Genomic DNA, 56,804 nt, shown 5'->3' on the forward strand with positions numbered 1-56,804 from the left:
ACGCCGCCTGCTCCAGGAGCTCCCGCGGATGCCCCGCCGTCAGCGCCCCCGTCACCCCGTCCAGGAGCTGCCGCATCTCCCGGTCGACGACGACCGCGTACAGCCCCTCCTTGCCGCCGAAGTGCTCGTACACCACCGGCTTGGACACCCCGGCCTTCGCCGCGATCTCCTCCACCGACGTGCCCTCGAAGCCCTTCTCCGCGAAGAGCGTGCGACCGATGTCGAGCAGCTGCTCCCGGCGCTCCGCGCCCGTCATCCGCACCCGGCGCCCCCGCCGGGGCTTCTGCTCTCCGCCGCTGCTGCCGGTACCGCCGGTCCTGCCCTCGATCGCCACGTCTTCCATCATGCCGCGTCTGCGGACGCGGTCCGGCGCCGGGCTTCGATGCGGGACTTCGCCGGCCAGCGCACATCGCTCGCCCAGCCCAGCTGCTCGAACCAGCGGATCAGCCGCGCACTGGAGTCGACCTGCCCGCGCAGCACCCCGTGCCGCGCCGACGTCGGGTCCGCGTGGTGCAGGTTGTGCCAGGACTCGCCGCAGGACAGCACCGCCAGCCACCACACGTTCCCCGAACGATCACGCGACTTGAACGGACGCTTGCCCACCGCGTGACAGATCGAGTTGATCGACCACGTGACGTGGTGCAGCAGCGCCACCCGCACCAGCGAGCCCCAGAAGAACGCCGTGAACGCGCCCCACCACGACATCGTCACCAGACCGCCCACCACCGGCGGGATCGCGAGCGACACGACCGTCCACAGCACGAACTGGCGCGAGATCGCCCGGATCGCCGGATCCTTGATCAGATCGGGCGCGTACTTGTGCTGCGGCGTCTGCTCCTCGTCGAACATCCAGCCGATGTGCGCCCACCACAGGCCCTTCATCAGCGCCGGAACCGTCTCGCCGAACCGCCACGGCGAGTGCGGGTCACCCTCCGCGTCCGAGAACTTGTGGTGCTTGCGGTGATCGGCCACCCACCGCACCAGCGGACCCTCCACCGCGAGCGACCCCATGATCGCCAGCGCGATCCGCAGCGGCCGCTTCGCCTTGAAGGAACCGTGCGTGAAGTACCGGTGGAAACCGATCGTGATCCCGTGGCAGCCGATGTAGTACATGACGACCATCAGCCCCAGATCCAGCCAGCTCACCCCCCAGCCCCACGCCAGCGGCACCGCCGCGAGCAGCGCCAGGAACGGCACCGTGATGAACAGCAGCAGGGTGATCTGCTCGATCGAACGCTTGCTGTCCCCGCCCAGCGTGGCGGAGGGCAGCGGCGCCTCGGCGGCGTCCGGCGCCTCGGACGCCGACGTCATCTCGGGGCTCATGGTCATGGGTGTCCCTGGGGGGTGAGGGGAAGGGGAAACGCGTCGAAGGACGGATCCGTGGCTACGCATCCGTAACCTACGGCGTCGTAAGTATGGCAGCGCCGTGGCGCGCGGCAAGAGGGCGCAAAGAAGGGGCCTGCCCGCCGCCCACCATGTGGACACCTATCCTGGGGGCGTCGGACAGCGCGGTCCGCAAGCCTCCAGAACCCCTCCAGACGTGCTCAAACACTGCAAGGAGCCGCACCTGTGAGCAGTGCCGACCAGACCCCCACCGCCAGCACCGAGCTGCGCGCCGACATCCGCCGACTGGGCGACCTCCTCGGCGAGACCCTCGTGCGCCAGGAGGGCCACGAACTCCTCGACCTCGTCGAGAAGGTCCGCCGCCTCACCCGCGAGGACGGCGAAGCCGCCGCCGAGCTCCTCCGGGGCGTCGAACTCGAGACGGCCGCCAAGCTCGTACGCGCCTTCTCCACCTACTTCCACCTCGCGAACGTCACCGAGCAGGTCCACCGCGGCCGCGAGATGCGCGAGAAGCGCGCCGCCGAGGGCGGCCTCCTCGCCCGCACCGTCGACATGCTCAAGGACGGCGACCCCGAGCACGTACGCGAGACGGTCAAGAACCTCAACGTGCGCCCCGTCTTCACCGCGCACCCCACCGAGGCCGCCCGCCGCTCCGTCCTCAACAAGCTCCGGCGCATCGCCGCGCTCCTGGAGGCCCCGGTCAGCCAGGTCGAGCGCCGCCGCACCGACCTGCGGCTCGCCGAGAACATCGACCTCATCTGGCAGACCGACGAACTCCGGGTCGTCCGCCCCGAGCCCGCCGACGAGGCCCGCAACGCCATCTACTACCTCGACGAGCTGCACGCCGAAGCCGTCGGCGACGTCCTGGAGGACCTCGCCGCCGAACTCGAGCGCGTCGGCGTCGAACTGCCCGCCGGCACCCGCCCGCTCACCTTCGGCACCTGGATCGGCGGCGACCGCGACGGCAACCCCAACGTCACCCCCCAGGTGACCTGGGACGTCCTCATCCTCCAGCACGAGCACGGCATCACCGACGCGCTCGAACTCATCGACTTCCTGCGCGGACTGCTCTCCAACTCCATCCGCTACACCGGAGCCACCCAGGAACTCCTGGACTCCCTCCAGCGCGACCTGGACCTCCTCCCGGAGATCAGCCCCCGCTACAAGCGCCTCAACGCCGAGGAGCCGTACCGCCTCAAGGCCACCTGCGTCCGGCAGAAGCTCGTCAACACCCGCGAGCGCCTCGCGAACGGCACCCCGCACCAGGACGGCCGCGACTACCTCGGCACCGCCGACCTCATCCACGACCTCACCCTGATCCAGACCTCCCTGCGCGAGCACCGCGGCGCCCTCTTCGCCGACGGCCGCATGGACCGGGTCATCCGCACCCTCTCCGCCTTCGGCCTCCAGCTCGCCACCATGGACGTCCGCGAGCACGCCGAGGCCCACCACCACGCCCTCGGCCAGCTCTTCGACCGCCTCGGCGAGGAGTCCTGGCGGTACGCGGACATGCCCCGCGACTACCGGCAGAAGCTGCTCGCCAAGGAGCTCCGCTCCCGCCGCCCGCTCGCCCCGACCCCGGCCCCGCTGGACGCCGCCGGCGAGAAGACCCTCGGCGTCTTCCACACCATCAAGGAGGCCTTCGAGCGCTTCGGCCCGGAGGTCATCGAGTCGTACATCATCTCGATGTGCCAGGGCGCCGACGACGTCTTCGCCGCCGCCGTCCTCGCCCGCGAGGCCGGCCTCGTCGACCTGCACGGCGGCTGGGCCAAGATCGGCATCGTGCCGCTCCTGGAGACCACCGACGAGCTCAAGGCCGCCGACGTCATCCTCGACGACATGCTCGCCGACCCCTCCTACCGGCGCCTCGTCTCGCTGCGCGGCGACGTCCAGGAGGTCATGCTCGGCTACTCCGACTCCTCCAAGTTCGGCGGCATCACCACCAGCCAGTGGGAGATCCACCGCGCCCAGCGCAGGCTGAGGGACGTCGCCCACCGCTACGGGGTCCGGCTGAGGCTGTTCCACGGCCGCGGCGGCACCGTCGGCCGCGGCGGCGGCCCCTCGCACGACGCGATCCTCGCCCAGCCCTGGGGCACCCTGGAGGGCGAGATCAAGGTGACCGAGCAGGGCGAAGTCATCTCCGACAAGTACCTCATCCCGTCCCTGGCCAGGGAGAACCTGGAACTGACGGTCGCCGCCACGCTCCAGGCCTCCGCCCTGCACACGGCGCCGCGCCAGTCCGACGACGCGCTCGCCCGCTGGGACGCGGCCATGGACACCGTCTCGGACGCCGCCCACACCGCGTACCGCAGGCTCGTCGAGGACCCCGACCTCCCCGCGTACTTCTTCGCCGCCACCCCCGTCGACCAGCTCGCCGACCTGCACCTCGGCTCCCGGCCCTCCCGCCGCCCCGACTCCGGCGCGGGACTCGACGGACTCCGCGCCATCCCGTGGGTGTTCGGCTGGACCCAGTCCCGCCAGATCGTCCCCGGCTGGTACGGCGTCGGCTCCGGCCTCAAGGCCCTGCGCGAGGCCGGCCTCGACGCCGTCCTCGGCGAGATGCACGAGCGCTGGGGCTTCTTCCGCAACTTCCTCTCCAACGTCGAGATGACGCTGGCCAAGACGGACCTGCGGATCGCCCGCCACTACGTCGACACCCTCGTCCCCGACGACCTCAAGCACGTCTTCGACACCATCGAGGCCGAGCACGCGCTGACCGTCGCCGAGGTCCTCAAGGTCACCGGCGGCGAGAAGCTCCTCGACTCCAACCCGGTCCTCCAGCAGACCTTCGCCATCCGCGACGCCTACCTGGACCCGATCTCCTACCTCCAGGTCGCGCTCCTCGCCCGCCAGCGCGCGGACGCCGAGCGCGGCCAGGACCCGGACCCGCTGCTCGCCCGGGCCCTGCTCCTCACGGTGAACGGCGTGGCGGCGGGCCTCCGCAACACCGGCTGACGTCCTGCCCGTCCCCATGACGATGCCCCCGTGGAAACCTCCACGGGGGCATCGTCATGACGGCGTACGTCGGTGACGCGGGGCCTTAGTTCTGCTGGGCCTTGCGACGGCGGGTCACCAGGACCGCACCGGCGGCCGCGAGGGCCAGGGCGACGGCGGCGATGATGCCGACGGGGGCGCTGGAGCCGGTCTCGGCCAGGTTGCCGTTCTCGTCCTTGACCTCGCCGCCGGTGGCGGAGCCGCCCGTGGCGGAGGTCTCGCCCGTGGCGGAACCACCGGTCGTGGAACCGCCGGTGGCGGAGGTCTCGCCGGAGGCGGAGCCGCCCGTGGCGGTCGTCTCACCGGTGGTGGAGCCACCCGTGGTGGTCTCGCCGGTGGTCGAACCGCCGGTGGTGGTCTCACCCGTGGTGGTCTCACCCGTGGTGGTCTCGCCGGTCGTCGTCTCACCGGTGGTGGAGCCGCCCGTGGTCTGCTCGCCCGTGGTGGAGCCGCCCGTGGTCTGCTCACCGGTGGTGGAGCCGCCCGTGGTCTGCTCGCCGGTCGTGCCGCCGGTGGTGGAGGTGGCCACGCAGGTGTGGGACAGGTTGAACCAGCCCTGCTTGATGACACCGTCGACGTCGGCCTCGGCCGACACCAGCTTCGCGCCCGGCTCGGAGGCCACGTACGCGTGCTTGTCGGACGGCGGACCGAAGGAGGTGATGACCTGCTCGCCACCCGGCTCGAACGTCACCGTCAGCTTGACGAAGTTGACGCCGTTCGTGGGGATGACGAAGTGCCACCCGTCCTTGTCGGCCGGGATCGTCGGGCAGTCACCGTCGTGGGACGCCTCGGACGCCAGGATCGGCGTCGGCTGGTGGAGCGCGTAGTGGTGGGAGCCGTCCGACGCGAAGGCGGCGGGGGCCAGGGCCAGGGAAGAGCCCGCCATGGCCGCGACAAGAGCGGCTGCGGGTATGAAGGAGCGTCGCATGTGCAGTCGTCCATCTGTGGGATGAGGATGCCGTGGGAGGTGGCTGGGGCAGCCTATCCATCGCCTTAAGTCGCCTTTAAGGCAGCAGTCCATAACGATTGACCCGGGAACCGGGTGCAACCGGGGCATCAGAGGGCGAAGAACGCCGCCACCAGCACCGCACCGCCGACCCCCGCCAGCGACCACGCCGTCCGCCGCAGCCGCAACCCACCGCCCACCAGAGGCGCCGCCAGAAGCAGCGCCCCGCCCAGCGGAAGCCACGCGTGCAACCCGCCGCCCCAGCCCGTCCGCACGCCCTCGTCCGTGCCCGGCTTCACCACCACCGGGATCGTCACGCCCTTCTCCGCCGCCACCGAACGCGCGATCGTCAGCGTCCGGCGCGTCGACGACGGATCCTCCGGGGTGTAACGCCCACTGCACGTCTCGTCGTTGCAGTCGGTCACCGCCAGCGTCCCGTGCTCACGGCCCTTCGCGAGCAGGACGTGCTGGGCGGAGTTCCACGAGGACCACGCACCCGCGACGAGGAGGAGCAGGGCGACCAGGGCCACGGCGGCGTTACGGACGTGCGTCATGACCCGCGATCGTACAGTCGTACGTTCCCGGCGCCAGGCCCTACGAGTTGTACGCCGACTGGGCCCGCTCCAGGCCCTCCGCCACCAGGCACTCCACCGAGTCCGCCGCCCGGTCCACGAACCAGTCCAGGTCCTTGCGCTCCGTCGACGAGAAGTCCTTCAGGACGAAGTCCGCGACCTGCATCCGGCCCGGCGGACGCCCGATCCCGCACCGCACCCGGTGGTAGTCCGCGCCCATCGCCTTCGTCATCGACTTCAGACCGTTGTGCCCGTTGTCGCCGCCGCCCAGCTTCAGCCGCAGCACCCCGTAGTCGATGTCCAGCTCGTCGTGGACCGCCACGACGTGCGCCGTCGGCACCTTGTAGAAGTCGCGCAGCGCCGTCACCGGACCGCCCGAGAGGTTCATGTACGACATCGGCTTCGCGAGGATCACCCGCCGGTTCTCAGGACCCGGAGGCCCCATCCGGCCCTCGACGACCTGCGCCTGCGCCTTCTGCGCCCGCTTGAACGAGCCGCGGATCCGGTCCGCGAGCAGGTCCACGACCATGAAACCGATGTTGTGCCGGTTGGCCGCGTACTCGGGCCCGGGGTTGCCGAGGCCGACGATCAGCCAGGGCGCGTTCGCGTCGTCCGTCATGTGCGTCAGGTCTCCTCGTATCCGTGCACAGCGCGTCCGTACAAGAGAAACGGGGTGACGGGCCCGTACGGCCCGTCACCCCGTCACGTCAGGCAGAGCCTACGGCTCAGGCCTCGGCGCCCTCGGCGGCCTCGGCCTCGGCGGCCGGCTCCTCGGCCTGGGCGGCCAGGACCTGCAGGACGACGGCGTCGGCGTCGGTCACCAGGGTCGCGCCCTTCGGGAGGGTGATGTCCTTGGCGAGGACGGAGGCACCGGCCTCCAGGCCCTCCACGGAGACCGTGACGGCCTCGGGGAGGTGGGTGGCCTCGGCCTCGACGGAGAGGGTGCCGAGCACGTGCTCCAGCAGGTTGCCGCCGGCGGCGAGCTCACCCTCGGCCTGGACCGGGATCTCGACCGTGACCTTCTCGCCGCGCTTGACGAGGAGCAGGTCGACGTGGATCAGGAAGCCCTTGATGGCGTCACGCTGGACGGCCTTCGGGATCGCCAGCTCGTTCTTGCCGTCGATGTCCAGGGAGAGCAGGACGTTCGGCGTACGGAGCGCGAGACCGAGCTCGTGGGCCGGAAGGGTGATGTGGGCCGGCTCCGAGCCGTGGCCGTAGACGACCGCGGGGACCTGCGAGTCACGGCGGATCGCACGGGCGGCGCCCTTGCCGAACTCGGTGCGGACGGAAGCGGCGAGCTTGACCTCGGACATGGTGCACTCCTCGTAGAAGGTGACGAAAAAGGTGGTCACCCGGCCACGACTGGCGATGGCCTGCTACGAAGAGCGCGTCGATAACGGACCGCCGTGACCCTTACGGGCACGGCCTCCCTCGCCGAGCAACTACGGCAGTCTACCCGCCGCTCCGGACCACCCCAAATGGATCAACCCACCGACCCCGACCCACCCGGCCCGCCCGGCCCCACCCCCGGCCGGACCGGCAGGGCAGTGCCTCCGCCCCGCCGCCCCGGCCGCCAGGCCGGCCCGTCAGCCCGCCAGCTCGTTCAGCAGGTCCCGCAGCACCGGGCCCGCCGAGCCCGAGCCGCTCTCCGCCCCCTCCACCACGCACGCCACCGCGATCTCCCCGTCGTACGCCACCAGCCAGCCGTTGTTGTTCCCGTCCTCCGTCACCTCGGCCGTCCCCGTCTTCGCCCCCACCTCACCCGGCACCCCCGCCAGCACCTTCGCCGAACCGTCCGTCACCGTGTCCCGCATCAGCGACCGCAGCCCCGCCACCACCCCCGCGGGCAGCGGCTTCGTCGCCACCTCCGGCTGCTCCGTCCCCTTCACCAGCAGCGGCTGGTGGAACGTCCCCGACACCGCCGTCGCCGTCACCGACGCCATCGCCAGCGGATTCGTCCGCAGCCGCCCCTGCCCGAACAGCGACGCCGCCTTCTCCGGCTCGTCCGCCGGCACCGGCACCTCCGCGTCCACCGAACTCACACCCGTCTTCCACTCCGGACCGAGACCGAAGTACTCCTTCGCGAACACCGTCATCTCGTCGTTCGCGAGACGCCCCCGCAGCGCCACGAACGCCGTGTTGCACGACTGGATGAAGTCCTGCCGGAACGTGGCGTCCGGGATCTCCGACGTCTCCACGTTGTGGAACTGCTTCCCCACCGTCAGGTACTTCGGACAGTCCACCCGCGACCGAGGCGTCACCGCCCCCTTCGCCAGCAGCGCCGCACTCGTCACCACCTTCCACGTCGACCCCGGCGCGTACGTCCCCTGGAACGCCCGGTTGAAGCCGCCCGACGGACCGTTCACCACCGCGACCACCTCACCGGTGTCGATCCGCAGCGCCACCAGACCCGCACTCCGCCCCCGGGCGTGCCGCGCGAGCGCCTCCTCCGCCGCCCGCTGCGTCCGCGCGTCGATCGTCGTCCGCAGCGGACCCCCGCCCTTCCCCGGATCCGGCCCGAACCGCACCGCCGTCCCCTTCGCCTCCCCGGTGACCCGGTCCACCACCTGCACCTCGCCCCGCGGCGTCCCCCCGCCGAGACCCAGCACCGACACCAGCGACGGATGCTCCGCCGCCGAGATCGGCTTCCCGTCCCGGTCGACCGCCGCCAGCTCCTCCGACTCCTCCTGCACCAGCTTGAACCGCTGCTTGTCGTTCAACTGCGGATGGATCAGCGGCAGCTCCCACCGCACCCGCCACCCCGCATCCGTACGCGCCAACGCCAGCTCCGAGCCGTACGACCACGTGCCGAGCCCCGCCACCGGCATCCTCGCCGCGAACGCGAGCCGCGCCCCCGCCTCACCCTCCGCCCGGGCCGCACCCGCCGTCAGCACCGGCTTCGCGATCTCCAGACCCGCCGTGAAGTTCCGCAGCGTCTGCTCCGCCTTCTCCGGCGCATCCGTCAACCGCCCCGCCGCCGCCAGATCACCCGCGGCCCACCTGCCCAGAAACGCCTTCGCTGTCCGCACGGCCTCCGGATCCGCCACCACCGGCCCCTCCGCACCCGGCTTCAGCGGCCCGTACGCCACCGCCCACCCGGCGGCCCCCGCCACCAGCACCCCCGCCACCGCCACCGCCGGCCACCTGCGCCGACGGCCCCGGCCCCGTACCTGTCCCCGATGAGTCGTCATGCCAGGCAGCGAAACAGACACCCGTACGACCAGTCCAAGACGCATATCAGGAACGAAGCCATAGGCGAACACCTATCCTTGCTGCTCATGGACCTGCTCCTGCACCTGCGGTACTTCCGGACCGTCGCCGAGGAACAGCACTTCGGCCGCGCCGCCGCCCGCCTGCGCATGGCCCAGCCCTCCCTCTCCCAACGCATCCAGCGCCTCGAACGCGAACTCGGCGTCCGCCTCCTCGACCGCGGACCCCGCGGCGCCACCCTCACCCCCGCAGGACGCCTCGTCCTCGCCGACACCGAACACCTCCTCACCGCCGCCGACCGCCTCACCGCCACCGTCGCCCGCGTCCACAGCGGCGCCCTCGGCACCCTCCGCGCCGCCGTACCCCCCGGCCTCGGCGCCCCCGCCGTCGGCGCCCTCCTCACCGCCTTCCGCACCCGCTCACCCGGCGCCGACCTCGAACTCCGCGAACTCCCCACCACCGAACAGACCGCCGAACTCACCGCCGGCACCCTCGACGTCGGCATCGTCCGCCACCCCTGCCCCGCCCCCGGCCTCGCCTTCGGCCCCACCCTCCACCAGCCCCTCGGCGCCCTCCTCGCCGCCGACGACCCCCTCGCCGCACCCCCCGAACTCCCCACCGCCGCCCTCACCGGCCGCGACCTCGTCCTCTTCCCCCGCGCCGAAGCCCCCGCCCTCCACGACGAGACCCTCACCGCCTGCGCCCGCCACGGCTGCACCCCCGCCACCGTCCACGAAGCCGCAGGACCCGACTTCACCCGCGGCCTCGTCCTCTCCGGCCACGCCATCGCCCTCGTCCCCCGCACCCCCGACGGCGCCGGCACCGTCTGGCGCCCCCTCCGCGGCAACCCCGTCACCTGGCGCACCTCCACCGCCTGGCCCGACGGCAAGGACGGACCCGCCGTCCGCCTCTTCGCCGACACCGCCCACGAGATCCTCCGCGAGCACGCCGACATGCGCCCCGCACCGTCCGCCAGGATGGTCTTCCCCCGCCCCGCATCGGAGTTCCCCCTGTGACCCCCCACCCCGCCGCCCGCCGCATCACCGCGGCCTTCACCGACGCGGGCGTCACCGGCCGGCTCCACGCCACCGACATCGACACCGGCGCCGCCCTCGGCGTCGGCTCCGACACCCCCGTACCGACCGCCAGCGTCCACAAGCTCTGCCTCGTCGCCACCCTCTACCGCCGGGCCCACCTCGGCCTCGTCGACCCCACCCGCCCCGTCGACATCCCCGCCGAAGGCCGCGCCCCCGGCTCCACCGGCCTCTCCGTCATGCGCGACGCCGCCCGCCTCTCCCTCCGCGACCTCGCGAGCCTCGCCGTCGCCGTCAGCGACAACACCGCCGCCGACCTCCTCTGGGACGCCCTCGGCCTCGACACCGTCAACACGACCATGGCCGAACTCGGACTCACCCACACCCGAGCCGTCCACACCATGCGCGAGCTGTACGAGACGATGCGCGAGGACGCCGCCGGCGACCCCGCCGCCTACACCGACCCCGCCGCCGTCACCCGCCTCCGCGCCCTCGACCCCACCCGCACCAACCGCTCCACCCCCCGCGAGATCACCGCCCTCCTCGCCGCCGTCTGGCGCGACGAGGTCTGCCCCGGCGAGTACGGCGAAGAACTGCGGGCCCTCCTCGGCCTCCAGGCCTGGACCCACCGCCTCGCCGCCGGCTTCCCCTTCGACGACGTCCGCGTCAGCGGCAAGACCGGCTCCCTGCCCACCCTCCGCCACGAGGCCGGCGTCGTCGAATACCCCGACGGAGGCCGGTACGCCGTCGCCGTCTTCACCCGGGCGGCCTCCACCGACGTCACCCTGCCGGCGGCGGACGCGGCGATCGGGAGGGCGGCGAGGATCGCGGTCGACGCACTGAGAACGCCCAGCGCATGAAGAAGGGCCGCTTCCCCCAACCGGGGGAAACGGCCCTTCTCAGCTACTCGGCGAGGCTCAGTGCTCCTCGAAGAGGCTCGTCACCGAACCGTCCTCGAAGACCTCGCGCACCGCGCGGGCGATCGTCGGCGCGATCGACAGCACCGTGATCTTGTCCAGCTCGAGCGCGCCCGGAACCGGCAGCGTGTCCGTGAAGACGAACTCGCTGACCTTGGAGTTCTTCAGGCGGTCCGCGGCCGGACCCGACAGGATGCCGTGCGTGGCCGTCACGATGACGTCCTCGGCACCGTGCGCGAACAGCGCGTCGGCGGCGGCGCAGATCGTGCCACCCGTGTCGACCATGTCGTCGACGAGGACACAGACGCGGCCCTTCACGTCACCGACGACCTCGTGCACGGTGACCTGGTTGGCGACGTCCTTGTCACGACGCTTGTGCACGATCGCCAGCGGGGCGTCCAGACGGTCGCACCAGCGGTCGGCGACGCGCACGCGGCCGGCGTCCGGGGAGACGATCGTCAGCTTGTCGCGGTCGACCTTCGCACCCACGTAGTCCGCGAGGACCGGGAGGGCCGACAGGTGGTCCACCGGACCGTCGAAGAAGCCCTGGATCTGGTCCGTGTGCAGGTCCACGGTCAGGATGCGGTCGGCACCCGAGGTCTTCAGCAGGTCCGCCACCAGACGCGCCGAGATCGGCTCGCGGCCGCGGTGCTTCTTGTCCTGACGGGCGTAGCCGTACGACGGGATGATCACGGTGATGCTCCGGGCGGAGGCCCGCTTCAGAGCATCGATCATGATCAGCTGCTCCATGATCCACTTGTTGATCGGAGCCGTGTGGCTCTGGATCAGGAAGCAGTCCGCGCCGCGGGCCGACTCCTGGAAGCGGACGTAGATCTCACCGTTGGCGAAGTCGAACGCCTTGGTCGGAACGAGACCGACGCCCAGCTGGTGCGCGACCTCCTCGGCCAGCTCGGGGTGGGCGCGGCCGGAGAAGAGCATCAGCTTCTTCTCGCCGGTCGTCTTGATCCCGGTCACAGCACTGTCTCCTCAGACGTGTTCTCTGGCCGCGACCCCGCGTCTTCCGAGCGCATGTGCGTGCCAGCCGAATTTGTGTGCACGTATCACGGTACGCCGTGTTCGGCGTACCCGTTTCCGGTCAGCTTTCGCCGGCGGACTCCTCGGCGGCTGCCTGAGCGGCCTGCGCGGCAGCGCTGCCGGGCCGCTTCCGGGCCACCCAACCCTCGATATTCCGCTGCTGGCCCCGGGCCACGGCGAGCGAACCGGCCGGCACGTCCTTCGTGATCACGGACCCCGCGGCGGTGTAGGCCCCGTCCCCGATGGTGATGGGAGCCACAAACATGTTGTCCGAACCCGTACGGCAGTGAGAGCCGATCGTGGTGTGGTGCTTCGCCTCGCCGTCGTAGTTCACGAAGACGCTCGCGGCACCGATGTTCGAGTACTCGCCGATGGTCGCGTCGCCCACGTACGACAGGTGCGGGACCTTCGTGCCCTCGCCGATCGTCGCGTTCTTCATCTCGACGTACGTGCCGGCCTTGGACTTCTTGCCGAGGTTCGTCCCCGGACGGAGGTACGCGAACGGGCCCACGGAGGCGCCCTCGCCGACGACGGCGGAGAAGGCGACGGTGTTGTCCACGCGGGCGCCCTTGCCGACGGTGACGTCCGTCAGGCGCGTGTTCGGCCCGACCACGGCGTCCTCGGCGACGTGGGTGGCGCCGAGCAGCTGCGTGCCCGGCAGGATCACGGCGTCGGCCTCGAACGTCACGGTGACGTCCACGAAGACGGAGGCGGGGTCCTGGACGGTGACGCCGGCCATCATGGCCGCCTCGAGCAGCCGCTGGTTCAGCAGGGCGCGGGCCTCGGCGAGCTGGACGCGGTTGTTGATCCCGAGGATCTCGCGGTGGTCGCCGGCGAGCGACGCGCCGACCCGGTGACCGGCCTCGCGGAGGATGGACAGCACGTCGGTGAGGTACTCCTCGCCCTGGCTGTTGTCCGTCCGGACCTGGCCGAGGGCCTCGGCGAGCAGCTTCCCGTCGAACGCGAACACGCCGGAGTTGATCTCCCGGATCGCGAGCTGGTCCGCGGAGGCGTCCTTGTGCTCGACGATCTCGGTCACGGCCCCGTCGGCGTCCCGCACGATCCGCCCGTAGCCGGTGGAGTCCGGAACCTCGGCGGTCAGCACGGTCACGGCGTTGCCGTCGGCGGCGTGCGTGCCGGCGAGGGCCTTGAGCGTCTCCCCGGACAGCAGCGGGGTGTCGCCGCACACGACGACGACGGTCCCGTCGGGGGTGGCGCCGAGCTCCTCCAGGGCCATCCGCACGGCGTGCCCGGTCCCGTTCTGCTCCTCCTGGACGGCGGTCCGGGTCCCGGCGTAGTGCTCGTCCAGATGCGCCTTGACCTGCTCGCGGGCGTGCCCGACGACCACGACGAGGTGCTCGGGCTCCAGCTCCCGGGCGGCGGACACGACATGCCCGACGAGCGAACGCCCGGCGATCTCGTGCAGGACCTTGGGGGTCTTCGACTTCATGCGGGTGCCCTCACCCGCTGCGAGGACGACGACGGCTGCCGGGCGGTTGGCGCTCACGGGAATGCCCTTCGGCTTTGGGTGGTGGACCCACGAAGGATACCGGGGGGCAAGAAGGCGGACATGAGTGCGGGTCCTGACCCGTGAGGGTAGGACCCGAACCTGCGAGCTCCCGGGGGAGGACTCGAACCCCCATATGGAGAACCAAAATCTCCCGTCTTGCCCTTAGACGACCCGGGATTACCGCTATGTCCGATTCTCGTGATCGAGTGCGGTAGCCGCCCCTACTATGCCGTACCAGGCGCCCTCGATGCGACGGTACAGATCAGCGCTGCCGAGGATCTGGATCGCGAGACAGCCGTGATACTCGGCGTTCACGTTCTTGCGGTTGGTTCGCGGGTTGTGGCGCTTCACCGTCGTCTTGCCGAACTCGGAGGGGGCGACGCCGACGAGGTCGCCCCAGTACCGCTCGGCGCTGCCTGTGTCCGCGGTCTCGTGGATCATCACGTAGTACCTGCGTCGCTCGGGTTCGACGCCGAGGAGGTCGAGCCACGCGGTGAAGACGCGGATCATCCCGGGGTCGCTGTTCACGAAGGTCACGCGCTCGCGGCGGGCGTGCGGCTTGTCCTTCGTCCCTTCCGCCCAGTACAGGCCCACGCCCAGCAGGAAGAGTTCGCGCTCCGACATCGCTCCGATCTCCTCGGCCGCCGCGCGTTTGACCGACCGGCGGTTCTCCTCGCGGCGGCGCATCGTCGGCTCCCACCCCCGCCGCGCGATCTCCGACGCCTCCTCGTGGGTCCGCTTCCGTTCCGGCTTCGGGAGGTCTCTTACCCACAGGGAGATCGAGCTCTTCGAGCAGCCCAGCTCGACCTGGATCCGGTCGTAGGTCCAGCCCTGGAGGCGCAGCTCGCGGGCGCGGTCGCGGAGGTCGTCCTTCGCGTTCGGGCGCTTCGTCCACTCCGGCGGCGGTTCGCCTTCGAGCAGGCGGTTGAGGATGTCGTTGTTGTCGACGTGGAGGCGGTCGCGGATCTGGCGTCGGCTGAGGCCCTCGCGGCGGAGGGCGACGGCCTGCTCGCGCAGGTTTTCGAAGTCCGCGTACTTGCTGGTGGCGGCTGTCATACGAACACCGTCGTCCGGAATCCGGACGTCCGGATCGAAAATCTGGGCGATTCAACAGTTCGAGGGACTGGTGTGTTCGGGGTTGACGTGGGGTCCCACCCGTAGGGTGGTGGGTATGACCACAACGGGGGCGGACCGGGACGCCGAGCGCGTCAGGACTTGGTGGTGGTGGGGGAGACGGCGCAGCGCCGTGCTCGACGTGGGGCTCGCGCTGGTGTCCGCGCTGGAGTGCGCCGTCGAGGGCGTCGGGTTCGCCGACAAGGCCTCGCTGCCGGTGCCCGTGGGCGTGGTCTTCGGGCTGCTCGTCGGTTCCGTGCTGCTCTTCCGGCGCCGCTGGCCCATCGCCGTCGTGCTCGTGTCGATCGCCGTCGCGCCCGCCGAGATGGCCTTCCTCATGGGGATCGTCGGGCTGTACTCGCTCGCCGCCTCCGACGTGCCCCGGCGGATCACCGCCGTCCTCGCCGGGATGTCGACCCTCGCGCTCTTCGTCGTGACCGTCGTGCGGATGAAGCAGGACCTCGCCCAGGCCGACGTCGGCCCGCCGGACATCGATCCCAGCGGCTGGTACGTGCCGAGCGTCTCCCTCTTCATGACGCTCGGGCTCAACGCCCCGCCCGTTCTCTTCGGCCTCTACATAGGGGCGCGGCGCCGGCTCATGGAGAGCCTGCGGGAGAGGGCGGACTCGCTGGAGCAGGAGCTGTCGCTGCTGGCCGACCGGGCCGAGCAGCGGGCGCAGTGGGCCCGGCAGGAGGAGCGGACGCGGATCGCGCGGGAGATGCACGACGTGGTCGCGCACCGGGTGTCGTTGATGGTGGTGCACGCGGCCGCGCTCCAGGCGGTGGCGCTGAAGGATCCGCAGAAGGCCGTGAAGAACGCGGCGCTGGTCGGGGACATGGGCCGGCAGGCCCTGACGGAGCTGCGGGAGATGCTGGGCGTGCTCCGGGAGGAGGCGGTTCCGGCCGGGCCCGCCGCGGTGCCGCTGGCGGCCGTGGGCCGGGCGGCGGCCGCCGCCGCCGAGGCCGCCGCGGACGACGGGCCGTGTCTGGACGCCCTGGAGGCCTTGTGCGAGCAGTCGCGGCTCGCGGGGGCGGCGGTGGAGTTCCTGGTGATCGGGGAGGTGCGTCCGTACGCCCCCGAGGTGGAGCGGACGGCGTACCGGGTGGTGCAGGAGGCGCTGACGAACGTCCACAAGCACGCGGCGGGCGCGAAGGTCGTGGTGCGTCTGGCGCACCGGGACGCGGAGGTCGCGATGCAGGTGGAGAACGGGCCTTCGGACGCGGCGGTGGCCGATGTGGGGCTGCCGAGCGGCGGGAACGGTCTGGTCGGCATGCGCGAGCGGGTGCTGCGGCTCGGCGGCGTGTTCGTGTCGGGCCCGACGGACGCGGGCGGCTTCAAGGTCTCGGCGGTCCTGCCGACGGGGGCGTAGCGGAGTCGCCGGGGCCTCGCCAGGGCTTCGCCGGGGCCGGTCCGTGGCCCCGGCCCCGCCCGCCTAGCCCGCCGTCAGGCGGACCGGCTGGGCTCCTGTGATCAGGGTCGACAGGGCCGCGTCGATGTCCTTGCCCAGGTACCAGTCGCCCGCGTGGTCGAGGCTGTAGACCCGGCCCTCGGCGTCCATCGCCAGGACGGCCTGGTGGTCGCCCTCCTCGCCGAGGGGGGCGAGTTCGGTGTCGAGGGCGCGGCCGAGGTCCGCGAGGGTGCGGGAGAGGTGGAGGCCCGCGAGCGGGTCGAAGCGGACGGCGGCGGGCGCTATCTGCCGGCCGTGGCCGGGCGCGGTGATCCGCAGGCCGCCGAACTCGGCCCAGGCCTCGACCGCGGCGGGGAAGACGCTGTGCCGGTGTCCGGCGGGCGAGATGTGGGCCCGGAGCGTGTCGGCCCACTCTTCGGCGAGCTTGATGTCCCAGCGGCCGGGCTGCCAGCCGGCCTCGCGGAGGGCGGCGTCGACGTTGACCGGGAACCGGGTGGTGCTGAGGTGGTCGGGCATGGGGTGCGGTCAGCCGTTCTCGACAGGCGTGGTGGGGTCGACGGCGCGGACTCCGAAGTGGGCGAGCATCGCCGTACAGGAGCGGCAGGGTGCCGCGTAACTGCCGTGGAGCGGGTCGCCGTCCTCGCGGATGCGCCGGGCGGTGAGTTTGGCCTGCTTGAGGGAGCGCCGGGCCTCGCTGTGGGTGAGCGGCTTGCGCTGGGCGCGCTTGGAGCGGCCGTTCTCGGTGGCGGCGAGGTGCCGGGAGAGCAGGATCGCCTCGGGGCAGCGGCCGGTGAAGCGTTCCCGCTGGCTGCTGGTGAGGGTGTCCAGGAAGTCCTGGACGAGGGCGTGCAGGACGGGCGGCCGGTCGCCGCGGCCCGCGGTGCACGTGAGGGTCTCGCCGCGGACGGAAAGGGCGGCTCCCACGGTGGGGAGGATTCCGTCGCGGCGGTGCCGCAGTGAGGGCGCGCGGGTGGCCTCGGCGCTGCTGCTCCAGTTGAGGCGTGGGTCACCCTGCGTGGGTGTCGTCGCTACGTGCATGGTGCTGGTCTTCCCCTCCTGCAATCCCCCGAGTTGCGTTGGACAGCCTGCCAAATAGGGAGCCATATGGGGAAGCTGGGGCGGCGAAACGCGCCTTCGGTGTGTCGGAATCATGGTGCACCTGTCATGGCGTCGTGACAGTTGGTCACTCTCGGTCGCGGACGGATCGGGTCCGGTTCGGCCTCTTGTGGCAGCGCATAGGCTGTGCGGCATCAGTCGGCCGCAGCCGTCGGCTGTCGGTAGCAAGCAGTCAGCGACGCCATGCAGGGGGCAACCGCCATGACGACAGGTCGGCTCGGGCAGGACACCGCGCCACCGAACGCGGCCTACGCCGGGCAGGTCGTGCATTTCCCGGATCCGGTACGTGCGTCCCGGCATCCCAGAGGGGTGCGGATGGACGAGCACGGCCACCCGGACTTCTCGCCGTACGCGCGCGCGGCGGCGGAGATCGCCGATCCGCCGGAGGGTTTCGGTGTCGACGAGCTGCGTCTGACGGACTACGTGTCGGCGAACGCGGCGCTCGCGGCGACGGGTCACGAGCTGTGGGACACGATCCCGTCGGTGGCGACCCCTCACGGCTGGACGTGGCACCACGTGGCGCGTTCGCGGCGGATGGAGCTGGTCCCGGTCGAGGTGAAGGCGCTGCTCCGTCACCACGGCGGGGTGGCGACGGCCGCCGTCGACCAGTCGAAGCGGGGTACGCGTCCGCTGCAGGAGACCCGGCCGGTGCACTTCGGGCTGCCGAAGGGCCTGGTGTCGGTGTCGGAGCAGCAGCTCCAGGGCGTCGAGGAGGATCTCGGCTACCGGCTGCCGGGGGCGTACCGCTCCTTCCTGAAGGCGGCGGGCGGCTGCGCTCCGGTGGGCGCGGCGCTCGACGCGGAGCTGGGACTCCTGGTCGACCAGCCGTTCTTCACGGTGCGCGAGGAGGCGGGGGTCAACGACCTCGTCTACGTCAACAAGTGTCTGCGTGACCATCTGACGAAGGACTATCTGGGCGTCGCGTTCGTCCAGGGCGGTCTGATCGCGCTGAAGGTGCGGGGTGCGGCGGTCGGTTCGGTGTGGTTCTGCGCGTACGACGACGCGCGGGACTCCGGTGCGGCGGCGGCCGGCTGGACGGTGAACGAGCGGGTGGAGCGGCTGCTGCTGCCCTGCGGCGCGGACTTCGACGCGTTCCTCGGGCGTCTGGCGGGCAATCCGCCGGAGCTGGAGACGGTGGCGAACCTGATGGTGGACGGCGGCTTCGCGCGCGCCGTGCCCGTGGTCCCGGTGGGGGAGTGAGCTGGCTGTGGTGACGTTCGCGCAGGCGCAGGAGCGCGCCGAGGAATGGATCAACGGCGACCTGCCGGGGTACCAGCACCGCGAGGTGCGGGTGCGGGAGTTCGAGCTGGGCTTCGTGGTGTGGGCGGAGGACCGCGAGGGCGGTCCGACGTCGGACGGCGGGCGTCAGCGGCTCGTGATCGCGCGGGACAGCGGCGAGGCGACGCTGTGGCCGGGGCTGCCGGTGGGTGAGGTGATCCGGCGGTACGAGGAGGAGTACGGGGCGACGGAGGAGGTTCCCGCGCAGGCGGCGGTGCCGGCGGCGCGGATCGACCTCAACCAGACGTCGTTCCTGCTGAGTCCGCCGGAGTGGCTCCAGGACGCGGCGGACAAGATCGGTCTGCCGCGGGAGGAGTCGCACGCCTCGCAGGAGAGCGCGAGTGCGTCGCCGCCGGTGGACGACGCGTCGGACGGGGTGGGCGCGGGGGTGTCGGGGCCTTCGGCTTCGGTGGCTTCGTCGGCCTCGGACGCCGTCTTTGAGGGGGCTTCTTCTTCGGCTTCTTCGGTTTCTTCGGCTTCTTCGGGTGCGGCTTCGTCCTCGGCTTCTTCTTCGCCTTCTTCTGCCGCTTCGGTGGCGTCCCCGGCGTCCTCCGCCTCCGAGGCCCCGACCGCTCCCGTCCCTGCCGCCGAGCCCGTCGCGGCTGCGGCTGCGGAGGCCGACGCGTACGAGCCGACGGCGATGGACGGCGTTCCGGCGACCCCGGCTCCGCCCGTACCCACGCCTGCTCCCGTACCTACTCCTGCTCCCGTACCCCCGCCGTCCAGCCCGTGGGTGGACGCGAACGCGAGTTCCGGGGGTGCCGACGGGGCGGTGCCGCTGCCCGCGACCGTCTTCGCGCCGCCGCTGTCGGGCACGGACGACGAGGACGCGCCGCCGCTGTCGGTGGGCGCGGACGCGCCGACCGCGCTGATGAAGGGCGGCAGCGCGCTGCCGCCGACCGCGATCGCCCCCCGTCTCGACCCGGCCGCCCCGGCCCCGGGCGCGGTCCCGCCGGCTCCGCCGACGCCGCCCGCCCCGCAGTCTTCGCCGCAGCCCGTGCCGGCTCCCGTGCCGCAGGCCGGTGCGGGTGCGCCGCCGCCTCCGCCGCCCGCGCCCTCGGCGCCGGGTGCCGGGGACATCGCGGATGCCGCGACCAGCAAGGCCTCCCTGCCGCCGAAGGCCGGGCGCGGTCCGACGCCGCCCCCGCCGCCGGGAGTTCCGGGTGTGCCGGGTGCCTCGTCGGGCGGCAACGCGTACATCCCCACGCAGTTGGTGTCGCAGCTCGGGCCGGAGGGGCTCCAGCCGCCGGCGCAGCCGGGTCCGCCCGGGCCGCCGCCCGCGCCGGGTGCCGTGACGCCGCCGCAGCCGGTGCACCACGCGGCGACGATGCTGGCGCATCCGAACCAGGGCGGTCCGGGCGCGCCTCCGCCGCCCCCGCCGCCGCCGGGTGTGCCCGGTGGCGGTACGCCCGCGGGCGGGATCGCGCACGCCGCGACGATGCTGGCGCAGCCCGGTCCTGGTGGTCTGGGTGGTCCGGGGGCCCCGCCGCCTCCGCCCGCTCCGGCGCCGCCGGTCGGCGGTCACACGCCGCCGCCCGCGCCCGGCCCCGTGCCTCCTGGTCCCATGGCTCCGGGGCCCGTGCCTCCCGGTCCCGTGCCCGGGGCGCCCGTGCCTCCGGCGTACGGCTATCCGCAGCCGACGGGTCAGCCGACGGTCGGTCCCGGCTACCAGGCGGTGCTGCGCTACCGGGCGCCCGACGGTTCCGAGGCGCAGATCATCCGGCGTTCGGCGCCGGGCACCCCGCACCCGGAGTGGCAGATCCTGCACGAGCTGCGCGCGATGAACGTGCCGCCGCAGCAGGTGCTCGAACTCCACACGGAGCTGGAGTCCTGCGAGCTGCCGGGCGGCTACTGCGCGCGGATGATCCGGGAGACGTGGCCGCAGGCGCGGATCACCAGCATCGCCCCGTACGGCCGTGATCACGCGGGCCGTCAGCAGGGCATGCGGCAGCTCCTGACCCATCAGGGCGAGCTGCACCAGGTCGCGGACGGTCCGGCGCGGCCGGCTCCGGTGCGGGCGCCGCTGCCGCAGGTGCAGCCGGCGCCGCCGATCCCCCCGGAGGGGATCGCGCAGGAGCTGGCGGGGGCGTTCGGTCCGGGGATCCTCCGGTTCGACCAGCGGGCGGTGTCCCGTCAGGGCGTGCCGGAGCTGGTCGCGCGCACGCTGGTGTGGGCGGGGCTCCCGGCGGACTTCGGTCCGTTCTTCTGGGCGCAGCCGGCGGTTCCGGTGGTGCCGACGCTGGCGGAGCTGGCGGCGCAGCGGCAGGTTCCGGTGGCGCCGGACGCGAGCTCGTACCTGGTGCTCGGTTCGGACTTCGGTCGGGCGATCTGTGTCCAGTACGGGACCGCGCACATCGTGGCGGTGCCGGTGGAGGCCGGTCCGGGCGGGCAGTCGGTGCCGCCGCAGTTCGTGAACACGGGGCTGCCGGAGTTCGCGCGGTCGATGGCGCTGCTCGGCCGGATGTGGCGGCTGCGGTTCGGTCTGAACCCGGAGCAGGCGGGTCGCTGGACGGTCGACTTCCAGGCGCAGCTGGCGATGCTGGACCCGGCGGCGCTGTCGTCGCCGGAGAACTGGTGGTCGGTGCTGCTCGAGCAGATGTGGGACGGCCTTCTGTAGGCACTTCTGCAGGCGATGTGACGAAGGGCGCTCGACGTGTAGCCACGTTGGGCGCCTTTTGTCCGTTCTGATGCCTCATTCTTTACGGGTCGGGCTTTATGGGTCGGGGTCACGGAGAGGCGTCACGGATGGATTTCACAGTCGGGCGGGGGCGCGGTTACCGCCCCGAGCAGGTCGACCGCTACGTCGCCGGGCTCTCCGGGGAGCGCGACGCCGCCTGGGAGCGGGCGGCGCGGCTCACGGTCCTCGCGAAGGAGATGGAGACCGAGGCCGCCGGGCTCCGCCTCGCCGTCAAGCAGCTCGTTCCGCACCGGTACGAGGTGCTGGGCGAGAGTGCGCAGAAGATCCTGGAGCTGGCGGAGCGGGAGGACGAGAAGCTCGTCCGGGCCGCGGAGGCGGAGGCGCAGGCCCTCGCGGAGGCGGCCGAGGCGGCGGCCCGGGAGGCGGCGGAGGCCGCCGCGGCGTACGCGGAGGGCGTCCGCGCGGCGGCGGACGCGGCGGCGCGGGCGACCCTGGAGGAGGCCCGCGCGCGGGCCGAGGAGATGGGCACGATCGCCCGCCGTGACGCCGAGGGGGCCAGGGAGGCCGCGCGGGAGACCTTCGAGGAGACCGGGCGCCGGACGCAGGCGCTGCTCGCGGCGCAGCGGGAGGAGCACCGGACCGTACGGGACGAGACGGAGCGCTCGGCCGAGGCGGAGGCGGCGGCTCTGGACGCCCGCCACGAGGAGCTGGTCGCGGCGGCGGAGGCGTCCCTCGCGGAGACGCAGCGGGCCCTCGCCGAGACGGAGGAGCAGGCCCGGCACGGCCAGGAGGACGCCGAGGCCCACGCGGAGGAACTGCTCGCCGAGGCGAGGATGAAGGCGGAGCGGGTCGAGCGCGAGACGGAGCGGGTGCTGCGGGAGCACGAGGAGGCGCGGGAGGAGATCCACTCCACCATGGAGCACATCCGCAACTCGCTCGCGGCCCTGACGGGCGGCCGCCCGAAGGCGCCGGAACCGAAGTCGGAACCGAAGTCGGAACCGAAGTCGGAACCGAAGTCGGAACCCGAGGGGAAGCAGGGGGACTTGGAGAGCGGGGAAGGCTCCGGGGAAGCCGACTAGGCTCCCGCCCCATGCTCATGAAACTGACGGCGGTCACGCTCGACTGCGCCGACCCCATGGCCCTCGCCGCCTTCTACCAGCGGGCCACCGGGCTCCCGCTAGCCGACCGGTCCGACGACGAGTTCGCGGGACTGCGCGGGGCGGACGGCCTGTTCCTCGGCTTCCAGCGCGTCGAGGGCTACCGTCCCCCGTCCTGGCCGGGCCAGGAGGTCCCGCAGCAGCTGCACCTCGACTTCGACGTCGACGACCTCGACGAGGCCGCGGCCCGCCTGGTGGAGTGGGGTGCGACCGTCCCGGACGTCCAGCCCCGTCCGGACCGGTGGCGGGTGGTCCTCGACCCGGCGGGACACCCGTTCTGCCTGACGGTCCCGCGCGCGTCGGCCTAGGGTTTGTTCGGCGGATCAGGGTCGGACAGGCCCTGGGCGGCCGTCCGTCCCAGCAGCGCCCGGCCGAGTTCGCTCGCCCGGTAGTACACCTCGCGCCGGTACCGGTGCGAGGTCACCAGGCCCGCGTCCCGCAGCACCGCGAGGTGCTGCGAGACCGCGCCCACGCTGAGCCCGGTCTGCAGGGCGAGCCCGGTCGTGGTGGTCGGGGTGCTTGTACGCCCCAGGAGTCCCGCCCGGCTGCGCCCGAGGAGCCGCGCGAGTCCGTCCTCCGGCTCGGCGCGCCGCTCCCACAGGGTGCCGACGGCCCGCGCGGGATAGACGAGGCAGGGCGGGGGGCCGGAGGGGCGCCCCGGCAGCAGGACGCAGCGGGTCGTGAAGGCGCTCGGGGCGAGGGTGATCCCGCCGCCGTCCAGGGCGGGGCCCCGGGCCGGGAGGCCGGGCCCGGTGAGCCGGTCCTCCGCCCAGCGCAGGCTGGGGTGGAGGTGCGCGAAGACCTCCTGGATGCCGTCCTCGGTGAGCTGCCGCGTGCGGTACGCGAGGTCGGCCTCCAGGACGGCCCTGATCCGGGGCCAGTACGGCCGCACCCCGGCCGCCCACCAGCCGAGCAGGGCCTCCGCGAGGTCCGGCGGGCCCGCGAACAGGGCGAGCTCCTCCTCGATCTCGGCGAGCGGGCAGCGCGGCGGAGGAGCGAGCACTTCAAGGTCGGGCAGGTGCGGGAGCAGGCCGGTGCGCTCCCGGCCGACGGTCAACGCCGTTTTGATCCAGGGGAGATGGAGGGCGTGGCGCCCCGGGTCGGCGGAGGCCCGCAGCGCGGCGACGGACTCCCACAGGGGTGACACGGCGAACCGGAGCTGCGCCAGGTCGTCGACCCCGAACCGCATCTCTCCCACCGGCACCCCCGCCCACGAGCTTTTCGCCCAGACTAAAACAATGGTCGGCCCCGGCCGGGGGTGATGGTGTTCGCCGACATGACCACCACCTCTCCCGTCCGTCCCTCCTCCCGTCCTCCCCGGCTCCACCGGCTGCCGGACTTCCGCCGGCTGTGGATCGGCGACACCGTCAGCCAGGCCGGCACCGCCGTCACCGTCCTCGCGCTCCCCCTCGTGGCGATCGGCCCGCTGCACGCGTCCCCGTTCCAGGCGGGACTCCTGGTGACGTGCGAGTTCCTCGGTTTCCTCCTGCTCGGGCTGCCCGCCGGGGCGTGGGTGGACCGGATGCGCCGCCGCCGCGTGATGATCGTGGGCGATCTGGGCCGGGCCGTGCTGCTCGCGAGCCTCCCGGTCGCGGCGTGGCTCGGCGTGCTGACGCTGCCTCAGCTGTACGGGGTGGCCTTCGGGTTGTCGGTCTGCACGGCCTTCTTCGACATCGCATACCAGAGCCACCTGCCCGAACTCGTCGACGAGGACCGGCTGGTGGAGGCGAACGTGGCCCTGGAGGCGTCCCGTACGGTCACGGCCGCCGGCGGTCCCGGCGCGGGCGGCGCGCTCGTCGCGGCGGTGACGGCCCCGGTGGCGCTCGCCGTCGACGCCGTCAGCTACCTCGTCTCCGCGCTGCTCCTCTCCCGGATCCGCCGCCCCGACCCGCGCCCGGCGCGGGCGGCGGGGGCCGGGCTGCGGGAGGAGATCGCCGAGGGGCTGAGGTTCGTGGCGCGCGACCGGCTGCTGCGGGCGCTGACGCTCGCCGCCACGATCTCCAACGCGTGCGGCACGGTCGGCGCCTCCATGCTCCTGGTGCTGCTCGCGGGGGACCTGGGCATGTCGCCGTTCCTGTGCGGGCTCGTGTTCACGGCGGAGGCGCTCGGCGGCTTCCTCGGCAGCCTCCTCGTCACCCGGGTCGCGGTCCGGCTCGGCGAAGGCCGCGCGATGATCGCCTCCGTGGCGGTCAGCGGGGTGCTGTGGCTGTTCGCGGTGCCGTTCTTCCACGCGGACGCGCGGTACGCGGTGGCGTGCCTGCTCCAGGGGCTTGGCTGGACCGCCTTCATGACCTTCAAGATCAGTGCGGTGTCCCTCCGTCAGCGCCTCACCCCCGCCCCGCTCCTCGGCCGCGTGAACGCAACCTTCCGCTTCCTGGCGTGGGGCTCCATGCCGCTCGGCGCCCTGGCGGGCGGGCTCGTGGGGCAGTACGCGAGCGTGCGGGCGGCCCTGTGGACGGGCGCGGTCGGCGAACTGCTCGCGGTGGTGCCGCTGGTGGTGGCGGTCCGGAGGCGGAGGGAGACGTGACGGGAGGGGGGGCCGCTATTCTCCTCCTCTCCAGGGGAGGGAACGACTTGAAGCACGTACGCATGCCCGGCCGCCGTCGCCTCGCGGCGGCGGCCGCCATCACCGCCCTCGCGACGACGGGCGGCACGATGGCCACGATCCCGGCGACGGCCGCACCCGTCCTGGTCCCGGCGACGGCCGCCGACGAGCCGCCGCAGACCACCACGGTCCGTTTCCCGCTGAACGCGGAGGTCGTGAGCGCGGGCGCGACGGGGTTCCTGTCCCGGACCAACGGTCCCGGCCCCGAACTGCGCTGGACCCGCTACGCCGACGGCACCTCCACCGTGCTGCCGCTGAGCCCTCTGCGCGGAGGAGCTTCCGACGTCGTGGTGACGGGGGACCATGACACCGACATCACGAAGTTCCGTGTCGTGAAGATCCACGACATGGCCACGGGCGCGGCTCCCGTCGAGGTCGACCTGAACGGACTGGGCGAGAACTACGTCTACCGCGGAGCCGTCGGAGCCACTCTGGTGGTCGGGGTGAAGCAGGCGGACGGCACGATGGAGGTGCGGCTGCTCACCAAGACGGGGGGTGTCCTCGACGAGCGCACGGTGACCGGCCTGCCCGTCGGCACGATGGGCTTCTCGGTGACGGCGGTTTCCGCGGACTCGTTCGCCCTCGCCGCGGCGGCCGGCCCGGCCGAGGCGCGCACCTACCACCGCGCGGCCGTGGACGTCCGCACCGCGGCGGTCACCGACCTGTACGGGACGACGGGGACCCAGAGGGTCGAGGGGGCCCTCTCGCCCACCCGCATGACCTGGCGCGAGGAGGAGGGGCCGACGCTCGTCGTCGGCAAGCGGGGGACCGCCGAGACGCAGAGGCTTCCGCTCGACGGCTTCGCCCGGTACGGCCTGGTCGGGGACTGGCTGCTGGCCGCACGCCCGTACGTCCTGGGACAGGACACCCGTACGGACCCGCGGCGGGCGCTCATCGCGGTGAAGCCGGACGGTTCCGACGGGCGCGTCCTCCTTGAGCACATGTCCTCGTTCGTTCCGGGGCCCGACGGCTCCGTGCTGGTCAGGGGAGGAACGGCCGAGCACGGCGAGGGGCTGTACCGCGTCACGCTCGGCGAGGACGGTACGCCCGCCGCGGAGCTGGTCGCCTCCACGGGGGAGCCGACCTCCGTCACGCTCCTCGGCAGTGACGTACCGGCGGTGATCGACCTGGATCGTGCGAAGGACGGCATCGACTTCACCTGGCGTCTCTCGCGCAAGAACGTGAAGGTGTCCCTCACCCTCACCCGGAAGGGCGGGCCCGACTGGTCGGCCAGGACGATCTGGATGCCGGGAGGCGACTACCCGGACCTGGGGCCGGGGAAGGTCGGCTGGTCCTGGCACGGTGAGAACGTCGAGGTCCCGGAGCGGACCGCGCCCGGCGGCGAGTACGTCTGGACGATCTCCGTGCTGCCCCTCGACGGCATCGGCCCGGCCGTCCGCGCCTCCGGCAGTGTCATCGTCCACCGCACCCCGGGGGCACATGACTACGACGGGAACGTCGACCCCGAGCTCTTCGCGCGGGACGCGTCCGGAAAGCTGTGGGTGGCACCCGCGTTCTACGACGAGTCGAGAGGCTCGCTCGTCGGGTTCGCGTCCCCCGTCGGCAGCGGATGGAGCATCTACGACCGGCTCGAATCGTCCGGCGACATCGCCGGTACGGCCGTGGCCGACACCCTCGCCCGCGACAAGAGCGGGGTGCTGTGGCTCTACCAGGGTTCCGGTGACGCGGCGAAGCCCTTCCTCGGCCGGGTGAAGGTCGGCAGTGGCTGGCAGACGTACGACAAGCTCGCGGGCGGCAGCGACCTGACCGGCGACGGCCGCGCCGACCTCGTCGCCGCCGACAAGGCGGGCGACCTCTACCTCTACAAGGGCACGGGGAACGCCACCGCGCCCTTCGCGCCCCGCAGGAAGATCGGCTTCGGCTGGGGCGTCTACAACGACCTGACCGCCGTCGGGAACCTCGCCGGTGGCCCCGCCGGTGACCTCGTCGCCCGGGACAAGGCCGGCGTCCTCTGGCTCTACCTCGGCAAGGGCGACGGCACCTTCGCGAGCAGGGTCCGGATCGGTGGCGGCTGGACGCCGTACACGCAGCTCATCGGTGTCGGCGATGCCAACCGGGACGGCAGGCCGGACCTCATGGCGCGTATCGGGTGGCAGTCGTACTTCTATGCCGGTACGGGGGACTGGCGGGCCCCCTTCAAGCAGGCTCGCGACGGACAGGTACTCGGCGAGCTGCCCGGTTACGACGAAGCGTTCTGACCCGCCCCGCCCCGCCTCTCACTCCGCGCCGCTTCCCCTCCTCCAGGACAGGGGAGCGGCGCGGAGCCGCGTGACCCCTCGACATTTAGTCTGCGCAGAGATAATCTATGGGCACATCATCTGGTCGATCATCCAGTCGAGGAGGCCCGCCATGTGGGAGTACGAACACGGCATCGAGACCACCGCCACCCCCGAGGCGATCTGGCGGCTCTGGGCCGACGTCGAGAACTGGGGCACCTGGAACGCCGAGATCGAGAAGACCGAGATCAGCGGACCGTTCGGGACGGGCGCGCGGATCACCATGACGCCGCCCGGAGACGACCCGGTGGAACTGTGCGTCGCCGAAGCCGTCGAGGGTGAACTCTTCGTCGACGAGGCCCGCTTCGACGACCTTCTGCTGCGCACCGTCCACCGGATCGACCGCGTCGACCCGGACCGGGTGCGGGTGGTCTACCGCATGGAGATCACCGGCCCCGGCGCGGACGAGGCAGGCCCGCAGATCGGCCCGGCGATCACCGCCGACTGGCCCGACACCATGGTCTCCCTCGTCGCACTGGCCCAGCGCTGATGGCCCTCGACCCCGGCGCGAGCCCCGGATTCCTGCTCTGGCACGCCACGCTGCGCTGGCAGCGCGACATCGCCGCCGCACTGGCCCCCCTCGGGCTCACCCACGTGCAGTTCGTCCTGCTCGCCTGCGCCTGGTGGCTCAACACCCAGGGCGAACACCCCAACCAACTGGCCCTCGCCCGCCAGGCCGGTACCGACGTCAAGATGACCTCCCAGGTCCTGCGCACCCTGGAGACCAAGGGCCTCGTCGCACGCGAGGTCGACCCGACCGACACCCGCGCGAAACGCCTGCGCGTCACGGACGCCGGCGCGGCGCTGGCTCCCCGCGCGATCGCCGCCGTCGAGGAGGTCGACGCGCGCTTCTTCCAGCCGGTGCCGGTCGACGACGCGATCGCCCTCCTCGGCCGCCTGGCCCGCCCGGAAGGCAGGGGCGGCCGCGAGGCGTGATCCGGGGGACGGCTAGCCTCCTCATCTCTAGGGGAGGGAAACACACTTGACCCGTGCACACACGCGCGGCCGCCGACTCGCGGCCGCCGCCGTCACCATCGTCCTCGCCGCCACGGGCGGCACGCTCACCACACTCCCGGCCATGGCGGCCGTACCGGGGGCCGTCCAGGAGGACCAGCAGGCCACCACCGTGCCGTTCCCGCGCAACGCGGACGTCGTCGGCGCGGGCCCGAGCGGCTTCCTGTCGAAGACGCGCGGCACCACGCCGGAGTTCCGCTGGACCTGGTACGCGGACGGCTCGTCGGTCGTGCTGCCCGGCGCCTCGGCTGCCGCCGGCGGCTCGGACCTCGTCGTCACCGGCGACAGGTCCTCCCTTCCGGACAGCCGCGTCCTGAAGCTCCGCGACATGTCGACGCCCGCGTCGGCGGCGGCCGACGCCGTCGTGGTGAACCTCGACGAGCTCGGCACCGGATACAGCCTCGCCGGGGTCTTCGGTTCCACCCTCGCCGTCCTCGTGCAGACCGGAGAGGACACCTACCAGACGCGCCTCTTCGCCTTTCAGGACGGCAAACTGACCGAGCGCCCGATCACCGGACTGCCCGAGGACTGCCTCCCGAGCTTCGAAGGCGGCTACACCGCCGGTGCCGTGGTCTTCGACTGCTGGGAGCGTGCCGGCCGGCCGTGGACCAAGGTGGTCGTCGACCTCACCACGGCGACTGCGGTGTTCTCGCAGGCCCTCGACGCGGGGCACGAGCCCCAGTGGCAGAACGCGATCTCCGACACGTACGCGGTGTGGCGGGAGCGCGACACGACCACGGAGTGGTTCGGTGTGCACCGGCGCGGCACCTCCGAGCGGAAGCTGATCAAAGCGAGCGGTGACTCGTACGACCCGCTCCACCTCGTCGGCGGCTGGATCGTGCAGGGCCAGCGGGTCCACATCGACGGCAGTTTCAACCCCAACGGCGGGTCCGGGCTTCAGGCGCGGCCCCTCACCGCCGAGTCCGTCGAGACGGGCGAGAAGATCCAGCTCCTCACCGCGCACTCGTCCGCCGTCGCCGGCCCCGGCGGCAGCCTCCTCGTGCGCGGTGGCACCCCCGAGCAGGGCGAGGGCCTCTACCGGATCTCGCCGCGCGCCGACGGCGACCGGCCGGACGTCGAACTCGTCGCGTCCACCGGGCAGTCGACCGTCGTCACCCTCACCGGCTCCACCACCCCGACGACGCTCACCGGCGACCAGGTCGCGCGCGGCGTCGACTTCGGCTGGGACCTGTCCCGGGCCGACAGCCGGGTATGGCTGACCCTGACCCACGTACGGAGCGGGAAGACCGTGTACGCCGGCTGGCAGGTCCCGTACGGCGTCACCGCCGGGACCCCGCGCCACTTCGCCTGGCACTGGGACGGCAAGGACCCGGAGAACGCCGACTGGGGGAGCCCCGCCCGCAGCGGTGAGTACGAGTGGAAGCTCACCGCCCGCCCGGACGACGGCATCGGCCCCGAGCTTGTCACCACCGGCCGGTTCACCGTGACCCGCCCCGCCGCCCCGCACGACTTCGACGACGACGGCACCGCTGACCTCCTCGTACGGGACACCGGCGGCGTGCTGTGGCGCTTCGGCACCCGGCCCACCGCACCCGGCGGCTCCCTGACGGACACCGGCGCCTCCCGCGTCGGCAGCGGCTGGGGCGCCTACGACCGGCTCGAAACCGTCGGGAACATCGCGGGCACGACCGCCCCCGACGCCGTCGCCCGCGACAAGGACGGCGTCCTCTGGCTCTACCAGGGCACGGGCGACCGGGCGAAGCCGCTCGCGGCCCGTACGAGGATCGGCGCCGGCTGGCAGACGTACGACCAGCTTGCGGGCGGCAGCGACCTGACCGGCGACGGCCGGGCGGACCTGGTGGCCACCGACAAGGCGGGCGACCTGTACCTCTACAAGGGCACGGGCAGCGCCACCGCGCCCTTCGCCGCGCGCAGGAAGATCGGCCACGGCTGGGGCATCTACAACCAGCTCACCGCCACCGGCGACCTCGCCGGCGGCCCGGCCGGAGACCTCCTCGCCCGCGACAAGGCCGGCGTCCTCTGGCTGTACCTCGGCAAGGGCGACGGCACCTTCGCCGCCCGTACGAAGGTGGGCGCCGGGTGGGGAGCCTTCACCGGGCTCACCGCCGTCGGCGACGCCGACGGCGACGGCCGCGCCGACCTGATCGCCTCGAACGGCGACGAGACCTTCTACGCGGGCACGGGCGACTGGGCGGCCCCGTTCAAGCGCGGCGTATCGGTGTCCCTGACGCAGGACACGTCCTACAACACCGCCTTCTGACAAGCACCTTCAGGTGCGGGCGCACTCCGCCCCCACCGTCCGAGCTCCTCTTGGTGGCGTCGCGTGACCAGTGGTGACGCACTGACGCGGCGGTGTTGTACGTGGGGTGTCGGTGCCGGTACGAGGGGCAGGGCGCGACGACGGAAGAGCAGCCGGGCACGGTTCCGGAGCCTGCGGCGGCGGACAGGTCCGGGCAGGGCGTGGTGGCGGCGTTCGGGCGGAGTCTGAAGACGCTGAGGGTGCGGGCCGAAGAAGGACGTGGCCCGGCCGGGTCTGTGCGTCTCGCGCGACGCGTGGGCCGGGTTCGTCGGGCTCGTCTCGGCGGAGCGGTACAGCACGTCGTTGTCCGTGTGAGGGCCCTGCCCGTCCGAGCTGGACGGCAGGGCCCTCCGGCTGTCGGTACCAGCCGGCCAGTACGAGGAACCCCAGGAGTCGGGCGTCCTCGTGGGCGAGGGTCGCGGCGTGTACGCCCCGTTCATAGGCACAGCCGGCGTGTGCGGTTACTCGGGCGATGACGATCTCGCGGTCGCTTCGTGACGGGCGGCGAGGTTGTCACCAGCGCGTGGCTACCGCGCTGTGGTGTTCGAGGCGACCGGGGAGCGATTCCCCTGGCCGCCCGACAGCTGCAAGAGCCGACCCCCGAGAACTGTGGGGCCACTTCGCCCGTACCGGACGATCATGGCAGCCATGACGGATGCAACTGGACCGGAGTCACTGGGCATATGTCTCGTGGCCAATGTCGCTCAGGAGACCAGCCACGGCGAAGGCGGGTTGGAGATCCGTAAGGGGCTGCGGCACTTCGCGCCGGGGGCGAAGGTGTGGATCGCGCCACCGGCCTGGGGCGACGGAGGGGAACGCGTCATCGTGGCCGGACGCCATCGAGGCAACCATCGTCGTTACATGCGGATCGTGATCGAGCGCCGATTCCTGACGAACTTCCGGGTCCGCGCCATCTACAGTCCGGCGCTGGTCCGTGCACTGATGGAGCTGCAGCCCGGCGAGGAAGAACTCGGCGCCCACTTCCTCTGGTCCGCCGAACAGGCCGAGAGCTGGGCGCGGTCCTGGAACACGCCGACGATGGAGGCTCGGGTGGACGGTCACCCCCGCCGGCCCTTCCACCTGGTCACCGATCCCCCGCCCATGGAGCTACAGCTCGACGGCATCACCTACTACCTGGCCCACTTCAACGCTCGCGGGGCCCGCTACTCGCCCGAGCCGCCCTCGGTGGAACCGTCGCCGACGGTCGGCTGAGGGTAGCGGTGCGGCCCGGTCGGCCGCCTGTGCCTCCGAGCCGCGGCCGGGCCCGCCGGCCCGGGACGGCGGACTGCTGACCGTCGGCACCGGCCGCCCGGTGCACGTCGCCGCCGTCGTCCGGGACGTGAGCGCCCTTCTCGCCTGCCCGCGGCCGGCCAGGTCATGTGTCGAAAGTGGATCTCGAACTGTGAATGGTCACGGTTCATGGGTCGGGGAGAGCCGGATGGCTGCGGTGATCGCCACGGGGGCCTCTGGCATCAGACGACCAGCTCGTAGATGCTCCGGGCCGTCAGCCACAGGCCGGCGACCAGGGCAAGGGTGACGATCAGCTGCTCTTGGTGCTGCCCCAACCAGTTCCGCAGGGCGTTCAGGCGGGCGTTCGCAGCCGTGGGCGCCCAGACCGCGTACGTCTCCATGACGATGAGGCTGAGCGTGGCCAGCAGGCAGTAACCGGTCAGCGCGAGCCAGTCGGCGAGGGTGGAGAGGTTCGCGTCGACGGCCGTGGCGGCACCGGCGCCGACCAGCCCCCAGGGCTGCAGCAGCCATGCCAGACCGGCCGCCGTGACCGGGGAGGCGTTGTCGATACGGGCGGCCCAGCGTGGCGGGCCGTGCGGGCGGGGCGGACGCCGTCGCCGGTACGCGCCGTACAGCACCAGTGCCAGACCGATGGCGAGTTTCACGACGATCGCAGCGGTCGAGGGCGCGCTGTGACGGGCCGGGGGCTGACCGCCGGTGAGCAGCACCACGACGGCGATCACCGTGATCAGGTTGGCCAGCCACGACAACAGGAAGGCCAGACCCTGACGGACGCCGCGCCGCGAGGAGAGCAACAGGATGAAGGCGCTGTTGTGCAAGGGCCCCAGGGTAATGGCCGTACCGATCACCACCAGGTCGAGGACCATCGGACCAGTCACTCCTGGATGTCAGGGCCCTCCGCCCCCCGTGGGCGAGGGACCGGTCGGCAGAGGGTGCAGCGGCTGCTGCGGTGCGCATTCCGACTCTGCAAGCGGCGTCCTGGCAGGTCAAGCAGGCCACGCCCATGAAGCCCTGCCGGTGCGTTCGGAAGACGCGTCCTCTGCCTCGGCTTCGGCGAGGCCACTGAGACGCGATCCTGGGCCTTGAAGCCCATGTCTACGGTGACCTCGACGAGTGGGTCCTCACGGCGGCTGACCGCTGGCCGGCTCTGCCGGACGACGCCTCAGGCTGCCCGGACCACGAGGCCGACCGCGATCGAGCAGACGGCGAGCCCGGTGACGAGCGCGCGGGCCGGGACGGACAGGCGGCGGACGGCGGGCGTGCACAGCAGGGCGATCGGTACGGCCGCGACGGCGAGGCAGATCGGCGCCCAGCGGAGCGGGATCCCGTCGGTCGGCCCCCTGTCCGCCTCCCCCCACAGGGCCAGGAACCCCAGATCCCAGAGCAGCACGAGGGCGACCGTCCACAGTGCAGCCGCCGCCACGGCGACGCCGGCCCCGCGACGGCGCGGCCGCGCGGGGCCGTAGAGCGTCGCGTACGTGTCGGGGTTCAAGGCCGGCTCCTTCGGACGAGGTGACCCCATCGTCGGGTCCGGGGCGCCGCCCGGGCATGGGCGCGCGTGCTCATCCCCGGACGGGCACGTACTCAGCGCACCCCTAGTTCTCCTCCTGCAGGACCGGGAAGCGGCGTGGGGCCAGGGTCAGGAGGGCCAGGAGGGCGAGGGCCGCAGCGCCCGCCGCGCCCAGGTAGACCCAGTCCACCGCCGCGTCGACCGCGCGGCGGGTCTCGTCGGTGGCGGTCAGGGAGCGGGCCAGCTGGTCGAGGTCCGTGTCGGCGCCGAGGCGGGCGGCGAGGACGCCGTTGGCGATGGCGCCGAAGAGGGCCGCGCCGATGCTCTGGCCGACCTGGCGGCAGAAGAGGACGGAGGCGGTGGTGGTGCCGCGTTCCTCGTACGGGACGGTCGACTGCACGCCCACGATCAGGGGGAGTTGGAAGAGGCCCAGGGTGCCGCCCAGGAGCAGCATCAGCAGTGCGGGTTGCCACGCCTGGCCCGGGAACGGCAGGAACGGGAAGGCGAGCAGCAGCAGGAGTGCGCCGGAGATGCCGAGGATCGCCGTGAGGCGGAAGCCGATGCGGGTGTAGACCCGGTTCGACAGGGCGGCCGTGATCGGCCAGCTCAGGGTCCAGGAGGAGAGGACGAAGCCGGCGGCTATCGGGCCGAGGCCCAGGACGGACTGGGCGTACGTCGGCAGGAAGACCGTCGGGGCGACCATCAGCAGGCCGAGGGCCCCGAGGGCGAGGTTGACGGCGGCTATCGTGCGGCGGCGCCAGACCCAGCCGGGGATGATCGGTTCGGCCGCGTGCCGCTCGATGACGACGGTCAGCGCGGCGAGGACGGCGGCCCCGCCGAGGAGGCCCAGGGACGGGGCGGACAGCCAGGGCCAGGCGACGCCGCCCTGGACGAGCGCGGTGACGAGTACGGCTCCGGTGGCGAAGATCGCCAGGGCGCCCGCCCAGTCGATCCGTATGCCCGCGCGGGGCGCCGCACGGACCGGTTCCACCAGGTGGCGGGCGATCAGCCAGAGGGCGACCAGGCCGACCGGCAGGTTGATCAGGAAGATCCAGCGCCAGTCGGCGTAGCCCGCGAGGAGGCCGCCGATGGCCGGTCCGGCGATGGAGGAGGCGGCCCAGACCGAGGACAGCCTCGCCTGGATCTTCGGGCGTTCCTTCAGCGGGTACAGGTCGGCGGCGATGGTCTGCACGGTGCCCTGGAGCGCGCCGCCGCCGAGGCCCTGGACGACGCGGAAGGCGATCAGGGAGGCCATGTTCCAGGCCGAGGCGCAGAGCACGGAGCCGATGAGGAAGAGGACGGTTCCGGCGATGAGGACGGGCTTGCGGCCGAAGGTGTCGCTGAGCTTGCCGTACACGGGCAGGGTGACGGTGACGGCGAGCAGGTAGCCGGAGAAGAGCCAGGAGAAGACGGAGAGTCCGCCGAGGTCGCCGACGATCTGCGGGACGGCGGTGGACACGATCGTGCCGTCGAGGGCGGCGAGCCCCATGGCCAGCATCAGGGCCGCGACGACGGGGCCGCGGCGGGCGGCGGAGGCGGCGTGAGCGGAGTCGGGCGCGGGCTCCGGGCCGGCTCCCGCCCGGGTCGTCGACGGTTCCGTCACCGCGCACCCTTCCTTTTCTTCGTACACCTAAATGTGCGCGGACAGGGTCTCACTAGAACCCTGGGGGGAGAAGCCCCTAGGGGTTTCTCCCCCATGCGGGCCAGGGGTCGTTCGTACCGGCGGAGGACGAGAAGCAGGGGTGGCCGGTTCTTAACTGGGACCTACAAACCCACCGCACTGCACTCCGAGGAGAGAACCGTGACTTCGGCTCTGACCATCCCCAGGCACGGGGGTACTGGAGAGGGGACGGCCGTCGCCGCGCGGGCGCGTCAGGTCGTCAAGGCGTACGGCTCGGGGGAGACCCGGGTCGTCGCGCTGGACTCCGTCGACGTGGACATCGCCCGCGGACGGTTCACCGCGATCATGGGGCCCTCGGGCTCCGGCAAGTCGACCCTGATGCACTGCCTCGCCGGGCTCGACACCGTCACCAGCGGGCAGATCTTCCTCGACGAGACCGAGATCACCGGCCTCAAGGACAAGAAGCTCACCCGGCTGCGCCGGGACCGGATCGGCTTCATCTTCCAGGCGTTCAACCTGCTGCCCACCCTGAACGCGATCGAGAACATCACGCTGCCGATGGACATCGCCGGGCGGAAGCCGGACGCCGACTGGCTGCGGCGGGTCGTCGACACCGTCGGGCTCTCCGAGCGGCTGGGGCACCGGCCCAACCAGCTGTCCGGCGGCCAGCAGCAGCGGGTCGCGGTGGCCCGCGCGCTCGCCGCCCGGCCCGAGATCATCTTCGGCGACGAGCCGACCGGAAACCTCGACTCGCGGGCCGGTGCCGAGGTCCTCGGCTTCCTCCGCGCGTCCGTGGACGAGCTGGGCCAGACGATCGTCATGGTCACCCACGACCCCGTCGCCGCCTCGTACGCGGACCGGGTGCTGTACCTCGCCGACGGGCGGATCGTCGACGAGATGGAGCGGCCCACCGCCGACGCCGTGCTCGACCGCATGAAGGACTTCGACGCGCGCGGGCGGACGTCATGACCGTCCTCAAGACCTCGCTGCGCAACTTCTTCGCGCACAAGGGCCGGATGGCGCTCTCCGCCGTCGCCGTCCTGCTCTCCGTCGCCTTCGTCAGTGGGACGCTCGTCTTCACCGACACCATGAACACGACGTTCGACAAGCTCTTCGCGACGACCGCGTCCGACGTCACCGTCAGCCCGAAGACCGCGGGCGGCAGCGACGAGACCCCGCAGAGCGGCCGCCCCGAGTCCCTGCCCGCCTCGCTCGTCGCGCAGGTCGGGAAGGTCGAGGGCGTCCAGCGCGCGCAGGGCACGGTCATGTCGACGAGCGTCACCGTCGTCGACACGAGCAACAAGAACGTCGGCCCGACCGGCGGCGCCCCGACGATCGCCTTCAACTGGACGCCCAACGTGCTGCGTTCGGTGGAGATCGCGTCCGGCCACGAACCGCGCGGCCCCACCGAGGTCGTCGTCGACGGCGCCACCGCGGAGAAGCACCATCTGAAGATCGGCGACACCCTCCGCACCATCGCCGTCACCGGCGACCTCACCGCGAAGATCGTCGGCACCGTCGACTTCAAGGTCACCAACCCGGGCTCCACCCTCGTCTACTTCGACACGGCCACCGCGCAGCGCGAACTCCTCGGAAAGGAGGGCCTGTTCACGCAGATCTCCGTCGACGCGAAGCCCGGTGTCACCGACGACGCGCTCAAGGCGGACGTCGCCGCCGCGCTCGGCGGCGGCTACAAGCTGCAGACCGCCGCCGAGGTCGCCGACGCGGGCCGCGCGAGCATGGCCGGCTTCCTCGACGTGATGAAGTACGCGATGCTCGGCTTCGCCGGGATCGCCTTCCTCGTCGGCATCTTCCTCATCGTCAACACCTTCTCCATGCTGGTCGCCCAGCGCACCCGCGAGATCGGCCTCATGCGGGCCATCGGCTCCAGCCGCAAGCAGGTGAACCGTTCCGTCCTCGTCGAGGCGCTCCTCCTCGGCCTCGTCGGCTCCGTCGCCGGTGTCGCCGCGGGCGTCGGACTCGCCGTCGGGCTCATGAAGCTGATGTCCGCGGTGGGCATGGAGCTCTCCACCCGCGACCTCACCGTCGCCTGGACGACCCCGGTCGTCGGCCTCGCCCTCGGCGTCGTCGTCACCGTCCTCGCCGCGTACGTCCCGGCCCGCCGCGCCGGGAAGGTCTCCCCGATGGCGGCCCTCCGCGACGCGGGCACCCCCGCCGACGGCAAGGCCGGCAAGGTGCGGGGCGTGCTCGGGATCGTCCTCACGGCGGCCGGAGCGGCCGCCCTGGTCGCGGCGTCCCGCGCCGCGGAGGCCGGACCCGGGTCCCTCTGGCTCGGCCTCGGCGTCGTCCTCTCCCTCCTCGGCTTCGTCGTCGTCGGCCCGCTCCTCGCGGGTGGCGTCGTCCGCGCCCTCGGCGCCGTCGTCCTGCGGATCTTCGGCCCGGTCGGCCGGATGGCCGAGCGCAACGCGCTCCGCAACCCGCGCCGCACCGGCGCCACCGCGGCCGCCCTGATGATCGGCCTCGCGCTCGTCGCCGGCCTCTCCGTCGTCGGCTCCTCGATGGTCGCCTCGGCCACCGAGGAACTCGACCGCTCCGTCGGCGCCGACTTCATCGTCCAGTCCGGTACGGGGCAGCCGATCGTCCCGCAGGCGCAGGCCGCCGTGGCGAAGGCCGCCGGCCTGGACCACGTCACGGCGTACAAGTGGGTCGACGCGAAGATCACCGACCCGCGCGGCAAGGTCTCCACGGCCGACCTGGCCGCCACCGACCCGACGTACGTGAAGGACCTGCGGCGCGAGGTCACCGCCGGCACGCTCACCGACGCGTACGGCAAGGACGCGATGTCCGTCGGCAGCGACTACGCCACCGAGCACGGCGTCAAGGTCGGCGACGTCCTGACCGTCGCCTTCAAGGGCGGCGGGACGGCGAAGCTGAAGGTCGCGGCGATCACCGCGGACACCGGCCAGGTCGACAACGGGGCGATGTACACCGCCATCCCCACCGTCACCCGCCACCTGCCGGCCGACCGGGTGCCGAACAGCCTGCTCCTCCTGGCCAGTGCCAAGGACGGCCAGGAGACCCCGGCCTACCAGGCCCTCAAGGACGCGCTCGCGCCGTACCCGCAGTACAAGGTGAGCAACCAGGCCGACTACAAGGAGGAACTGCAGAAGCAGGTCGGGCAGCTGCTCAACATCGTGTACGGGCTCCTCGCCCTGGCGATCGTCGTCGCGATCCTGGGCGTCGTGAACACCCTCGCCCTCTCCGTGGTCGAACGGACCCGCGAGATCGGCCTCATGCGGGCCATCGGCCTCTCCCGCCGGCAGCTGCGCCGCATGATCCGCCTGGAGTCGGTCGTCATCGCCCTCTTCGGCGCTCTGTTGGGCCTGGGCCTGGGCATGGGCTGGGGCACCGCCGCCCAGAAGCTCCTGGCGCTCGAGGGCCTCGGGGTCCTGGAGATCCCCTGGCCGACGATCGTCACGGTCTTCATCGGTTCGGCCTTCGTGGGCCTGTTCGCGGCGCTGGTCCCGGCGTTCCGGGCGGGGCGGATGAACGTCCTGAACGCGATCGCGAGCGAGTAGCCGCGGCGCGGGAAGGAACGGGGGAGTGCGGCCCCGGTGGACCCTGCCGGGTCCGCCGGGGCCGTTCGGGTTCTACGGGTTCACGTTCGGGTTCTACGGGTTCACTCGTCGACTCCGAAGGCCCCGTCGAAGGCCTCGGGGGGATCGTCGAAGTCGTCGGAGACGGTGACGAGTCCCTTGAGGGAGCCGTAGCCGCTCCGGTGGACCTTGCCGGCCGGCGGGACCACCTTCGCGACCGGTTCGCCGGACTTGCTGATGATCACCTCCTCACCGGCGGCGACCGTTTCCAGGATCTTGGAGAAGTGGCTCTTCGCCTCGTGGACGTCGTACTGCCGGGCTGCTTCCATGGCGACCTCTCACCGTGGGGAGGGCTCACAGCTGGGTGGGCGCGGGGTGGACCGGGAGTATGGACTAAAGCGTAGTGCGGCGAGCCGACCGCGGCCTGCTCCGTCACGGTTCCTGCCGCCCCCTTCCTTCGGGCGGGTGACAGTGGCACGTCGTACGCTGGGGGCGACCGGGTCGTACGTGCCCGGGACCGCCCGGCCCGTTCGACGTGTCGGGCTGTTCGCGTTGCCCGCCCCCGTCGTCCGAACCCGGGATGGAAAGCTCCATGAGCCTGCACGGTCTGCTCGATGTCGTCGTCAAGGACGCCGCCCTCGCCGAGGCGGTGAAGGCCGCCGCCGACGGGAACCGGCCGCACGTGGACCTGGTCGGGCCGGCGGCCGCGCGGCCGTTCGCCGTGGCCGCGCTCGCCCGTGACTCGGGGCGGCCGGTGCTCGCGGTGACCGCGACCGGCCGGGAGGCCGAGGACCTCGCCGCCGCGCTGCGGTCCCTGCTCGACCCGGACACGGTCGTCGAGTACCCCTCGTGGGAGACCCTGCCGCACGAGCGGCTCTCGCCCCGGTCCGACACCGTCGGGCGCCGCCTCGCCGTACTGCGCCGGCTCGCCCACCCCCGTGACGACGACCCCGCCGCGGGGCCCGTCTCCGTCGTCGTCGCGCCCATCCGCTCCGTGCTCCAGCCGCAGGTCAAGGGGCTGGGAGACCTGGAGCCGGTAGCCCTGCGGAGCGGCCAGACCGCCGATCTGAACGAGATCGTCGAGGGGCTCGCGGCCGCCGCGTACTCCCGCGTCGAGCTCGTCGAGAAGCGCGGCGAGTTCGCCGTGCGCGGCGGCATCCTGGACGTCTTCCCGCCGACCGAGGAGCACCCGCTCCGCATCGAGTTCTGGGGCGACGACGTCGAGGAGATCCGCTACTTCAAGGTCGCCGACCAGCGCTCCCTGGAGGTCGCCGAGCACGGTCTGTGGGCGCCGCCCTGCCGGGAGCTGCTCCTGACCGACGAGGTGCGCGAGCGGGCCGCCGCGCTCGCCGAGGCGCACCCCGAGCTCGGCGAGCTGCTCAACAAGATCGCCGAGGGGATCGCCGTCGAGGGCATGGAGTCCCTCGCGCCCGTCCTCGTCGACGACATGGAGCTCCTGCTCGACGTCCTGCCCAAGGGCGCCATGGCCGTCGTCTGCGACCCCGAGCGCGTGCGGACCCGGGCCGCCGACCTCGTCGCCACCAGCCAGGAGTTCCTCCAGGCCTCCTGGGCCGCCACCGCCGGCGGCGGCGAGGCCCCGATCGACGTCGGCGCGGCCTCGCTGTGGGGGATCGCGGACGTACGGGACCGGGCGAGCGAGCTCGGCATGGCCTGGTGGTCGGTGTCGCCGTTCGCGGCGGACGTCGACCCCGAGGCCGACACGCTGACGCTCGGCATGCACGCCCCGGAGTCGTACCGCGGCGACACCGCCCGCGCGCTCGCCGACACCAAGGGCTGGCTGGCCGACGGCTGGCGCACGGTGTACGTGACGGAGGCCCACGGCCCCGCGTCCCGTACGGTCGAGGTCCTCGGCGGCGAGGGCATCGCCGCCCGCCTCGACGCCGACCTCGCCGAGATCGCGCCGTCCGTCGTGCACGTGTCGACCGGCTCCATCGACTACGGCTTCGTCGACCCGGCGCTCAAGCTGGCGGTGCTGACGGAGACCGACCTGTCGGGGCAGAAGGCGGCCGGCAAGGACGGGCAGCGGATGCCCGCCAAGCGCCGCAAGACGATCGACCCGCTGACCCTGGAGGTCGGCGACTACATCGTGCACGAGCAGCACGGCGTCGGCCGGTACATCGAGATGGTCCAGCGGACCGTGCAGGGCGCGACCCGCGAGTACCTGCTCGTCGAGTACGCCCCCGCGAAGCGCGGCCAGCCCGGCGACCGCCTCTACATCCCCACCGACCAGCTGGAGCAGGTCACCAAGTACGTGGGCGGCGAGGCGCCGACCCTGCACCGGCTCGGCGGCGCGGACTGGACGAAGACGAAGCAGCGCGCGAAGAAGGCCGTGAAGGAGATCGCGGCCGATCTGATCAAGCTGTACAGCGCCCGCATGGCGGCCCCCGGCCACGCCTTCGGCCCCGACACGCCCTGGCAGCGGGAGCTGGAGGACGCCTTCCCGTACGCGGAGACGCCCGACCAGCTGTCGACGATCGCCGAGGTGAAGGAGGACATGGAGAAGACCGTCCCCATGGACCGCCTGATCTGCGGCGACGTCGGATACGGCAAGACGGAGATCGCGGTGCGGGCGGCCTTCAAGGCGGTCCAGGACGGCAAGCAGGTCGCGGTCCTCGTCCCGACGACGCTGCTCGTGCAGCAGCACTTCGGCACGTTCAGCGAGCGGTACTCGCAGTTCCCGGTGAAGGTGCGGGCGCTGTCCCGCTTCCAGACGGACACCGAGTCGAAGGCGACCATGGAGGGGCTCCGGGAGGGGTCGGTCGACGTCGTCATCGGCACCCACCGCCTCTTCTCCTCCGAGACGAAGTTCAAGGACCTGGGCCTGGTCATCGTCGACGAGGAGCAGCGCTTCGGCGTCGAGCACAAGGAGCAGCTGAAGAAGCTCCGGGCGAACGTCGACGTCCTGACGATGTCGGCCACCCCGATCCCGCGCACCCTGGAGATGGCGGTGACGGGCATCCGCGAGATGTCGACGATCACGACCCCGCCGGAGGAGCGGCACCCGGTCCTCACCTTCGTCGGTCCGTACGAGGAGAAGCAGATCGGCGCCGCGATCCGGCGCGAACTCCTGCGCGAGGGCCAGGTCTTCTACATCCACAACCGGGTCGACTCGATCGACCGCGCCGCCGCCCGGCTCCGCGAGATCGTCCCCGAGGCGCGGATCGCCACGGCGCACGGCCAGATGTCCGAGCAGGCCCTGGAGCAGGTCGTCGTCGACTTCTGGGAGAAGAAGTTCGACGTGCTCGTCTCGACGACGATCGTCGAGTCCGGCATCGACATCTCCAACGCCAACACCCTCATCGTCGAGCGCGGCGACAACTTCGGCCTGTCGCAGCTCCACCAGCTGCGCGGCCGCGTCGGCCGTGGCCGCGAGCGGGGCTACGCGTACTTCCTGTACCCGCCGGAGAAGCCGCTCACGGAGACCGCGCACGAGCGGCTCGCGACGATCGCCCAGCACACCGAGATGGGCGCCGGCATGTACGTCGCCATGAAGGACCTGGAGATCCGCGGCGCGGGCAACCTGCTCGGCGGCGAGCAGTCCGGCCACATCGCGGGCGTCGGCTTCGACCTGTACGTGCGGATGGTCGGCGAGGCCGTCGCCGACTACCGGGCGCAGATGGAGGGCGGCGTCGAGGAGGAGGCACCCCTCGAAGTGAAGATCGAGCTCCCGGTCGACGCCCACATGCCGCACGACTACGCGCCGGGCGAGCGGCTGCGGCTCCAGGCCTACCGCTCGATCGCCTCCGCGAACTCGGAGGAGGACATCAGGGCCGTACGCGAGGAGCTCACCGACCGGTACGGCAAGCTGCCCGAGCCGGTGGAGAACCTGCTCCTGGTCGCGGGCCTGCGGATGCTCGCGCGCGCGTGCGGCGTCGGCGAGATCGTCCTCCAGGGCTCCAACATCCGCTTCGCGCCGGTGGAGCTGCGCGAGTCGCAGGAGCTGAGGCTGAAGCGCCTCCACCCGCGCACGGTCATCAAGCCGGCCGTCCACCAGATCCTGGTGCCGCGCCCGACGACCGGCAAGATCGGCGGAAAGCCGGTGGTGGGCCGTGAACTCCTGGCGTGGACGGGCGAGTTCCTGACGACGATCCTCGGAGGGTGAGGTCGTGGGGCGGCACCCCGGAGGTGCCGCCCCACGGCTCTCCTACAGCGCGTCGAGGTCCAGGGCCTCGGCCATGGCCTGGTAACCCGCGTCGTCCGGGTGGAGGTGGTCGCCCGAGTCGTACGCGGGGAGGATGCGGCCCGGGTCGGACGGGTCGGCGACGGCGCGGTCGAAGTCGACGACGGAGTCGTACGCGCCCGAGGTGCGCACCCAGGCGTTGAAGGCCTGCCGCTTGGCCTCGTTCTCCGGGGTGTCGTAGAAGGAGCCGCCGACCGGGGTGAGGGTGGCGCCGACGACCTTCAGGCCCTTGGCGTGCGCCTGCCGTATGAGGGTGCGGTGGCCCTCGATCAGCCGGTCCACCGACACCTCGGGCGTCGGGCCGCCGGGGAAGGCCGGGCCGCTGCCGCCGATGTCGTTGAGGCCCTCCAGGAGGATGACCGTGCTCACGCCCTTCTCGGTGAGCACGTCCTTCTCGAACCGGGCGACGGCCTTCTCGCCCGCCCAGGTGGTGTCGTTGACGACCTGGTTGCCGCCGATGCCGTGGTTGAGGACGGCGCGGGACCGGCCGGAGGCGGCGAGGCGCTCGGCGAGCTCGTCCGGGTAGCGGTTGTCGGCGTCGGCGGTGGAGCCGACGCCGTCGGTGATGGAGTCCCCGAAGGTGACGATGCCGTCGCGGCGGGCGGTGTCGCGGCCGCCGGTGACCTCGACGCCGGAGAGGAAGTACCAGGAGGTGCTGGTCTCCCCGAACGCGTCGCCGGAGAGGTCGGCGCGGTGGTCGCCCTCGGCGCGGTAGCTGGTGGCCGAGGAGAAGGAGTGGAAGGTCGCCGGGCCGGTCGCGTCCGCGAGGTAGAGGGTGACGGTCAGGTTCTCGAAGGCCTTGACGGGGAGGGGTGCGGCGTCGCTGAGGAGGGTTCCGCCGGCCGGGATCGTCACGGACGGGCGGCCGTCGAACCGCAGGGTGCGCACCGAACCCGGCTGTACGGCACTGCCCTTGGCCGTACGGGCGACGGTCGCGCCGGCGATCCGCAGCGGGCCGGTGCCGTAGCGGTTCGTCAGCTCGATGCGGGTCCGGGTGCCGGTGGCGGTGACGCGGACGACCTGGCGGACCGTCTGGTGGTCGAAGCCCCGCAGTGACCAGTTGGGGCCGAACGGCGCGGTCGCCGACTGCGGGGACGCGGCCCAGGCGCCGCGCCAGGCCGGTCCGTGGCCGCCGGTGTCGGCGAGGGCGGTGGGGGCTAAGGCGAGGGTGCCGGTGGTGAGGAGGGCGAGGGCGGTGCGGCGGAGGGTGTTCGAGGTTCGCATGTCTTGGTCAATTACGGGCTGACGAGGGCTATTCCCCGCCCCGGGAGGGGAGTTGGTTCGTGAAGACCAGTCCGGTCAGCGAGCGGAAGTACTCCTCGGGGTCCCGGTCGCCGATCGCCGCCGTCACGTTCTGCGTCAGGAGCAGCGTCGCGAAGCCGTGCGCGAGCGACCAGGCGGCGATGCCGGCCGTACGGGCGTCGGGGACGTCCGGCAGGCCGGCGACGCCCGCCCGGAGTTCGGCGGAGGCGTGCTCCTTGGCGGCGAGGAGGTCCGGGTCGTCGGCGCGCAGCAGCTCCGGCTGGAACATGACCTGGAAGTGCGCGGGGTGGGCGACGGCGAAGCGTACGTAGCGCACTCCGCGTTCGCTCAGCTCGGGGGCGTCCCCGAGCGTTTCGGCGAGGAGCTCGTAGCCCTGGGCGGCGATCGCCGTGAGCAGGCCCGTGCGGTCCTTGAAGTGGTGGGCGGGGGCCGCGTGCGAGACGCCCGCGCGGCGGGCGAGGTCGCGCAGGCTCAGCGCCCCGGGGCCCTCGGCGGCGATCACGTCGAGTGCGGCGGCGAGGACGGCCTGCCGCAGGTCGCCGTGGTGGTAGGTGCTCCGGCTCGTCATGGCAGCAGCCTAGCCGCAATCTAGGCATTGACAAGTTCGGCGGGGCGGGCGCAATCTTGTCAGTGTCAAGTTCGAGGGCCGATGGAAGGAAGACACCGTGGAGACCGCTCGCGTACGCCAGATGTGGCACCTGCTCGAACCCCTGCACTCCGTGCTCTACTACGCCCCCGAGGCCTTCGACGAGGCCGGTGCCCTCGGCTACGGGACCGCCGACCGCTGGCCCTCCTACTTCGCCTGGCGCGCCGCCGCCCTCGGCCCCGTCGGGCCGGTCCGGGTCGCCTCCGCCTTCTACGGCTTCAGCCCCGAGAAGGTCGCCCGGCACGTCCCCGCCGCCTGGGAGGTCGCCACCCCCGCCGACGTCCTCGCCGCCCGGCTCCGCGCCGTCGACCGGAGCTACCGGACCCTCCTCGGCGCCGAGGTGCTCGAAGGCCCCGCGCTCGCCGAGGCGGCGGGGCTCGCCCGCCGCGCCGCCGGGTCGGCCGGCCTCGAAGGCCGCCCGCTCGCCGCCGCCCACGCCGAACTGCCCTGGCCCGAGGCCCCGCACCTCGTCCTCTGGCAGGCGGCGACGATCCTGCGCGAGCACCGCGGCGACGGCCACATCGCCGCCCTGATCGCCGCAGGCCTCGACCCGGCCGAGTCGCTCGTCTCCTTCGCGGCCGTCGGCGCCGCGGCCGCGCACGTCTTCGAGACCCGCGGCTGGAGCGCGGACGCCTGGAACGCCGCCCGGGAGCGACTGAGGGCCCGAGGGCTCGTGGACGCGACCGGCCTCGCCACGGACGCGGGCCGCGCCCTGCGCGCGGAGGTGGAACGGCGTACGGACGAACTGGCCGCCGGACCCTGGGACGCGCTCGGCGCCGAGGACACCGCCCGGCTCGCCGACCTCCTCGGCGGCCCCTGGCTCACGATCGTCGGCTCCGGCCTGCTGCCCGGCGAGAACACCCTCGGCATCGGAAAGAGCTGAGGACGCTCCGGGAGCATCGGTACGAAGGTGACGTAACCGCCCGGCCTAGGATTCGAGGGTGCTGACGTACCGAAGGACCCTCGCCGCCTCGACGCTCGCCGTCTCCGTACTCCTCACCGCGGCCTGCTCGCCCGGCGGCCCGGGCGACGGGCCCGCCGCGCGCGGCACCGCGCTCGCCGCCGTGGACACCCTCACCGTCAAGGGCCGAGCCCCGAAGACCGGTTACGAGCGGGAGAAGTTCGGCCGCGCCTGGGCGGACGTCGACGGCAACGGCTGCGGCACCCGCGACGACATACTCAAGCGGGACCTGACCGGCGTCCGCTTCACGGACGGCCACTGCAAGGTCGCCTCCGGGACCCTCACCGACGACCCGTACACCGGCACCACCGTCCGCTACGTCCGGGGCCGCTCCAAGGTCGACATCGACCACGTCGTCGCGCTCTCCGACGCCTGGCAGAAGGGGGCGTCGAAGTGGGACGGCGAGACCCGGCGCCGCTTCGCCAACGACCCGCTCAACCTGCTCGCCGTCGACGCGGCGACCAACCGCGGCAAGTCCGACGGCGACGCCGCCACCTGGCTGCCGCCGAACCGGGCCTACCGCTGCGCGTACGTGGCCCGGCAGGTCGCGGTGAAGAAGAAGTACGGGGTGTGGGTGACGGAGGGGGAGCGGGACGCGATGAAGAAGGTCCTCGGCACCTGCCCGCAGCAGAAGCTCCCGTAGAAAAAACGGTTGGGCACTCCGTGAACGATCTTTAACCTGGCCGTATGGACCTGAACATATCGACCCTCGCCGAACGACCCGAGCTCGAAGGGGCGATGTGGTCCATGAAGGACCTGTGGCCCGAGTTCATGATGTACGACCCGGTCGGCTGGGCCAACATGGGCCGGATCGTCCGGGAGTTCCCGGAGTACGTCCTCGTCGCCACCGACGCCACGGGCGCGGTCGTCGCCCGCGGCTTCAGCGTGCCCTTCCGCCTCGACGAGGAAGGCCGCCGAGAGCTGCCCGCCCGGGGCTGGGACGAGGTCCTCAACTGGGCCTTCTCCGACCTGCGGCACGGCCGGGAGGCCGACACCGTCAGCGCGATCGAGATCACCGTCGACCTCGACCACCTCGGCAAGGGCCTCTCGCACCGGATGCTCGCCGCCATGCGGGCGAACGCCGGCCGGCTCGGCTACGCCGAACTCGTCGCCCCGGTCCGCCCCAACGGCAAGCACCTGGAGGCGCGGGCCTCCATCCACGAGTACGCCTTCCGCACGCGCGAGGCCGACGGCCTGCCGCACGACCCGTGGCTCCGCGTCCACGTCCGCGCGGGCGGCGTGATCGAGGCGGTGGCCCCGGCCTCGATGACGGTCTCCGGCTCCCTGGAGCAGTGGCGGACGTGGACCGGCCTCCCCTTCGACACGGACGGCCCGGTCGAGGTCGAGGGCGCCCTGGTCCCGGTCCACTGCGAGGCCGCGCGCGGCTACGCGGTGTACGTCGAGCCGAACGTGTGGGTCCGGCACCGGATCGCCTGACGCGTCCGACGCACGTGTGAGAGGGCCGTTCCCCCCCGGGTGACGGCCCTCTCACGTATGTGGGTTGTCGCTCAGCCGGTCGTGACGACGTCCTTCGCCGCCGGGACCTTCGCCTCGACCGGCTTGCCGTACTTCGAGAAGGTGATCGTCCCCGGCTCGTCGCCGCCCTTCGTGACGATCCTCAGGACGTACGGGGTGCCCTGCGTGGCCACGTAGACGGTGCTGCTCTCGCCGCCGTCGCCCGGCTCGGTCAGGGCCAGCGCCTTCTGCCCGCCGACGGTGGTCTCGGCGCCCTTCACGATCCCGCTCGCGCCCTGCTCGAACCCGCCGAGGAGGGTCTTCAGGTCGCAGAGCTCCAGCATGCCCTGGTTGTCGGGGTCGGAGACGGGGCCCTTCACCCAGCGGCCCTTGAGGTCCTTGACCATGGCGTCCTGTGTCTCCGGGCCGTCCTCCTCGACCTGCTCGCGCAGGAAGGCCTCGTCGAAGCGCATGTACACGCTCTTGCCGCCCGGCCTGATCAGTTCGACCGTGCGGTCCACGCCCAGGGTCAGGGTGCCGGTGCACCGTCCCTGGGTGTCGAGGGACAGGTAGGCCTTGAGCGGATCGACAGGTCCCTGCTCGTCGACGTCCACGGTCACGGACTTCGCCGCCCTCGTCGCCGCGAAGGCCTTGTCGACGATCTGCGAACCGGTCATCCCCCCGAAGGGCCCGGCCGGCTTCGCGTCGTCCGCGACCGGGCCGCAGGCGGCGCCGAGGGCGAAGGCGGCGCACAGGACGGCCGTGACGGCGGTGCGACGGGTGCGGGGCTTGGCGTGCATGGGAGCTTCTCCGAGGGGGTGGTGCGGGGGTGGGGCCCCGAAGGGCCCCGGTCCTTGTGGTGCGTGTCGGGCCCGGGTCAGCCGATCTTCAGCTCCCACTGCGAGGCGTCGTACGTGATGCCGGGGTTGACCTCGACGGTCAGGTTCTTGGCGTCCTTGGGGGCGTCGAAGGCGGCGGTGATGGTGGCCTTCTTGCCGGGCATGATGGTGCCCTCGAAGCCCTTGCCGACCTTGTTGTCGTAGATCTCCTCGGCCGCGACGCCGTTCTTGCCGGCGGTGGCGCTCAGGCTGACGAGGGCGGTGTCGAACTTCTCCTTGCCCTTGTTCTCGATGACGACGGTGACCTGGTAGGCCTTGTTGCCCTTGGTGTGGCCCACCGCGTACTCGTCGGGGGAGTACGGCTTCGGGTCGGAGACCGTGACCGTGAGGTCGTCGTCGTAGACGGAGCTGTCGCCGTCCTCCAGGCCCTGGCCCTTCTTGTCGGCCTTGCCGGCGTCGCCCGCCGGGGCCTTGCTCGTCGGGTCCTTCGGGGCCGAGTCCTTGATCCCCTTGTCGATCTGGTCGACCGCGTCGCTGACGGCCGTGACCACGATGACGATGCCGACGACCGAGAGGATCAGAGAGACGAGGCCCAGGATCGCGCCGGTGAGCGCCACTCCCTTGTTGCTCGCCTCGCCGCGCTTCACGCGGCCCTTGCCGACGAGCCCCAGGATCAGCGCGATCACGCCGAGGATGCCGGCCAGCCAGAACAGGAACGGCATGAAGCCCGAGATCGTGCCGATGATGCCGAGGATCAGGGCCGCGGTGCCGAGGCCGTTGCGCATGACCTGCGGGGCGGCGGGCGGGACCTGGGTGTCGTACGACATGGGTGTGTCCTCCCGGACGAAGACGATGTCTGGTGCGATGGGTCAATCACAGCAGAGCCTGTGAACCGAGTCAACACGGTTCACGAAAAACAGATCGACTCACACTGTGAAGTGGTGGAGTGGGCGTTCCTCGTTAGGATTGGTGTCACAGTCAGAGGGGCGAGCCACAGGGGAGTTGGGTCACGTGCCGGAGAACGCAGCAGAGGCGGGTGCGGAGCGGACGGGTGGCGCGGCGGAGACGCCCGCCGCCGAGGTGACCGCCGCCGGGATCGCGCGGCTCGCCGGGGTCGGCCGGGCCGCCGTCAGCAACTGGCGCCGCCGTCACGCCGACTTCCCCAAGCCCGTCGGCGGTACGGAGACCAGCCCGTCCTTCGCCCTCGCGGACGTCGAGGAATGGCTCCGCGCCCAGGGCAAGCTGGCCGAGGTCCCGCTCAGGGAGCGCGTCTGGCAGCAGGTCGCGGGCCACCCGGCCGGCGCCGTCACCGCCCTCGTCCACGCGGGCTGCGCCCTCCTCCTCGTACGGGACAGGTCCGCGGCCTGGCCCGCGCTCGCCGAGCTCCCCGACGTGCGGCTCGCGGAGGTGCTGCCCGTCGCCCTGGAGGAGACGCTCACCGAGCGGCTCGGCCCCGAGCGGGCCGTCCTCACCCCCACGGCCCCCGCGCTCGCCGCCTCCGTCCCGCTCCTGCGCGGGGCCGCCGAACTCGCGGCCGAGACCGGGGTCCGAGGGGCCTTCGAGTTCCTGCTCGGCCGTCACCTGGACGCCAACCCCCGGCAGTACACGCTCACCCCGCCCGGCCCCGCCGCCCTCATGGCGGCGCTCGCGGCGACCCCGAGGCGGGGCCACGAGGCCGCCCCGCTCACCGTCCTCGACCCCGCCTCCGGGACCGGCGGCCTGCTGAGCGCGGTCGAGCGTCCCGGCGCCGTCTGCGGCCAGGACGCCGACCACGACCTCGCCGCGCTGACCGCCCTGCGCCTGGCGCTCGCCACCGACGCCGACATCCGCGTCCGGTCCGGCGACAGCCTGCGCGCCGACGCGTTCCCGACGCTGGCGGCGGACGCCGTCCTGTGCCACCCGCCGTTCAACGAGCGGAACTGGGGCCACGACGAGCTGGCCTACGACCCGCGCTGGGAGTACGGATTCCCGGCCCGCACGGAGTCCGAACTCGCCTGGGTCCAGCACGCCCTGGCCCGTCTCCGCCCCGGCGGCACCGCCGTCCTGCTCATGCCCCCCGCCGCCGCCTCCCGCCGCTCGGGCCGCCGCATCCGGGCCGATCTGCTCCGCCGGGGCGCCCTGCGCGCGGTCGTCGCCCTCCCGGCCGGCGCGGCGCCGCCGTACGGCATCCCGCTCCACCTCTGGGTGCTGCGCAAGCCCGTCCAGGGCGAGCGCCCCCCGGCCGAACTCCTCCTCGTCGACGCCGCCTCCGAGCAGGCGGGGCCGGGCCGGGAGGGCCGCGACCGGCTCGACTGGCCGGCCGTCCACTCCGCCGTCCTGGACGCCTGGACGCCCTTCGACCGGGACGGGACCCTCGCCGGGACCCCGGGCGCGAGCCGTTCCGTGCCGGTCATCGAGCTCCTCGACGACGACGTCGACCTGGCCCCCGCCCGCCGTCTCCCGCCGCCGGCCGCCGCCGAGGGCGTGGCCCAGCTGGCCGCGGTGCGCGAGCGGCTGACCGAGACGCTGCACCGGACCCGCGAACTGACCCCGCCGCCGCTGACCGACCCGGCGTCCGTCGGCGCCGGGGCCGGCCGGCCCACGACCACCGTCGGCGAACTGGCCCGCGCCGGCGCCCTGGTCCTGCGCGCGGGCGGCGTGGGCACGACCCCCGCCGCCACCCCGGTCGCCGTCCTCACCGACCACGACGTCCTCGCCGCCCAGCCGCCCTCCGGGACGCTGCCCGACGGCCCGCCCGAGGAGCCGGTCCTCCTCGCGGCCGGGGACGTCGTCGTCCCGGTCCTCGGCGGCGTCACCGCCGTCCGGGTCGTCGACGCCTCCGCCGAGGGAGCCGCGCTCGGCCGCAACCTTCAGCTGCTCCGCCCCGATCCGGCGGCCCTCGACCCCTGGTTCCTGGCCGGTTTCCTCCGGGCCACCGCCAACACCCGGCAGGCCAGCAGCTACGCGTCCACCGCGACCCGGCTCGACGTGCGCCGCCTCCAGCTGCCGCGCATGCCCCTGGCCGAACAGCGCCGGTTCGGCGAGCGGTTCCGGGCGCTCGCCGAGTTCGAGGAGTCGCTGCGGCTGGCCGCGCGCCTCGGCGACCAGTTGGTCCAGGGCCTGTACGACGGCCTGGCGGACGGCACGGTCGCCCCCTGAGGCCGCGCCGCTTCTGATCGCTTCGACAACGGTTCCGGGTATCCCGGAACCGTTGTCCGCATGGGTGTATACGCTCGTCTCCGCACCCCGATCCGTCCCGAGGATCCGTCCGAGCAGGAGCAGCAGGATGTACGGCCCTCCGCAGGCCCCACAGGTTCCGCAGCCGCCGAAGAGCCCCGCCTCCGGTGGCCGGATCGCGCTGCTCGTCCTCTTCTCCCTCCTCGCGCTGCTGAGCTGCGGATTCCTGGCCTGGACGCCGATGCTGCGGCTCGCGATCGTCACCCGCAGGGCGCTGGACTGGGTGCTGTTCGGTCTGACGTTCCTGGTGGCGTCGGGTCTCTTCACGTACGCGGGCGTCACCGGCGACGAGGAGCCCACGACCACGGAGTCCTTCGTCGCCGTCGGCATCATGGTCGCCCTGGTGGCGGGCTCGATCACGTACTACCTGGTGACCGAGATCCGTCGCCTGGACCGGCCCGGCGCCACGGCTCCCGCGTTCCTCCCGCCGGGGTACGACCCCGGTGCCGCCGTCACGGTCCCGAGCCCGGGTAACCCCAACCCGTACGCCCGCCCGGTCGTCCCGCCCCCGGCCGTCCAGTCGCCCCAGCCGCCCGCCGTTCCCGGGCACCGCATCGACCAGGTCCGCGCCGAGCTGGACGAGCTGAGCGACCTGCTGCGGCACAAGAGGGAAGACGACGGTCGCGCGTGAACGGGCGGGTCATCGGGGGGCGTTACGAGCTCTCCACCGTCATCGGGCAGGGCGGGATGGGGCAGGTCTGGACGGCGTACGACGGGCGGCTCGACCGCCGGGTCGCGGTGAAGCTGCTGCGGCCGGCCACCATGACCGGCCCCGCCACCGCCGCCGACGAGCTGCGGCGCCGCTTCGTGCGCGAGTGCCGGGTGACCGCGCAGGTCGACCACCCCGGCCTCGTGACCGTGCACGACGCGGGCAGCGACGGCGACGACCTCTACCTCGTCATGCAGTACGTGCAGGGCGCGGACCTCGCCGACCACCTCGCCGAGCACGACCCGTACCCCTGGGAGTGGGCGGTCAGCGTCGCCGCGCAGCTGTGCGCGGTGCTCGCCGCCGTGCACGCGGTGCCGATCGTGCACCGCGACCTCAAGCCGCGGAACGTGATGATCCGCCCGGACGGCACGGTGCTCGTCCTCGACCTGGGCGTCGCCTCCGTCCTGGACACCGACACCACCCGGCTCACACAGACCGGTTCGCCCATCGGCAGCCCGGCGTACATGGCGCCGGAGCAGGCCATGGGCGGCGCCGTCGGCCCGTCGACCGACCTGTACGCGCTCGGCGTGCTGCTCCACGAACTCCTCAGCGGGAACGTGCCGTTCGCCGGATCCACCGCGCTCGGCGTGCTGCACCGCCATCTGTACGAGCCCCCCGCCCCGCTCCGCCGGCTGCGCCCCGAGGTCCCCGAGGCACTCGAAGCGCTGGTCCTGCGGCTGCTCGCCAAGGACCCGCAGGCGCGGCCGTCCGGCGCCCACGAGGTGTACGAGCAGCTGCTGCCGCTGCTCCCCGCGCGCGGCGCCCCGGCGGGGCCGATGGACCCGACCCGGCCGTTCCTGCGCCCGCACGCGCCCTGGCCGGACCGGCCTTCGGTGAGGACCGCGACGGTCCCGGTCCCGGTCCCGCCGGTCCCGGTCGCACCCCCGCGCGCGCAGCCCGACCCCCGTACCGACCCCCGGGTGTACGGAAGCGCGGCGCCCGTGCGTCCGGACGTGGCCGCTGCCGTCGAGGAGGTGAAGCGGCTGCTCGGCGAGGGCTCGCTCACCCAGGCCGTGGACATGCTCGGCAGCATCCTGCCCGCGGCGGCGGCCGAGCACGGCGAAGGGTCACCGGTCGTCCGGATCCTGCGCAAGCAGTACGCGTCGACGCTGATGGACGACGGCCAGTACCGGCGCGCGCTGCCGGAGCTGCGCCGGCTCGCGGAGGAGCGCGGCGCGGAGGCGGGTCCGGCGGACCCGCAGTTCCTGCAGTTCCGTTACGACGCGGCGCTGTGCCTGGAGCAGTTGGGGGAGACGGCCGCCGCGCTCGCGGAGTTCCGTGCCGTCCTGCCGTACTACGAGCGGGATTCGGCCCGGGCCTTCGACATCCGGCAGAGGATGGGGCTGCTGCTCCTGGCGACGGGCGAGCACACGGCCGGTCAGGAGGAGCTCCAGCGGCTGCTGTTCGACGCGGAGCGTGCGTACGGCCCGTATCACCCGCTTCCGGTGGACTTGCGGCGGGCGCTCGACCATCAGCGCCGGCTCGGTCCGTGACCTTGAGGTGGCGAGAGGATCACGACTCGGCAACTGATCGGGAAGTGGATCTTCATGATCCTTTTTGCCTGTTTTGGTGCATGTAACGTTCGCGTCTGATCATGTCCGCGCCTCGCAAGGATTCCCCATGACGACGCCTCCCGCTCCCTTCACCCCCGAGCAGCAGCCCGCCGCCCCGGCGCCCGCGAAGAAGGGTGGCGCGCTCCTCAAGAAGGTCGGCGGCTTCGTCGTCGTCCTCATCGTCGGCCTCGCCGTGAAGCTCGGCCTCCCGCACCTCACGGGCGACGCCCCCGTGCACGCCGAGGCCGGCGAGTGCGTGACCGTCACCGGTCCCGACAACGACCCCAAGGTCGACACCGTCGACTGCTCCTCCGGCAAGGCCGACCTGTTCAAGGTCTTCAAGGTCGTCGACAACACCTTCGACCTGAACGCCTGCGGCGAGGAGCACTCGGCGCTCGCGCAGCAGCTGGGCTCGGACAAGTTCGTCCTCTGCCTGGACGAGGTCAACCCGAAGCAGTAGTCGCGCGCACCGCCGAGAAGGGCCGGAACCCGTCGGGTTCCGGCCCTTCTCCGCGTCACGGCGACCCCACCGGCCGGGGCTCCGTGACGGCCGGTCCGCTCGGGGCCGGGGTGGGCAGCGGCGGCACGGGGGTGTGCACCGGCGGCGCCGGCGTGATCACCGGGCTACGGGCGGGCAGCACCGGGGCCGGGGCCGCGGGACCGTCCGGGAACAGTGCGAGCAGGCATGCGGCGGCCACGGCGGCGACCGCCCCGAGCACCGCGAACGCGACCGCGCGGACCCGGTGCGTCCCCCAGCCGCGCCCCTGCGGAGGCGCGTCGCCGCGCAGGTCGCGGTAGGTCACGAGGGCGGCGCGCGCGGCGAGGGCGGCGCGCAGCCGCTCCTCCACGGGGCGTGTCATCGGCCTGCCTCCGGTTCCGTGTCCAGGCGCTTCTCCAGTCGCCTCTCCAGGGCGTCGAGGGCGCGGCTCGCGGTGGACTTCACCGTGCCGCGCGAGAGGCCCAGCGTCTGCGCGATCTGCGCCTCCGTCAGCTCCGACCAGTAGCGCAGCACCAGCACCTCGCGCTGCCGGCGCGTCAGTTCCGCCAGCGCGTCGAGCACCTGCCGGTGCTCCTCGGCGAGCAGCAGGCCCTCGTCGACGGGCGCGCCCGAACCCGGGTGGGGCGGGGTGTACGCGCGCGCGGTACGGCGTCGGCGCAGCAGGGAGCGGGCCGCGTTGACGACAGCGGTGTGCAGGTACGCCCCCGGGTCCTGGAGTCCGTCGAGCGAGGTGCCGTACGCGCGGCACAGGGCGGCGAACGCGTCCTGCACGACGTCCTCGGCGGTCGGCAGGTCGTCCACCAGGAAGAGCGCGAGCCGCACCATGTCGAGCCGCCGCGCCCGGTAGAGCTCGGTGAGCGTGGGGGCCGGCTCGCCGTCGTACGGAGCGCCGACGGCCCGCAGATGGCGTTCCCGCACCGGTACGCGCGTGTCCCGGGCCGCACGGGACACCCGCGCGAGCAGCCGGGACCACCAGGGCGGCGCCATGGTCAGGGGGAGGGCGTACGGCATGGGCCTCGATCCGTCGGGGTCGGGGAGGGGGGAGGGAAGGGTGCGCGGGCGGACCCGGGGGCGGGTCCCCCCACGCACCCGGTGCTGCTACTTGCCGGGCGCGATCACGCGGGGCGCGTCACCGGCGGGCGCGGGAACCGGCGCGGGCGTGGGCTTGGGCGCGCTGACCTTCGGCGCGGCGGACGCGGGCGCGGGGACCGGCTTCGGCGCGACCGGCTTCGGCGCGGTGACGACCTTCGGTGCGGCGGGCGCGGCATCCGGGGCGACAGGGGCCGGCTTCGGGCCCGAGTCGGCGACGGCCTGCGCGACGAACCCGCCGCCGAGGAGCAGCACGGCACCGGCGACGGCGCCCAGGAGTCGGGGACGGGGGCGGTAGTCGCGCTTGGCGTGGGTGGTCATGGGGTTCTCCCGAGGAAGTGTCGGAAACACGGTCTGGAACATCAGCTGAAGGGCGCCTTCAACCCACCAGACGTGCGGCACCACCCGAGGTTGCGACGAGTGTCCGAGAAATTTCCGCCCCGGGACGGGGGAGAGGGGGAGAGAAGGAGAGGGGAGTACGCACCTCTCGCACTCTCAACGTATAGCGGACGGGGGGCCTTGCGGCAAGGCCCCCCTCGTGACGCAGAATCACTCCTCGAAGAAAGCCAGAAGCTGCGAAACCGGGGTATTCACTACATGACGTCCCTCATTGCCGGTGTGTTCGACCTCTCCGGCAACCTCTCTTCCAAGGCCGCTCCGGCGCTCATCGCCGCGGACGAGGAGCACTTCGCCGCCATCGCCCGCTGCCTCGACGAGACGATCGCCGAACTGTCGGCGCGGCTCGACGCCGAGCGGAAGGCGCCGGGCGGGGTCGGCCGGGAGGCGATGGACCGGGACGCGGAGATCCACCGGCTCTCCGGCCGCCTGCGGACCCTGCGCCGCTTCGGCCTCGACCTGTGCCTGGGCCGCGTGGTCGGCACGGAAGACGCGGAGGGCACGGCCGCCGATGAGCCCGTGTACATCGGGCGGCTCGGCCTCACCGACAGCACCGGCCGCCGGCTGCTCGTCGACTGGCGCTCCCCGGCGGCCGAACCGTTCTTCGCGGCGACGCACGCCAACCCCATGGGCCTGGCGAGCCGCCGCCGCTACCGCTGGTCCGGCGGCCGGATCACGGACTACTGGGACGAGGTCTTCACCGCCGACGGCCTCGAAGGGCATGCCGCGCTCGACGACCAGTCCGCGTTCATCGCGAGCCTGGGTGGCAACCGCTCGCCCCGGATGCGGGACGTGCTCGCCACGATCCAGTCCGACCAGGACGCCATCATCCGCGCGGGCTCGCGCGGCGCCCTCGTCGTCGACGGCGGCCCCGGTACGGGGAAGACGGTCGTCGCCCTGCACCGCACCGCGCACCTGCTCTACTCCGACCCGCGCCTCGGACACCGCCGGGGCGGCGTGCTGTTCGTCGGCCCGCACCAGCCCTACCTGAACTACGTCGCCGACGTCCTGCCCAGCCTCGGCGAGGAGGGCGTACGGACCTGCACCGTGCGCGACCTGGTCGCCGAGGGCGCGAAGGCGCGGCCGGAGTCCGACCCGGAGGTGGCCCGCCTGAAGTCGACGGCGGACATGGTGAAGGCGATCGAGAAGGCCGTGGCCTTCTACGAGGAGCCGCCCACCGAGGGCATGACCGTCTCCACCCACTGGTCGGACATCCGGCTGACGGCCGCCGACTGGGCGGAGGCCTTCGACGCGGCGGAGCCGGGCACCCCGCACAACGAGGCCCGCGATCAGATCTGGGAGCACCTCGTCTCGCTCCTCTACGACAAGTACGACGGCGAGGAGGTCCCGGAGGCCCAGTTCCGCAAGTCGCTGCGCCAGGACCGGGAGCTGACCGGCGCCCTCCACAGCGCGTGGCCGATGCTGGAGGCGGCCGACCTCGTCGGCGACCTGTGGACGGTCCCCGCGTACCTGCGGCTGTGCGCGCCCTGGCTGACCCCCGACGAGGTGAAGCGGCTGCGGCGCGCCGACGCCCAGGCGTGGACGGTCTCCGACCTGCCGCTCCTGGAC

Annotated in this window: 49 protein-coding genes and 1 tRNA gene (2 of these 50 running past the window's edge); 25 read left to right on the forward strand and 25 right to left on the reverse strand. The window is 72.7% G+C overall.

From position 1 onward, the window contains the following. On the reverse strand, positions 1-346 hold the start of the coding sequence (locus GGE06_RS34310) for a TetR/AcrR family transcriptional regulator (RefSeq protein WP_116160544.1). 347 nt of this gene lie to the left of the window's left edge; 346 of the gene's 693 nt are visible here — the first part of the coding sequence; it begins with the start codon at positions 344-346; its stop codon lies beyond the left edge, outside the window. Beyond that, the gene (locus GGE06_RS34315) at positions 343-1,329 is read right to left on the reverse strand and encodes an acyl-CoA desaturase (RefSeq protein WP_181924616.1); all 987 of its coding nucleotides are present in this window, start codon (positions 1,327-1,329) and stop codon (positions 343-345) included. The genes GGE06_RS34310 and GGE06_RS34315 overlap by 4 nt, the downstream gene beginning before the upstream one ends. Before the next feature lie 240 nt (positions 1,330-1,569). On the opposite strand from GGE06_RS34315, the gene ppc reads away from it, so the two are divergent. After that, positions 1,570-4,299 (forward strand): phosphoenolpyruvate carboxylase, encoded by a 2,730-nt coding sequence (gene ppc, locus GGE06_RS34320; RefSeq protein WP_116160545.1) that lies wholly within the window; start codon positions 1,570-1,572, stop codon positions 4,297-4,299. A gap of 85 nt (positions 4,300-4,384) precedes the next feature. Here the strand turns inward: ppc and GGE06_RS34325 are convergent, their stop codons facing one another. The 5 genes from GGE06_RS34325 to GGE06_RS34345 all read right to left on the reverse strand — a co-directional run bounded on the left by GGE06_RS34325 (position 4,385) and on the right by GGE06_RS34345 (position 9,047). Further along, the gene (locus GGE06_RS34325) at positions 4,385-5,224 is read right to left on the reverse strand and encodes an LAVTG motif-containing sortase-dependent surface protein (RefSeq protein ID WP_184932623.1); all 840 of its coding nucleotides are present in this window, start codon (positions 5,222-5,224) and stop codon (positions 4,385-4,387) included. A gap of 170 nt (positions 5,225-5,394) precedes the next feature. Then, positions 5,395-5,838, reverse strand: coding sequence for a hypothetical protein (locus GGE06_RS34330; RefSeq protein WP_116160547.1), 444 nt, complete (start codon positions 5,836-5,838; stop codon positions 5,395-5,397). Positions 5,839-5,878: 40 nt separating this feature from the next. Next, on the reverse strand, positions 5,879-6,475 hold the full coding sequence (pth, locus tag GGE06_RS34335; RefSeq protein WP_116160548.1) for an aminoacyl-tRNA hydrolase: 597 nt from the start codon (positions 6,473-6,475) through the stop codon (positions 5,879-5,881). Between the two features lie 106 nt (positions 6,476-6,581). Continuing rightward, complete coding sequence (locus GGE06_RS34340; protein WP_116160549.1) at positions 6,582-7,169, reverse strand: 50S ribosomal protein L25/general stress protein Ctc; 588 nt, start codon at positions 7,167-7,169, stop codon at positions 6,582-6,584. 273 nt (positions 7,170-7,442) lie between these two features. Next, on the reverse strand, positions 7,443-9,047 hold the full coding sequence (locus GGE06_RS34345) for a penicillin-binding transpeptidase domain-containing protein (RefSeq protein ID WP_184932624.1): 1,605 nt from the start codon (positions 9,045-9,047) through the stop codon (positions 7,443-7,445). A gap of 87 nt (positions 9,048-9,134) precedes the next feature. Here GGE06_RS34345 and GGE06_RS34350 point away from each other — a divergent pair, with 87 nt between their 5' ends. Continuing rightward, positions 9,135-10,082: a LysR family transcriptional regulator gene (locus tag GGE06_RS34350; RefSeq protein WP_116160550.1), complete on the forward strand. Its 948-nt coding sequence runs from the start codon at positions 9,135-9,137 to the stop codon at positions 10,080-10,082. Then, positions 10,079-10,960 carry a serine hydrolase gene (locus GGE06_RS34355; RefSeq protein WP_184932625.1) on the forward strand — a complete coding sequence of 294 codons (882 nt, stop codon included), beginning with the start codon at positions 10,079-10,081 and terminating at the stop codon, positions 10,958-10,960. The genes GGE06_RS34350 and GGE06_RS34355 overlap by 4 nt, the downstream gene beginning before the upstream one ends. A gap of 57 nt (positions 10,961-11,017) precedes the next feature. Here GGE06_RS34355 and GGE06_RS34360 read toward each other — a convergent pair whose 3' ends face one another. The 4 genes from GGE06_RS34360 to GGE06_RS34375 all read right to left on the reverse strand — a co-directional run bounded on the left by GGE06_RS34360 (position 11,018) and on the right by GGE06_RS34375 (position 14,618). Beyond that, positions 11,018-11,992: a ribose-phosphate diphosphokinase gene (locus GGE06_RS34360; protein ID WP_116160552.1), complete on the reverse strand. Its 975-nt coding sequence runs from the start codon at positions 11,990-11,992 to the stop codon at positions 11,018-11,020. 121 nt (positions 11,993-12,113) lie between these two features. Next, entirely contained in the window at positions 12,114-13,559 is a 1,446-nt protein-coding gene (gene glmU / locus GGE06_RS34365) for a bifunctional UDP-N-acetylglucosamine diphosphorylase/glucosamine-1-phosphate N-acetyltransferase GlmU (protein WP_116160553.1), read from the reverse strand. A gap of 109 nt (positions 13,560-13,668) precedes the next feature. Next, positions 13,669-13,739: transfer RNA gene (locus GGE06_RS34370), tRNA-Gln, on the reverse strand. A 6-nt stretch (positions 13,740-13,745) separates the two neighbouring features. Then, positions 13,746-14,618 (reverse strand): hypothetical protein, encoded by an 873-nt coding sequence (locus GGE06_RS34375; protein WP_184932626.1) that lies wholly within the window; start codon positions 14,616-14,618, stop codon positions 13,746-13,748. Between the two features lie 115 nt (positions 14,619-14,733). Here GGE06_RS34375 and GGE06_RS34380 point away from each other — a divergent pair, with 115 nt between their 5' ends. After that, the gene (locus GGE06_RS34380) at positions 14,734-16,044 is read left to right on the forward strand and encodes a sensor histidine kinase (protein WP_116160555.1); all 1,311 of its coding nucleotides are present in this window, start codon (positions 14,734-14,736) and stop codon (positions 16,042-16,044) included. A gap of 63 nt (positions 16,045-16,107) precedes the next feature. Here GGE06_RS34380 and GGE06_RS34385 read toward each other — a convergent pair whose 3' ends face one another. Then, entirely contained in the window at positions 16,108-16,599 is a 492-nt protein-coding gene (locus GGE06_RS34385) for an SUKH-3 domain-containing protein (protein WP_116160556.1), read from the reverse strand. Positions 16,600-16,608: 9 nt separating this feature from the next. Continuing rightward, positions 16,609-17,121: a YwqJ-related putative deaminase gene (locus GGE06_RS34390; RefSeq protein ID WP_116160557.1), complete on the reverse strand. Its 513-nt coding sequence runs from the start codon at positions 17,119-17,121 to the stop codon at positions 16,609-16,611. Positions 17,122-17,400: 279 nt separating this feature from the next. Here GGE06_RS34390 and GGE06_RS34395 point away from each other — a divergent pair, with 279 nt between their 5' ends. From GGE06_RS34395 to GGE06_RS34410, 4 genes are all read left to right on the forward strand, one after another. Next, positions 17,401-18,399 (forward strand): SMI1/KNR4 family protein, encoded by a 999-nt coding sequence (locus tag GGE06_RS34395; protein ID WP_116160558.1) that lies wholly within the window; start codon positions 17,401-17,403, stop codon positions 18,397-18,399. Between the two features lie 7 nt (positions 18,400-18,406). Next, a complete protein-coding gene (locus GGE06_RS34400; RefSeq protein WP_184932627.1) occupies positions 18,407-21,094 on the forward strand; it encodes an SUKH-4 family immunity protein in 2,688 nt (895 codons plus the stop codon). A 128-nt stretch (positions 21,095-21,222) separates the two neighbouring features. Then, on the forward strand, positions 21,223-22,194 hold the full coding sequence (locus GGE06_RS34405; RefSeq protein WP_246532909.1) for a coiled-coil domain-containing protein: 972 nt from the start codon (positions 21,223-21,225) through the stop codon (positions 22,192-22,194). Positions 22,195-22,205: 11 nt separating this feature from the next. Next, a complete protein-coding gene (locus GGE06_RS34410) occupies positions 22,206-22,580 on the forward strand; it encodes a VOC family protein (protein WP_116160560.1) in 375 nt (124 codons plus the stop codon). Here GGE06_RS34410 and GGE06_RS34415 read toward each other — a convergent pair. Next, positions 22,577-23,461 (reverse strand): ArsR/SmtB family transcription factor, encoded by an 885-nt coding sequence (locus GGE06_RS34415; protein WP_116160561.1) that lies wholly within the window; start codon positions 23,459-23,461, stop codon positions 22,577-22,579. The two genes, GGE06_RS34410 and GGE06_RS34415, sit on opposite strands and share 4 nt — an antisense overlap. An 87-nt stretch (positions 23,462-23,548) precedes the next feature. Here GGE06_RS34415 and GGE06_RS34420 point away from each other — a divergent pair, with 87 nt between their 5' ends. The 6 genes from GGE06_RS34420 to GGE06_RS34445 all read left to right on the forward strand — a co-directional run bounded on the left by GGE06_RS34420 (position 23,549) and on the right by GGE06_RS34445 (position 31,681). Further along, complete coding sequence (locus GGE06_RS34420) at positions 23,549-24,799, forward strand: MFS transporter (RefSeq protein ID WP_246532910.1); 1,251 nt, start codon at positions 23,549-23,551, stop codon at positions 24,797-24,799. Between the two features lie 47 nt (positions 24,800-24,846). After that, complete coding sequence (locus tag GGE06_RS34425; RefSeq protein ID WP_184932629.1) at positions 24,847-27,096, forward strand: FG-GAP repeat domain-containing protein; 2,250 nt, start codon at positions 24,847-24,849, stop codon at positions 27,094-27,096. 151 nt (positions 27,097-27,247) lie between these two features. After that, positions 27,248-27,664 (forward strand): SRPBCC family protein, encoded by a 417-nt coding sequence (locus GGE06_RS34430; protein WP_116160563.1) that lies wholly within the window; start codon positions 27,248-27,250, stop codon positions 27,662-27,664. Beyond that, on the forward strand, positions 27,664-28,110 hold the full coding sequence (locus GGE06_RS34435) for a MarR family winged helix-turn-helix transcriptional regulator (RefSeq protein WP_116160564.1): 447 nt from the start codon (positions 27,664-27,666) through the stop codon (positions 28,108-28,110). Before GGE06_RS34430 ends, GGE06_RS34435 begins: the two co-directional genes overlap by 1 nt. 46 nt (positions 28,111-28,156) lie before the next feature. Beyond that, complete coding sequence (locus tag GGE06_RS34440; RefSeq protein ID WP_184932630.1) at positions 28,157-30,430, forward strand: FG-GAP repeat domain-containing protein; 2,274 nt, start codon at positions 28,157-28,159, stop codon at positions 30,428-30,430. Between the two features lie 729 nt (positions 30,431-31,159). Further along, a complete protein-coding gene (locus tag GGE06_RS34445) occupies positions 31,160-31,681 on the forward strand; it encodes a hypothetical protein (RefSeq protein WP_184932631.1) in 522 nt (173 codons plus the stop codon). Positions 31,682-31,941: 260 nt separating this feature from the next. Here GGE06_RS34445 and GGE06_RS34450 read toward each other — a convergent pair whose 3' ends face one another. The 3 genes from GGE06_RS34450 to GGE06_RS34460 form a co-directional block, all read right to left on the reverse strand. Continuing rightward, entirely contained in the window at positions 31,942-32,586 is a 645-nt protein-coding gene (locus tag GGE06_RS34450) for a GAP family protein (RefSeq protein ID WP_116160569.1), read from the reverse strand. Between the two features lie 296 nt (positions 32,587-32,882). Beyond that, positions 32,883-33,212, reverse strand: a complete 330-nt coding sequence (locus GGE06_RS34455; RefSeq protein WP_116160570.1) for a hypothetical protein — start codon at positions 33,210-33,212, stop codon at positions 32,883-32,885. A gap of 103 nt (positions 33,213-33,315) precedes the next feature. Beyond that, positions 33,316-34,833 carry an MFS transporter gene (locus GGE06_RS34460; protein ID WP_312883398.1) on the reverse strand — a complete coding sequence of 506 codons (1,518 nt, stop codon included), beginning with the start codon at positions 34,831-34,833 and terminating at the stop codon, positions 33,316-33,318. 198 nt (positions 34,834-35,031) lie between these two features. On the opposite strand from GGE06_RS34460, the gene GGE06_RS34465 reads away from it, so the two are divergent. Further along, complete coding sequence (locus GGE06_RS34465; RefSeq protein ID WP_116160571.1) at positions 35,032-35,820, forward strand: ABC transporter ATP-binding protein; 789 nt, start codon at positions 35,032-35,034, stop codon at positions 35,818-35,820. Beyond that, positions 35,817-38,390: an ABC transporter permease gene (locus GGE06_RS34470; RefSeq protein WP_184932632.1), complete on the forward strand. Its 2,574-nt coding sequence runs from the start codon at positions 35,817-35,819 to the stop codon at positions 38,388-38,390. The genes GGE06_RS34465 and GGE06_RS34470 overlap by 4 nt, the downstream gene beginning before the upstream one ends. 101 nt (positions 38,391-38,491) lie before the next feature. Here GGE06_RS34470 and GGE06_RS34475 read toward each other — a convergent pair whose 3' ends face one another. Beyond that, complete coding sequence (locus GGE06_RS34475) at positions 38,492-38,737, reverse strand: type II toxin-antitoxin system Phd/YefM family antitoxin (RefSeq protein ID WP_116160573.1); 246 nt, start codon at positions 38,735-38,737, stop codon at positions 38,492-38,494. A gap of 263 nt (positions 38,738-39,000) precedes the next feature. Here GGE06_RS34475 and mfd point away from each other — a divergent pair, with 263 nt between their 5' ends. Further along, positions 39,001-42,531, forward strand: coding sequence for a transcription-repair coupling factor (gene mfd / locus GGE06_RS34480; protein WP_184932633.1), 3,531 nt, complete (start codon positions 39,001-39,003; stop codon positions 42,529-42,531). Positions 42,532-42,573: 42 nt separating this feature from the next. On the opposite strand, the gene GGE06_RS34485 is transcribed toward mfd, so the two are convergent. Together GGE06_RS34485 and GGE06_RS34490 are read right to left on the reverse strand one after the other, a co-directional pair. Then, positions 42,574-43,833, reverse strand: a complete 1,260-nt coding sequence (locus GGE06_RS34485) for an SGNH/GDSL hydrolase family protein (protein WP_184932634.1) — start codon at positions 43,831-43,833, stop codon at positions 42,574-42,576. A 28-nt stretch (positions 43,834-43,861) separates the two neighbouring features. Then, on the reverse strand, positions 43,862-44,440 hold the full coding sequence (locus GGE06_RS34490) for a TetR/AcrR family transcriptional regulator (protein WP_184932635.1): 579 nt from the start codon (positions 44,438-44,440) through the stop codon (positions 43,862-43,864). 121 nt (positions 44,441-44,561) lie between these two features. On the opposite strand from GGE06_RS34490, the gene GGE06_RS34495 reads away from it, so the two are divergent. Genes GGE06_RS34495 through GGE06_RS34505 form a run of 3 tightly spaced genes read left to right on the forward strand, consistent with a single transcriptional unit; the run spans position 44,562 to position 46,916 of the window. Continuing rightward, complete coding sequence (locus GGE06_RS34495) at positions 44,562-45,401, forward strand: SCO6745 family protein (protein ID WP_116160577.1); 840 nt, start codon at positions 44,562-44,564, stop codon at positions 45,399-45,401. Positions 45,402-45,459: 58 nt separating this feature from the next. Then, entirely contained in the window at positions 45,460-46,122 is a 663-nt protein-coding gene (locus tag GGE06_RS34500; protein ID WP_181924617.1) for an HNH endonuclease family protein, read from the forward strand. Positions 46,123-46,166: 44 nt separating this feature from the next. Then, the gene (locus GGE06_RS34505) at positions 46,167-46,916 is read left to right on the forward strand and encodes an N-acetyltransferase (protein WP_116160578.1); all 750 of its coding nucleotides are present in this window, start codon (positions 46,167-46,169) and stop codon (positions 46,914-46,916) included. Between the two features lie 71 nt (positions 46,917-46,987). Here the strand turns inward: GGE06_RS34505 and GGE06_RS34510 are convergent, their stop codons facing one another. Both GGE06_RS34510 and GGE06_RS34515 read right to left on the reverse strand, forming a co-directional pair. Continuing rightward, the gene (locus tag GGE06_RS34510) at positions 46,988-47,734 is read right to left on the reverse strand and encodes a LolA-like protein (protein ID WP_184932636.1); all 747 of its coding nucleotides are present in this window, start codon (positions 47,732-47,734) and stop codon (positions 46,988-46,990) included. Between the two features lie 77 nt (positions 47,735-47,811). Further along, positions 47,812-48,600, reverse strand: coding sequence for a DUF4190 domain-containing protein (locus GGE06_RS34515; RefSeq protein ID WP_116160580.1), 789 nt, complete (start codon positions 48,598-48,600; stop codon positions 47,812-47,814). Between the two features lie 253 nt (positions 48,601-48,853). Between GGE06_RS34515 and GGE06_RS34520 the strand changes: the two genes are divergently transcribed. From GGE06_RS34520 to GGE06_RS34535, 4 genes are all read left to right on the forward strand, one after another. Beyond that, positions 48,854-50,911 (forward strand): N-6 DNA methylase, encoded by a 2,058-nt coding sequence (locus GGE06_RS34520; RefSeq protein WP_184932661.1) that lies wholly within the window; start codon positions 48,854-48,856, stop codon positions 50,909-50,911. A gap of 127 nt (positions 50,912-51,038) precedes the next feature. Beyond that, positions 51,039-51,620, forward strand: coding sequence for a hypothetical protein (locus GGE06_RS34525; RefSeq protein ID WP_116160581.1), 582 nt, complete (start codon positions 51,039-51,041; stop codon positions 51,618-51,620). Next, positions 51,617-53,191: a serine/threonine-protein kinase gene (locus GGE06_RS34530; RefSeq protein ID WP_116160582.1), complete on the forward strand. Its 1,575-nt coding sequence runs from the start codon at positions 51,617-51,619 to the stop codon at positions 53,189-53,191. The genes GGE06_RS34525 and GGE06_RS34530 overlap by 4 nt, the downstream gene beginning before the upstream one ends. Before the next feature lie 127 nt (positions 53,192-53,318). Then, on the forward strand, positions 53,319-53,711 hold the full coding sequence (locus GGE06_RS34535) for an LppU/SCO3897 family protein (protein WP_116160583.1): 393 nt from the start codon (positions 53,319-53,321) through the stop codon (positions 53,709-53,711). 55 nt (positions 53,712-53,766) lie between these two features. Here GGE06_RS34535 and GGE06_RS43550 read toward each other — a convergent pair whose 3' ends face one another. From GGE06_RS43550 to GGE06_RS34550, 3 genes are all read right to left on the reverse strand, one after another. Continuing rightward, the gene (locus GGE06_RS43550; RefSeq protein WP_116160584.1) at positions 53,767-54,111 is read right to left on the reverse strand and encodes a hypothetical protein; all 345 of its coding nucleotides are present in this window, start codon (positions 54,109-54,111) and stop codon (positions 53,767-53,769) included. Beyond that, positions 54,108-54,761: an RNA polymerase sigma factor gene (locus tag GGE06_RS34545; RefSeq protein ID WP_184932637.1), complete on the reverse strand. Its 654-nt coding sequence runs from the start codon at positions 54,759-54,761 to the stop codon at positions 54,108-54,110. The genes GGE06_RS43550 and GGE06_RS34545 overlap by 4 nt, the downstream gene beginning before the upstream one ends. 87 nt (positions 54,762-54,848) lie before the next feature. Further along, on the reverse strand, positions 54,849-55,160 hold the full coding sequence (locus tag GGE06_RS34550; RefSeq protein WP_116160586.1) for a hypothetical protein: 312 nt from the start codon (positions 55,158-55,160) through the stop codon (positions 54,849-54,851). A gap of 276 nt (positions 55,161-55,436) precedes the next feature. Here GGE06_RS34550 and helR point away from each other — a divergent pair, with 276 nt between their 5' ends. Then, positions 55,437-56,804 carry the 5' portion of an RNA polymerase recycling motor ATPase HelR gene (helR, locus tag GGE06_RS34555; RefSeq protein ID WP_184932638.1) on the forward strand. The gene runs 798 nt beyond the window's last position, so 1,368 of the gene's 2,166 nt are visible here — the first part of the coding sequence; it begins with the start codon at positions 55,437-55,439; its stop codon lies off the right edge, out of view.

Origin of the sequence: Streptomyces nymphaeiformis (genome assembly GCF_014203895.1) — a bacterium.
GTDB classification, from domain to species: Bacteria; Actinomycetota; Actinomycetes; order Streptomycetales; family Streptomycetaceae; genus Streptomyces; species Streptomyces nymphaeiformis.

What these genes read in the sequence shown, in the direction of transcription:
- GGE06_RS34315 (WP_181924616.1), bottom strand. Translation starts at nt 1,329, where the DNA reads ATGACCATGAGCCCCGAGATGACGTCGGCGTCCGAGGCGCCGGACGCC.
- GGE06_RS34325 (WP_184932623.1), bottom strand. Translation starts at nt 5,224, where the DNA reads ATGGCGGGCTCTTCCCTGGCCCTGGCCCCCGCCGCCTTCGCGTCGGAC.
- GGE06_RS34330 (WP_116160547.1), bottom strand. Translation starts at nt 5,838, where the DNA reads ATGACGCACGTCCGTAACGCCGCCGTGGCCCTGGTCGCCCTGCTCCTC.
- pth (WP_116160548.1), bottom strand. Translation starts at nt 6,475, where the DNA reads ATGACGGACGACGCGAACGCGCCCTGGCTGATCGTCGGCCTCGGCAAC.
- GGE06_RS34340 (WP_116160549.1), bottom strand. Translation starts at nt 7,169, where the DNA reads ATGTCCGAGGTCAAGCTCGCCGCTTCCGTCCGCACCGAGTTCGGCAAG.
- GGE06_RS34345 (WP_184932624.1), bottom strand. Translation starts at nt 9,047, where the DNA reads ATGACGACTCATCGGGGACAGGTACGGGGCCGGGGCCGTCGGCGCAGG.
- GGE06_RS34350 (WP_116160550.1), top strand. Translation starts at nt 9,135, where the DNA reads ATGGACCTGCTCCTGCACCTGCGGTACTTCCGGACCGTCGCCGAGGAA.
- GGE06_RS34375 (WP_184932626.1), bottom strand. Translation starts at nt 14,618, where the DNA reads ATGACAGCCGCCACCAGCAAGTACGCGGACTTCGAAAACCTGCGCGAG.
- GGE06_RS34380 (WP_116160555.1), top strand. Translation starts at nt 14,734, where the DNA reads ATGACCACAACGGGGGCGGACCGGGACGCCGAGCGCGTCAGGACTTGG.
- GGE06_RS34385 (WP_116160556.1), bottom strand. Translation starts at nt 16,599, where the DNA reads ATGCCCGACCACCTCAGCACCACCCGGTTCCCGGTCAACGTCGACGCC.
- GGE06_RS34390 (WP_116160557.1), bottom strand. Translation starts at nt 17,121, where the DNA reads ATGCACGTAGCGACGACACCCACGCAGGGTGACCCACGCCTCAACTGG.
- GGE06_RS34395 (WP_116160558.1), top strand. Translation starts at nt 17,401, where the DNA reads ATGACGACAGGTCGGCTCGGGCAGGACACCGCGCCACCGAACGCGGCC.
- GGE06_RS34405 (WP_246532909.1), top strand. Translation starts at nt 21,223, where the DNA reads ATGGATTTCACAGTCGGGCGGGGGCGCGGTTACCGCCCCGAGCAGGTC.
- GGE06_RS34410 (WP_116160560.1), top strand. Translation starts at nt 22,206, where the DNA reads ATGCTCATGAAACTGACGGCGGTCACGCTCGACTGCGCCGACCCCATG.
- GGE06_RS34415 (WP_116160561.1), bottom strand. Translation starts at nt 23,461, where the DNA reads ATGCGGTTCGGGGTCGACGACCTGGCGCAGCTCCGGTTCGCCGTGTCA.
- GGE06_RS34420 (WP_246532910.1), top strand. Translation starts at nt 23,549, where the DNA reads ATGACCACCACCTCTCCCGTCCGTCCCTCCTCCCGTCCTCCCCGGCTC.
- GGE06_RS34430 (WP_116160563.1), top strand. Translation starts at nt 27,248, where the DNA reads ATGTGGGAGTACGAACACGGCATCGAGACCACCGCCACCCCCGAGGCG.
- GGE06_RS34435 (WP_116160564.1), top strand. Translation starts at nt 27,664, where the DNA reads ATGGCCCTCGACCCCGGCGCGAGCCCCGGATTCCTGCTCTGGCACGCC.
- GGE06_RS34450 (WP_116160569.1), bottom strand. Translation starts at nt 32,586, where the DNA reads ATGGTCCTCGACCTGGTGGTGATCGGTACGGCCATTACCCTGGGGCCC.
- GGE06_RS34470 (WP_184932632.1), top strand. Translation starts at nt 35,817, where the DNA reads ATGACCGTCCTCAAGACCTCGCTGCGCAACTTCTTCGCGCACAAGGGC.
- GGE06_RS34475 (WP_116160573.1), bottom strand. Translation starts at nt 38,737, where the DNA reads ATGGAAGCAGCCCGGCAGTACGACGTCCACGAGGCGAAGAGCCACTTC.
- mfd (WP_184932633.1), top strand. Translation starts at nt 39,001, where the DNA reads ATGAGCCTGCACGGTCTGCTCGATGTCGTCGTCAAGGACGCCGCCCTC.
- GGE06_RS34485 (WP_184932634.1), bottom strand. Translation starts at nt 43,833, where the DNA reads ATGCGAACCTCGAACACCCTCCGCCGCACCGCCCTCGCCCTCCTCACC.
- GGE06_RS34490 (WP_184932635.1), bottom strand. Translation starts at nt 44,440, where the DNA reads ATGACGAGCCGGAGCACCTACCACCACGGCGACCTGCGGCAGGCCGTC.
- GGE06_RS34495 (WP_116160577.1), top strand. Translation starts at nt 44,562, where the DNA reads ATGTGGCACCTGCTCGAACCCCTGCACTCCGTGCTCTACTACGCCCCC.
- GGE06_RS34505 (WP_116160578.1), top strand. Translation starts at nt 46,167, where the DNA reads ATGGACCTGAACATATCGACCCTCGCCGAACGACCCGAGCTCGAAGGG.
- GGE06_RS34510 (WP_184932636.1), bottom strand. Translation starts at nt 47,734, where the DNA reads ATGCACGCCAAGCCCCGCACCCGTCGCACCGCCGTCACGGCCGTCCTG.
- GGE06_RS34515 (WP_116160580.1), bottom strand. Translation starts at nt 48,600, where the DNA reads ATGTCGTACGACACCCAGGTCCCGCCCGCCGCCCCGCAGGTCATGCGC.
- GGE06_RS34525 (WP_116160581.1), top strand. Translation starts at nt 51,039, where the DNA reads ATGTACGGCCCTCCGCAGGCCCCACAGGTTCCGCAGCCGCCGAAGAGC.
- GGE06_RS34535 (WP_116160583.1), top strand. Translation starts at nt 53,319, where the DNA reads ATGACGACGCCTCCCGCTCCCTTCACCCCCGAGCAGCAGCCCGCCGCC.
- GGE06_RS43550 (WP_116160584.1), bottom strand. Translation starts at nt 54,111, where the DNA reads ATGACACGCCCCGTGGAGGAGCGGCTGCGCGCCGCCCTCGCCGCGCGC.
- GGE06_RS34545 (WP_184932637.1), bottom strand. Translation starts at nt 54,761, where the DNA reads ATGCCGTACGCCCTCCCCCTGACCATGGCGCCGCCCTGGTGGTCCCGG.
- GGE06_RS34550 (WP_116160586.1), bottom strand. Translation starts at nt 55,160, where the DNA reads ATGACCACCCACGCCAAGCGCGACTACCGCCCCCGTCCCCGACTCCTG.